Source organism: Sphingopyxis sp. BE235, from assembly GCF_031457175.1.
In the GTDB taxonomy this organism is placed as follows: Bacteria; Pseudomonadota; Alphaproteobacteria; order Sphingomonadales; family Sphingomonadaceae; genus Sphingopyxis.
Genome location: NZ_JAVDWC010000007.1, coordinates 55,195 through 112,865, shown reverse-complemented (window position 1 = coordinate 112,865; position 57,671 = coordinate 55,195). Strand labels below are relative to the sequence as shown.

Annotated in this window: 47 protein-coding genes and 9 pseudogenes (2 of these 56 only partly in view); 26 read left to right on the top strand and 30 right to left on the bottom strand. The window is 60.5% G+C overall.

The genetic code is table 11. The annotated features are described in order from the left end of the window. The 9 genes in view from J2X38_RS22220 to J2X38_RS22180 are tightly spaced (at most 57 nt apart) and all read right to left on the bottom strand, a layout consistent with a single transcriptional unit that may run on beyond the window. Positions 1-129: the beginning of an alpha/beta fold hydrolase gene (locus J2X38_RS22220; RefSeq protein ID WP_039575348.1), read on the bottom strand. 867 nt of this gene lie to the left of the window's left edge; 129 of the gene's 996 nt are visible here — the first part of the coding sequence; it begins with the start codon at positions 127-129; its stop codon lies beyond the left edge, outside the window. Further along, positions 129-1,763 (bottom strand): NAD(P)/FAD-dependent oxidoreductase, encoded by a 1,635-nt coding sequence (locus J2X38_RS22215; protein WP_039575352.1) that lies wholly within the window; start codon positions 1,761-1,763, stop codon positions 129-131. The genes J2X38_RS22220 and J2X38_RS22215 overlap by 1 nt, the downstream gene beginning before the upstream one ends. Continuing rightward, entirely contained in the window at positions 1,760-3,373 is a 1,614-nt protein-coding gene (locus tag J2X38_RS22210) for an acyl-CoA synthetase (protein WP_039575354.1), read from the bottom strand. The genes J2X38_RS22215 and J2X38_RS22210 overlap by 4 nt, the downstream gene beginning before the upstream one ends. Positions 3,374-3,430: 57 nt before the next feature. Then, entirely contained in the window at positions 3,431-4,522 is a 1,092-nt protein-coding gene (locus J2X38_RS22205; protein WP_039575356.1) for an acyl-CoA dehydrogenase family protein, read from the bottom strand. Continuing rightward, a complete protein-coding gene (locus tag J2X38_RS22200) occupies positions 4,522-5,742 on the bottom strand; it encodes an acyl-CoA dehydrogenase family protein (RefSeq protein ID WP_039575359.1) in 1,221 nt (406 codons plus the stop codon). The genes J2X38_RS22205 and J2X38_RS22200 overlap by 1 nt, the downstream gene beginning before the upstream one ends. A gap of 7 nt (positions 5,743-5,749) precedes the next feature. Then, complete coding sequence (locus J2X38_RS22195) at positions 5,750-6,211, bottom strand: Zn-ribbon domain-containing OB-fold protein (RefSeq protein ID WP_039575361.1); 462 nt, start codon at positions 6,209-6,211, stop codon at positions 5,750-5,752. Further along, positions 6,208-7,398 carry a thiolase C-terminal domain-containing protein gene (locus tag J2X38_RS22190; RefSeq protein ID WP_039575363.1) on the bottom strand — a complete coding sequence of 397 codons (1,191 nt, stop codon included), beginning with the start codon at positions 7,396-7,398 and terminating at the stop codon, positions 6,208-6,210. The genes J2X38_RS22195 and J2X38_RS22190 overlap by 4 nt, the downstream gene beginning before the upstream one ends. 24 nt (positions 7,399-7,422) lie before the next feature. Next, entirely contained in the window at positions 7,423-8,565 is a 1,143-nt protein-coding gene (locus J2X38_RS22185) for a nitronate monooxygenase family protein (RefSeq protein WP_039575366.1), read from the bottom strand. A gap of 44 nt (positions 8,566-8,609) precedes the next feature. After that, a complete protein-coding gene (locus J2X38_RS22180) occupies positions 8,610-9,350 on the bottom strand; it encodes a FadR/GntR family transcriptional regulator (protein WP_039575369.1) in 741 nt (246 codons plus the stop codon). Positions 9,351-9,540: 190 nt separating this feature from the next. On the opposite strand from J2X38_RS22180, the gene J2X38_RS22175 reads away from it, so the two are divergent. Together J2X38_RS22175 and J2X38_RS22170 are read left to right on the top strand one after the other, a co-directional pair. Then, positions 9,541-10,803 (top strand): cytochrome P450, encoded by a 1,263-nt coding sequence (locus J2X38_RS22175; RefSeq protein ID WP_039575372.1) that lies wholly within the window; start codon positions 9,541-9,543, stop codon positions 10,801-10,803. Between the two features lie 26 nt (positions 10,804-10,829). Then, on the top strand, positions 10,830-11,159 hold the full coding sequence (locus tag J2X38_RS22170) for a 2Fe-2S iron-sulfur cluster-binding protein (RefSeq protein WP_228383639.1): 330 nt from the start codon (positions 10,830-10,832) through the stop codon (positions 11,157-11,159). 197 nt (positions 11,160-11,356) lie between these two features. Here the strand turns inward: J2X38_RS22170 and J2X38_RS22165 are convergent. Next, a pseudogene (locus tag J2X38_RS22165) lies at positions 11,357-12,339 on the bottom strand (helix-turn-helix domain-containing protein); the annotation flags it as partial. Positions 12,340-12,829: 490 nt separating this feature from the next. Then, complete coding sequence (locus J2X38_RS22160) at positions 12,830-13,327, bottom strand: MarR family winged helix-turn-helix transcriptional regulator (RefSeq protein ID WP_228383640.1); 498 nt, start codon at positions 13,325-13,327, stop codon at positions 12,830-12,832. Positions 13,328-13,395: 68 nt separating this feature from the next. Between J2X38_RS22160 and J2X38_RS22155 the strand changes: the two genes are divergently transcribed. Together J2X38_RS22155 and J2X38_RS22150 are read left to right on the top strand one after the other, a co-directional pair. Continuing rightward, positions 13,396-14,274: an alpha/beta fold hydrolase gene (locus tag J2X38_RS22155; protein ID WP_039575377.1), complete on the top strand. Its 879-nt coding sequence runs from the start codon at positions 13,396-13,398 to the stop codon at positions 14,272-14,274. Continuing rightward, a complete protein-coding gene (locus tag J2X38_RS22150) occupies positions 14,271-14,681 on the top strand; it encodes a hotdog fold thioesterase (protein ID WP_039575381.1) in 411 nt (136 codons plus the stop codon). The genes J2X38_RS22155 and J2X38_RS22150 overlap by 4 nt, the downstream gene beginning before the upstream one ends. A gap of 285 nt (positions 14,682-14,966) precedes the next feature. Here J2X38_RS22150 and J2X38_RS22145 read toward each other — a convergent pair whose 3' ends face one another. From J2X38_RS22145 to J2X38_RS22125, 5 genes are all read right to left on the bottom strand, one after another. Further along, positions 14,967-16,187, bottom strand: coding sequence for a serine hydrolase (locus J2X38_RS22145; RefSeq protein ID WP_039575382.1), 1,221 nt, complete (start codon positions 16,185-16,187; stop codon positions 14,967-14,969). A 73-nt stretch (positions 16,188-16,260) separates the two neighbouring features. After that, entirely contained in the window at positions 16,261-17,808 is a 1,548-nt protein-coding gene (locus tag J2X38_RS22140; RefSeq protein WP_081997344.1) for a carboxylesterase/lipase family protein, read from the bottom strand. A 55-nt stretch (positions 17,809-17,863) separates the two neighbouring features. Continuing rightward, entirely contained in the window at positions 17,864-19,966 is a 2,103-nt protein-coding gene (locus tag J2X38_RS22135; RefSeq protein WP_160292414.1) for a TonB-dependent receptor, read from the bottom strand. 241 nt (positions 19,967-20,207) lie between these two features. Next, positions 20,208-21,512 (bottom strand): hypothetical protein, encoded by a 1,305-nt coding sequence (locus J2X38_RS22130; RefSeq protein WP_052208261.1) that lies wholly within the window; start codon positions 21,510-21,512, stop codon positions 20,208-20,210. Then, positions 21,509-22,249: a GntR family transcriptional regulator gene (locus tag J2X38_RS22125; protein ID WP_052208263.1), complete on the bottom strand. Its 741-nt coding sequence runs from the start codon at positions 22,247-22,249 to the stop codon at positions 21,509-21,511. The genes J2X38_RS22130 and J2X38_RS22125 overlap by 4 nt, the downstream gene beginning before the upstream one ends. Positions 22,250-22,382: 133 nt before the next feature. Here J2X38_RS22125 and J2X38_RS22120 point away from each other — a divergent pair, with 133 nt between their 5' ends. From J2X38_RS22120 to J2X38_RS22085, 8 genes and pseudogenes are all read left to right on the top strand, one after another. Further along, positions 22,383-23,396 carry a serine hydrolase gene (locus J2X38_RS22120; protein WP_052208266.1) on the top strand — a complete coding sequence of 338 codons (1,014 nt, stop codon included), beginning with the start codon at positions 22,383-22,385 and terminating at the stop codon, positions 23,394-23,396. A 214-nt stretch (positions 23,397-23,610) separates the two neighbouring features. Then, positions 23,611-25,224: a long-chain fatty acid--CoA ligase gene (locus J2X38_RS22115; RefSeq protein ID WP_137865749.1), complete on the top strand. Its 1,614-nt coding sequence runs from the start codon at positions 23,611-23,613 to the stop codon at positions 25,222-25,224. Between the two features lie 171 nt (positions 25,225-25,395). Further along, complete coding sequence (locus tag J2X38_RS22110; protein ID WP_039575391.1) at positions 25,396-26,073, top strand: TetR/AcrR family transcriptional regulator; 678 nt, start codon at positions 25,396-25,398, stop codon at positions 26,071-26,073. A 98-nt stretch (positions 26,074-26,171) separates the two neighbouring features. Further along, positions 26,172-26,858: pseudogene (locus J2X38_RS22105) on the top strand (DDE-type integrase/transposase/recombinase); the annotation flags it as partial. An 86-nt stretch (positions 26,859-26,944) separates the two neighbouring features. Then, positions 26,945-27,388 carry an IS66-like element accessory protein TnpA gene (gene tnpA / locus J2X38_RS22100; protein ID WP_052208271.1) on the top strand — a complete coding sequence of 148 codons (444 nt, stop codon included), beginning with the start codon at positions 26,945-26,947 and terminating at the stop codon, positions 27,386-27,388. Beyond that, positions 27,385-27,741 carry an IS66 family insertion sequence element accessory protein TnpB gene (gene tnpB / locus J2X38_RS22095; protein WP_039575394.1) on the top strand — a complete coding sequence of 119 codons (357 nt, stop codon included), beginning with the start codon at positions 27,385-27,387 and terminating at the stop codon, positions 27,739-27,741. The genes tnpA (J2X38_RS22100) and tnpB (J2X38_RS22095) overlap by 4 nt, the downstream gene beginning before the upstream one ends. Before the next feature lie 31 nt (positions 27,742-27,772). Further along, positions 27,773-29,290, top strand: coding sequence for an IS66 family transposase (tnpC, locus tag J2X38_RS22090; RefSeq protein ID WP_039575396.1), 1,518 nt, complete (start codon positions 27,773-27,775; stop codon positions 29,288-29,290). Positions 29,291-29,302: 12 nt separating this feature from the next. Next, a pseudogene (locus tag J2X38_RS22085) lies at positions 29,303-29,575 on the top strand (integrase core domain-containing protein); the annotation flags it as partial. Between the two features lie 18 nt (positions 29,576-29,593). Here J2X38_RS22085 and J2X38_RS22080 read toward each other — a convergent pair. The 7 genes from J2X38_RS22080 to J2X38_RS22050 form a co-directional block, all read right to left on the bottom strand. Continuing rightward, positions 29,594-30,205 (bottom strand): ABC-type transport auxiliary lipoprotein family protein, encoded by a 612-nt coding sequence (locus J2X38_RS22080; RefSeq protein ID WP_081997347.1) that lies wholly within the window; start codon positions 30,203-30,205, stop codon positions 29,594-29,596. Beyond that, the gene (locus tag J2X38_RS22075; RefSeq protein ID WP_039575405.1) at positions 30,202-31,110 is read right to left on the bottom strand and encodes an MlaD family protein; all 909 of its coding nucleotides are present in this window, start codon (positions 31,108-31,110) and stop codon (positions 30,202-30,204) included. Before J2X38_RS22075 ends, J2X38_RS22080 begins: the two co-directional genes overlap by 4 nt. Continuing rightward, positions 31,110-31,877 carry an ABC transporter ATP-binding protein gene (locus J2X38_RS22070; RefSeq protein ID WP_039575408.1) on the bottom strand — a complete coding sequence of 256 codons (768 nt, stop codon included), beginning with the start codon at positions 31,875-31,877 and terminating at the stop codon, positions 31,110-31,112. The genes J2X38_RS22075 and J2X38_RS22070 overlap by 1 nt, the downstream gene beginning before the upstream one ends. After that, entirely contained in the window at positions 31,874-32,974 is a 1,101-nt protein-coding gene (locus tag J2X38_RS22065) for an ABC transporter permease (RefSeq protein ID WP_039575411.1), read from the bottom strand. The genes J2X38_RS22070 and J2X38_RS22065 overlap by 4 nt, the downstream gene beginning before the upstream one ends. Positions 32,975-33,329: 355 nt before the next feature. Further along, complete coding sequence (locus J2X38_RS22060) at positions 33,330-34,793, bottom strand: efflux transporter outer membrane subunit (RefSeq protein WP_039575413.1); 1,464 nt, start codon at positions 34,791-34,793, stop codon at positions 33,330-33,332. Between the two features lie 7 nt (positions 34,794-34,800). Beyond that, positions 34,801-36,372: an MDR family MFS transporter gene (locus J2X38_RS22055; protein ID WP_148309124.1), complete on the bottom strand. Its 1,572-nt coding sequence runs from the start codon at positions 36,370-36,372 to the stop codon at positions 34,801-34,803. Beyond that, complete coding sequence (locus tag J2X38_RS22050) at positions 36,369-37,496, bottom strand: HlyD family secretion protein (protein ID WP_039581006.1); 1,128 nt, start codon at positions 37,494-37,496, stop codon at positions 36,369-36,371. Before J2X38_RS22050 ends, J2X38_RS22055 begins: the two co-directional genes overlap by 4 nt. Positions 37,497-37,627: 131 nt before the next feature. Between J2X38_RS22050 and J2X38_RS22045 the strand changes: the two genes are divergently transcribed. The 5 genes and pseudogenes from J2X38_RS22045 to J2X38_RS22025 all read left to right on the top strand — a co-directional run. Then, on the top strand, positions 37,628-38,116 hold the full coding sequence (locus J2X38_RS22045) for a MarR family winged helix-turn-helix transcriptional regulator (protein ID WP_052208277.1): 489 nt from the start codon (positions 37,628-37,630) through the stop codon (positions 38,114-38,116). Between the two features lie 5 nt (positions 38,117-38,121). Beyond that, the gene (locus tag J2X38_RS22040) at positions 38,122-39,711 is read left to right on the top strand and encodes an AarF/ABC1/UbiB kinase family protein (protein WP_039575416.1); all 1,590 of its coding nucleotides are present in this window, start codon (positions 38,122-38,124) and stop codon (positions 39,709-39,711) included. Positions 39,712-39,772: 61 nt separating this feature from the next. Then, positions 39,773-40,546, top strand: a complete 774-nt coding sequence (locus tag J2X38_RS22035) for an NUDIX domain-containing protein (RefSeq protein ID WP_081997349.1) — start codon at positions 39,773-39,775, stop codon at positions 40,544-40,546. 220 nt (positions 40,547-40,766) lie between these two features. After that, a protein-coding gene (locus J2X38_RS22030) for an IS5 family transposase (RefSeq protein ID WP_148309125.1) occupies positions 40,767-41,527 on the top strand; the annotation gives its coding sequence in 2 pieces (ribosomal slippage) (positions 40,767-41,091 and positions 41,091-41,527; 762 coding nt in all). A gap of 242 nt (positions 41,528-41,769) precedes the next feature. Next, positions 41,770-42,027 (top strand): annotated as a pseudogene (locus J2X38_RS22025) (transposase); the annotation flags it as partial. A 413-nt stretch (positions 42,028-42,440) separates the two neighbouring features. On the opposite strand, the gene J2X38_RS22020 reads toward J2X38_RS22025, so the two are convergent. Beyond that, on the bottom strand, positions 42,441-43,763 hold the full coding sequence (locus tag J2X38_RS22020; RefSeq protein WP_039575466.1) for a hypothetical protein: 1,323 nt from the start codon (positions 43,761-43,763) through the stop codon (positions 42,441-42,443). Between the two features lie 687 nt (positions 43,764-44,450). On the opposite strand from J2X38_RS22020, the gene J2X38_RS22015 reads away from it, so the two are divergent. Beyond that, the gene (locus J2X38_RS22015) at positions 44,451-47,387 is read left to right on the top strand and encodes a TonB-dependent receptor (RefSeq protein WP_039575467.1); all 2,937 of its coding nucleotides are present in this window, start codon (positions 44,451-44,453) and stop codon (positions 47,385-47,387) included. Positions 47,388-47,633: 246 nt separating this feature from the next. On the opposite strand, the pseudogene J2X38_RS22010 reads toward J2X38_RS22015, so the two are convergent. Next, a pseudogene (locus J2X38_RS22010) lies at positions 47,634-47,999 on the bottom strand (integrase core domain-containing protein); the annotation flags it as partial. A gap of 153 nt (positions 48,000-48,152) precedes the next feature. On the opposite strand from J2X38_RS22010, the pseudogene J2X38_RS22005 reads away from it, so the two are divergent. Beyond that, positions 48,153-49,461 (top strand): annotated as a pseudogene (locus J2X38_RS22005) (IS110 family transposase). Positions 49,462-49,796: 335 nt separating this feature from the next. On the opposite strand, the pseudogene tnpC (J2X38_RS22000) reads toward J2X38_RS22005, so the two are convergent. The 4 genes and pseudogenes from tnpC (J2X38_RS22000) to J2X38_RS21985 form a co-directional block, all read right to left on the bottom strand. Beyond that, positions 49,797-51,379, bottom strand: a pseudogene (tnpC, locus tag J2X38_RS22000) (IS66 family transposase). A gap of 70 nt (positions 51,380-51,449) precedes the next feature. After that, positions 51,450-51,803, bottom strand: coding sequence for an IS66 family insertion sequence element accessory protein TnpB (tnpB, locus tag J2X38_RS21995; protein ID WP_039575474.1), 354 nt, complete (start codon positions 51,801-51,803; stop codon positions 51,450-51,452). Continuing rightward, complete coding sequence (gene tnpA, locus J2X38_RS21990) at positions 51,800-52,204, bottom strand: IS66-like element accessory protein TnpA (RefSeq protein ID WP_081997356.1); 405 nt, start codon at positions 52,202-52,204, stop codon at positions 51,800-51,802. The genes tnpB (J2X38_RS21995) and tnpA (J2X38_RS21990) overlap by 4 nt, the downstream gene beginning before the upstream one ends. 84 nt (positions 52,205-52,288) lie before the next feature. Next, positions 52,289-52,612 (bottom strand): annotated as a pseudogene (locus J2X38_RS21985) (IS481 family transposase); the annotation flags it as partial. A 21-nt stretch (positions 52,613-52,633) separates the two neighbouring features. Between J2X38_RS21985 and J2X38_RS21980 the strand changes: the two are divergent. Continuing rightward, a pseudogene (locus tag J2X38_RS21980) lies at positions 52,634-52,982 on the top strand (integrase core domain-containing protein); the annotation flags it as partial. A 197-nt stretch (positions 52,983-53,179) separates the two neighbouring features. Here J2X38_RS21980 and J2X38_RS21975 read toward each other — a convergent pair. Then, positions 53,180-53,656 carry a helix-turn-helix domain-containing protein gene (locus tag J2X38_RS21975; protein WP_081997358.1) on the bottom strand — a complete coding sequence of 159 codons (477 nt, stop codon included), beginning with the start codon at positions 53,654-53,656 and terminating at the stop codon, positions 53,180-53,182. Positions 53,657-54,020: 364 nt separating this feature from the next. Between J2X38_RS21975 and J2X38_RS21970 the strand changes: the two genes are divergently transcribed. The 6 genes from J2X38_RS21970 to J2X38_RS21945 all read left to right on the top strand — a co-directional run. Continuing rightward, the gene (locus tag J2X38_RS21970) at positions 54,021-54,857 is read left to right on the top strand and encodes a DsbC family protein (protein WP_081997359.1); all 837 of its coding nucleotides are present in this window, start codon (positions 54,021-54,023) and stop codon (positions 54,855-54,857) included. A 184-nt stretch (positions 54,858-55,041) separates the two neighbouring features. Beyond that, entirely contained in the window at positions 55,042-55,356 is a 315-nt protein-coding gene (locus tag J2X38_RS21965; RefSeq protein ID WP_039575476.1) for a hypothetical protein, read from the top strand. A 137-nt stretch (positions 55,357-55,493) separates the two neighbouring features. Then, entirely contained in the window at positions 55,494-55,760 is a 267-nt protein-coding gene (locus J2X38_RS21960; protein WP_039575478.1) for a type IV conjugative transfer system protein TraL, read from the top strand. An 8-nt stretch (positions 55,761-55,768) separates the two neighbouring features. Further along, positions 55,769-56,410 (top strand): TraE/TraK family type IV conjugative transfer system protein, encoded by a 642-nt coding sequence (locus J2X38_RS21955; protein ID WP_039575480.1) that lies wholly within the window; start codon positions 55,769-55,771, stop codon positions 56,408-56,410. Then, positions 56,394-57,158 carry a type-F conjugative transfer system secretin TraK gene (locus J2X38_RS21950; protein ID WP_039575481.1) on the top strand — a complete coding sequence of 255 codons (765 nt, stop codon included), beginning with the start codon at positions 56,394-56,396 and terminating at the stop codon, positions 57,156-57,158. The genes J2X38_RS21955 and J2X38_RS21950 overlap by 17 nt, the downstream gene beginning before the upstream one ends. After that, a protein-coding gene (locus J2X38_RS21945; protein WP_039575483.1) for a TraB/VirB10 family protein crosses the window boundary here: on the top strand, positions 57,155-57,671 show its 5' portion. Its footprint extends 776 nt past the window's final position; only the first 517 of its 1,293 coding nucleotides appear in the window; it begins with the start codon at positions 57,155-57,157; its stop codon lies off the right edge, out of view. Before J2X38_RS21950 ends, J2X38_RS21945 begins: the two co-directional genes overlap by 4 nt.

Below are 57,671 nucleotides of genomic sequence, written 5' to 3'. Positions count from 1 at the left end.
TTCCACATAACCTTCTTCGCGGGGCACCTTGAGCGCCGAAACGAACCATTCGGGCAGATGTGAGCCGTCGCCAGCCCAAACAGGATCAATGTCCACTGGAAAGTCACTTATTCTGAACATCTCATTCATCAGGTTGCGCTGTCCTTGTTCGCTGGTGTGCTGGCGGCAAAGCCGCGGTAGGCATCGCGTGCCACATCGCCGCAAATCGCAGCATAGGTCGACACGCTTGGAAAATTGATGAGTTGGCGCTTCTTACCCGGGATGTTTGCGCCCATGTACCAGGAGTCCGCTTCGGGAAAGAGCGTCATCGCGCCAACCTGAGCGACCATTTCGGTCCAGTCCGCCTCTGCTTGCGGATCGGCGTCGAAAAGATCGTAACCGTTGTTTCGCAGCCAGACCATGAAATCGCAGATCCAGTCGCCCTGCATTTCCGCGCTTGTCGGGCCGTTGGAAAAACCCGAGGGGCTCAGGGGTCCGTAAGCGAACAGCATGTTGGGGAAACCCGATACCGCCATTCCCAGATAGGCGCGCAGCCCGTTGTACCAAGCTTGCGACAGTGACAGGCCGCCCCTGCCGGTGATGTTCATGTCGATTAACCCGCCCCGCCCCGCGTCGAAGCCGGTGGCGAAAACGATGAGATCGCATTCGACCTCGCCGTCTGCGGTTGTGATTGCGTGCGGCCCGACACGGGTGATCGGGTTTGCCTTCAGATCAACCAGCGCAACATTGTCCTGCGCGAAAATCTCGTAATATCCCTTTTCCAGCGAAGGTCGCTTCGTGCCGAACGGATGCGGCGGTTCGGATGGGGCGAGTTTCTCGGCCAGATCGGGATCGGCGATCCGCGCGCGAACCTTGTCGCGCCAGAAATCGTAGGCGTGGCGATTGGCTGCGCGATTGGTAAGCAAGTCGGCGAAGTTGTGGTACCAGAACCTCAATCCGCCTCGCTGCCATAAATCTTCGAAGTGGGCATTGCGCTCAATCTCGTCGACTTCGAGCGCCGAGACTTCAAGTGACTGGCTTTCAAATCCTCCGCTCGTCTGCCTGCGCTGTTCGAAAAGGGCAGGATAGCTGTGCTTTTCGCGTTCCTGATCCTCCCGCGTCAGCCGCTCTTGCCGCATCGGCAGGGCCAGGATCGGGGTTCTTTGGAACAGGGTCAGCGTCGCAGCACGTTTGGCTGCTTCCTGCGCAACCTGCACTCCGCTTGCTCCTGTTCCAATCACGGCAACTTTGCGCCCATCCAGATCAATACCTTCCTGCGGCCAGCGCGCCGTGTGGCACCATTCGCCCTCGAAATCCTCAATGCCTGGGATGTCCGGGACATACGGCTTCGACGCGAAGCCGAGTGCAGGCAGCAGGAAGCGTGTCGATATGGTTTGCCCGCCCTCAAGCTGTATGTGCCATAGCCCCGCCCCCGCATCAAAGTCGGCGCATTCGACCCTCGACCCCATCCGCATCAGCGGCCAAAGGTTCAGCGTATCGCAAACATGACGGAAATAGGCCCTGAGCTCTTCCCAGCCAGGAAAGCGCTCACTCCAGGTCCATGGCTGCCACACTTCGGGCATCGAGAATTCATAGAGCGGAATCTGCGAATCCACCCGTGCGCCGGGATAGCAATTCCAGTGCCAGATGCCGCCCGGATCGGCCGCCGCATCGACCAGCAGCACGTTGAACCCGGCGTCACGCAACTTGTGGAGCAGGTAGATCCCGCTGAAGCCGGCACCGACGATCACGGCGTCGTAATCGGGCGAAGTCTGGGTCGTCATGATGCGGCAGTCAGGCTCTCGGCAATTGCCTTCGCCGTTGCGTAGTCGGCCTTGCCGTTCGATGCGCGCAGGGGGGTATTCGTTGGATATATGGCCTTCGGCGTCTTGTATCCTGCCAACTGCCCCCGCACATGATCCTTGACGGCTTGCTCGTCGAACGGAGCGTCGACGCTGAGGTGGACAACAGCGGTGACGGCTTGGCCCCATTTCTCGTTCGGCACGCCCACGACCAGCGCGTCACCAATGGCGGGATGGGTCTTGAGAATCTCCTCGACTTCCTCGGGGTAAACTTTCTCGCCAGCAGTGTTGATGCAGACGCTGCCACGGCCCAGCAAGGTCAGGCTGCCATCGGCCTCGACCATGCACCAGTCGCCGGGAATCGAATAGCGGACCCCATCGATTGTGCGGAACGTCTTGGCGGATTTTACGGGATCCTTGTAATATCCCGCCGGGATCGCCCCCATGAGAGCGATAAATCCCGGTACGCCGCTTCCCGGCGTCACTTTCCGGTCGTTTTCGTCAAAGACATCGCAGAATTCGCCAATCGCAAATTTTGCGGTGTTGGTGCCCCCTTGCGCGGTTGTGATGGAGCGGCCGAAGCCGAGCCCTTCGGAAGCGCCGAAGCTGTCCATCAGCACCACCTGGGGGATATGCTTGCACAGTCCAGCCTTGACTTCCTTGCTCCACATCACGCCGGATGAAACGATGGTAACGAGGCTGCTGGTATCCCAGCGGCCGGGATTCTCGTCCAGCGCTTGCAGCATCGGCTTGGCAAATGCATCGCCCACAATTGCGATGCTTTGCACCTTGTGCTTATCAACCGTTTCCCACAATTCCGTCGCATCGAAGGACGGGTCTGCAAGTGTAACGATGGCGCCGCCCGACATAAGTGTGCCGATCGCGGTGATGAAGCCGGTCCCGTGCATCATCGGGCAGGATGGCAGGGTGCGGTTGCCGGGCCCTTGACTTGTGATCAACGCGACGTGTTCTTCGAGTGTCTGAGGAACGGGGGCGAGCAGCTTCTGGGCCTCGAGCTGTGCTTTGCGCATTTGGTCGTGATGCCACATCACGCCCTTGGGCATGCCCGTCGTGCCGCCGGTATAGATGAAGAGCTGATCTTCGGGAGAGCGCACTATGCCGAGCGCCGATCCGTCGCCTTCTTGCGCGAGTGTCTCGTAAGGGATCGCAAAAGGCGCGATTTGCGAAGCCTCGCCAATTTCCACAAAGGTGTGAACTTTCTCGAGCCGATCCTTGAGCTCGACGATACAGTCGCGGAATTCCGAACTGTAGACGATCACTTCGCTATCGGAATCGTCGAAGATGTAGAAGACCTCCTCGGCGACATAGCGGTAATTGATGTTCACATGGATCAGGCGCCCCTTGAAGCAGGCTGCCATCAACTCGCCGTATTCGGGTCGGTTGCGCATATAAAAGGCAACCTTGGCCCCATTGCCGGCTCCGCGCTGCCGAAGCGCGCGGGCGACATTGTTCGAACGTCCGGACATTTCGGGCCAGGTAATGATCCGGTCACCGTGGATCAGGGCTGGCGCATCCTTTGGCATGACAGGCTCGAAAGCGTCGAGAATGTCGCCGAGATTCCAGTCGGTCACATCAGTTCTCCTCTGCGAACGGGGCGGCTCTGGCGTGCGCTATCCCCGGAAGAAATATCACGCAGCTTTGGTCCAGCCCTGAAGTGCCGCAGCCTCCGCCCGGACCGCTTCTGGCCCACCCAAGACCTGCCGGTCGAATCCGATCCGTTTGAACCAGTAGTGCAGGCCAAGCAGGTCGGTGAATCCCATTCCGCCGTGTACTTCGGTGGAAGTGCGTGCGACAAATCGATGGACCTCGGCCGTGTGCGATTTCGCATGGCAGGCGACCAGCGATGCCTCGTTCGGCACCGCGTCGAAGGCGTGGGCGGCGTACCAGACGAGCGAACGGCACGGTTCATGACGCGCGGCCATCTCGGCGCACATATGCTTTACGGCCTGGAAACTGCCGATCAGGCGGCCGAACTGTTCGCGCTGGCCAGCATAATCGACAGCCTTTTCGATCATCGCCTGACCTGCGCCAAGACTGTCGGCGGCCAGGATAACACGGCCTGCATCACGCAACCGGGCCGTTGCAACTCCCCCATCATCAGCCAGTGGTTCCGCTTCGGCCCCGTCAAACCGCAATTCCCCGACGCTGCGGGTGCGATCAATGGTAGTCAACGCGATAGCCTTCAGGCCCGACGCCTTGGCACCGACAAGGTGCAGCCTGCCACCGGAATCGGCGACAATGTAGGCATCATCTCCTTCGAAATCGAGCGCGAACAGGGCGGTGCCGTTGAGCTTCCCGCCGGCAGAGGAAACTCCCGCGCCGTCGCGTACCTCGATCGTCTCGGAAATCGCGACACCGACACGCGCCTCGCCGCTCGCTATCTTTGGCAGCCAGTGGGCCTTTTGCTCCTCGTTGCCAGCTTCGCGCAAGGCGATCGGTGCGAGAACCTGACTGGCGAGAAACGGCACCGGTGCGACCGCATAGCCAAGCTGTTCCGCCACCACCGCCGCGTCGAGCAAGGTCATGCCGAGCCCGCCATGCTCTTCGGGGACGAGCATTCCGGCAACGCCCAGATCGTGGAGGGCGCGCAACACCTGGTCACTCAACGGATTGTCCCGCTCCGCACATTCGCGGACGTGACTGAGCGGGCTGGTATCGGCGAGGCACCGCGAAACGGCGTCGCGCAACATCTGCTGGTCCTGCGAAAGTCCAAAGTCCATCAGTCTGCTCCCTGCTTCTGACGCGCCATGTCCGCGGGGTTCGGCTCACGTGGCATTTCAAGGCCGCGTTCGGCGATGATGTTCTTCTGGATCTGAGCGGTCCCGCCGCCGATGATAAGACCGAGTTGGAACATATAGCTCCATTGCCACGCCCCGCCGTCCCGCTCACGCGGGCTGTGGTGATAGAGTATGCCCAGTTCGCCCATGGCGTCGATTGCCAGCGCGGATATCTGGTGAGCGAGTTCACAGCTTTGCAGCTTGACGATCAGCTTCGCCATGCCGCCCGGCTCTCCCCTAAGGCTGTTCGAAAGGATCCGCATCCCATTGTATTTCATCGCCGCCACTTCGGCCTGAAGTGCCACCAACCGGTCGCGCAGTACCGGATTGTCGATCGCGCGACCCTGGCCCAAACGCTCTTCCTGCATCAGTGCGATCAGCGCCTGCAGCCGGTTTTCGAGCGCGTCGGGATCGCCCAGCATTCCGCGCTCATGGCCAAGGGTTGCATTCGCGACGAACCAGCCCTGGCCCCGCTGGCCGACGATATGGTGCATCGGGACCCGCACATCGGTGAAGAACGTCTCGTTGAACTCGGCGTGACCGGTCATCGTCTTCAAGGGGCGAACCTCGATGCCCGGCGTGCCCATCGAAAAGATCAGGTAGGAAATGCCGCCATGCTTGGGTGCGTCAGGCTCGGTCCTGACCAGGCAAAAGATCATGTCTGCCTGCTTGGCGGTGCTGGTCCAGATCTTCTGGCCATTGATAACAAACTCGCCGTTTTCGATGTGCGCGCTGGTCTTGAGGTTGGCGAGGTCCGACCCGGCACCGGGTTCGGAATAGCCCTGGCACCAGACAATATCGCCTTTCAACGTGGGTTCGATCCAGCGCCGTTTCTGTTCCTCGGTGCCGAGTTCGAGCAGGGTCGGCACGAACATCGAGATTCCCTGATTAGCAAGCCCGCCCGCCACCCTGGCCCGCGCAAATTCCTCTGCGATGATGCGCGATTGGAGAATGTCCGGCTCGGCTCCATAGCCTCCATACTCCTGCGGGATCGTTCGCGCGGCATACCCATGCTCGATCAACAGCTTCTGCCATTCGACCGCCTTGGAGGAAGGTCGGGCCGCCCGGTCAGCAGAAGGCGGCGCGAGATGGCTATGCGCTTCGATGAAAGCCCGCACTTGCTTGCGGAAGACATCGTATTCGGGCCCGTAATCAAGATCCATAACGCTTCTAACTTTCACGCAGGCGGAAAACAGGAAGGCGGAAGTCCTCACCGATCAGTTCGAACTCCACTTCCACCGGAAGATCGAGCGCCAGGCGCTCGTGATCGCAACCAATCAGGCGCGTGGCCATGCGCACGCCCTCTTCCAATTCCACCACCGCCGCCACGAAGGGAATTTCGGCGGCAAAAGCCGGGTGGAGGGCTTGGTGGGTAACGGTCCAGGAAAACAGTGTGCCCTTGCCGCTGCTGCGTTCCCAGGAAAATTCCGGCGCGCCGCACTTTGCGCACATATAGCGCGGCAGGTGGCGGAAGCAGCCGCAACCACTGCAGCGCTGGAAATAGAGATTGCCGTCCTGGCACCGCTTCCAGAATTCCTGCTCAACCGGGTCTTGCGGGCGAGGTCGCGGTTTGGGCGGCGCAACCTGCGCGGAGGGCCGCATTTTGGGAGGCAGATCGCTCTCGCTGCTCATGCAAACCTCCTGAGAATGGCAATGCTTCCATCGCCAAGGTCACCCCAGCCGGTCACAAGACCAGTTTGGGCTCCCAGCACCTGGCGCTCGCCGCAGTCGTGACGAAGCTGGCGCACTGCCTCGACCACGTGGTTGAGTCCCCAGACATGCGCCTCACTGAGCAAGCCGCCATGGGTGTTGATCGGATAGCGGCCACCCAGCTCAATCTGGCCATTGGCTACGAATTCGGCCTGTGCTCCCGGTTCGCAATACCCCATCGCTTCCAGTTGCAGCAAAACGACATAGGTAAAGCAGTCGTAGATCTGCAGGAAATCCATGTCCTCGCGCTTGACGCCCGCCATGTCGAAAGCGCGCGGGGCAGCATAGCTGAGGCCAATCTTGAAGGGATCGGGCCGCGAGGGGATGTCGTCGGCAGGATAGGGGTGACCTTCCGAGGCACCGGCGATGCTGACGGGCACATGCGGCATATCCCTGGCCCGATCCATTCGCGATATGACAACCGCGCAAGCCCCATCGGTTTCAAGGCAGCAATCGTAAAGGCGGAAGGGCTCGGATATCCAGCGCGCCGAATGATAGGTTTCCGCGTCGAGTTCGCGCCCATAGGTAAAGGCGCGCGGATTCAACTGCGCGTGACGCCGGCAGGCTAGCGCTACCGCTGCCATCGCATCCGCGCCCACGCCGTAAAGCTTCGAGTGACGCGTCGCCAGCCAAGCATACATCTGCACCGGCAGGAACACACCATAGGGGATGTAATAGCCCTGGATGGTATTGGTCAGCGTGTTCATGTTCATCGCCCGAGTGGGCGGGGCACCCGGCTTGGGCCTGAGGGCGGAATAGCCGTTCCAACCGAGCGTCACCAGCACGTGATCGCAAAGCCCGCTGGCGATCGCCATTGCCGCGTTCTGCAGCGCCGTCGTCGGGCTGGCGCCGCCCATGTGAACGGTGGCCGCATAGCGCAGCACATCAATGCCGAGATTGGCGGCCATTTCCTCCGAGGTCGTATAGATCGGCGGCGGCACCATGCCGTCGATGTCGCAAGGTTTCAGCCCGGCATCTGAGATTGCGCGGCGCGAGGCTTCCAGCATCATGTCCACCGCAGTCCGTTCGGTGCCCTTGACGAATGCGGTTTCGCCCACACCGGTTATGGCGGCCTTGTCGGCAAAGGATAAGGTCTGCGAAGCGTTCATACAGCGTACCCGTCTTGCCGCAATTCAGGAATAGAATCTGGCATCGGCCAGCGCCCTTTCGGCCCCTTCGACAAGATCGCGCATGACCTCTGCCGCTGGACGGATCGAATGGATCAATCCAATTCCCTGCCCCGCGAAGCCGGGCATGATATCCTTGCGCTGAGCCTTTATGCCCGAAGCCATGACCGGCCCTGAAATCATCGACTGGTAAGGCATCGGAAGCGGCTCCTTGCCCGCCGCAACCCAAGCATCGGCCCATTTGTTGCGGATCATGCGCGCAGGCTTGCCGGTCAACGAACGGCTAACGACGGTATCTGCATCGCCGCCGTCGGTTATTGCTTCCTTTTGGAACCGTTCAATCCCTGCCTCTTCGGTTGCCAGGAACGCCGTTCCGACCCACGCGCCCAGAGCGCCCAGCATCATCGCTGCGGCGACTCCGCGGCCATCGGAGATTCCACCTGCTCCGATCACGGGAACCCGATCGCCCACCGCGTCGACTACCTGCGGAATCAGCGAGAAGGTTCCGATCGGGGAGTTGTGCCCGCCGCCATCGTGGCCCTGCGCCACAATCATGTCGATGCCGTAATCGACCACCTGCTGGGCGTGCTTGACCTTGCCGATCACCGCCATGACCCTGGTGCCATTGGAATGAAGGCGGTCCATCCACGGTCCGGGATGGCCGAGGCCGGCGGCATAGACTGGCACCTTTTCCTCGATTACCACTTCCATCTGCGCCTCGAAAAACTCCCGCGTGAACAGCTGCGGACCGCCCTTGCCCATTTCCGGCGCGCCAGCCGCGCGCATGGCCATTGCGGCATCCACTTCGGGCAGATCCTCGCGTTCCATGAAATCGCGGGTGAACTGCTGATATTCGCCAAGCAGTGCCATCGGGTTTTCGGGCGAGGCGCCGCTCTGCGGTGCCGAACCGCGCCTGACGGAGGCAGGCAGAAGGGTGTCGACCCCAAATGGCTTATCGGTCAGTTCGCGGGTCTGGCGGATCCAGCTGCGCAACTGGTCTGGCGAGCAGGCCGCAGCGCCAAGAACGCCAAGTCCCCCGGCATTCGATACTGCGGCCGCGAGCGCGGGGACACTCGCCCCGCCCATTCCGGCCAGAAGGATCGGGTATTCGATCCCGAGAATTTCGCATATGCGGCTCTTGAGTGCCATCGTAATACCCTCTCCATCCAGCGCCACCCACCGGCGCCCGTTTTTTACGTCTGTCCCCACCTGACCTTCTGGGACACAAGCTCAGGGCTTCTCTGTGCGAGATAGGAGGCGGAGCCCGCCACGAGACGCGCCATAGCCTGCCGCGCTCCTTCGGCATCGCCCTTGCGCACAGCTTCAAGGACGCGGCGCAAGAAACGCAACTGGACCGCACGCTCTTGCGCCGAATACCCCAGCGAGAGCGAGAATTCGCGGGTAAGCATATGCAACGCGGAAGTCAGAAGGCCGAAAAGCGGATTGCCGCTGGCCCAGCCGAGCATATCGTGAAAACGGCGATTCAGTTCCTCGAACTGGCTGCTCGCTTCGTTTCGCTCCAGCTCTTTGAGGCAATCGGCAAGTGCGCTCAGATCACCCGTGGTCGCGCGCTGGGCGGCATAGGCTGCAACATCCGCCGCAATCGCTTCGCGCAATTCGAGCAAGCCCCTCAAGTCCGCCTCCATGAAATGCAGGATCAGCGAGAGGCTGTTCGCGAAGTCGCCAGTCTGCGGGCGTGCGACCACCGGCCCGCCACCGCGACCTAACTGAAGATGGATAACGCCCTGAAGTTCAAGGAAGCGAAGCGCTTCGCGCAAGGTCGCTCGGGCGACATCGTATCGCGCAAGCATTTCGTCCTCGCGCGCCAACCTGTCGCCCGCAACATGCGCCCCGGCTTCGATATCGCGTACGATATCCTGCGCAAGCGTGAGCGCACGCTTGGCTTTCCTCGAATCATCGACCTTCGGTTGCATCTCTGGGAATCGCTCCTCTGATAAAACCTTATAAGAGTTTATCGGATGACATGTCCAGCATCAGTCTATGAAGTCTGCAGTGCGGTCAAATGTCGCAACAATCCTTATAAGCTTTATTGACCATACCCTGCGAAACATCTACCTGTTTGATAGCAAGGTGAGTCTGCTTGCCTGGGATGGAGGACGAGACATGAGCATCGACACGATGGAGCTGGATACTGCCGGAAAAGTTGCAGCCATTCCGATCGACGAAATTGATGTCGCACGGCCGAGTCTTTTTCAGCAGGACACGATCGGCCTGTATTTTGACCGGCTGCGCAAAGAGGAGCCGGTCCACTATTGCCGCGAAAGCTATGTTGGGCCTTACTGGTCGATCACCAAGTTCGACGATATCATGGCTGTCGACACCAACCACAAAGTCTTTTCGTCGGAGGCAAAGCTCGGCGGTATCGCCATTCAGGACATGCATTCGGTGGAAGGCGCGCTCGAACTTGAAATGTTCATCGCTATGGATCCTCCAAAGCACGACCAGCAACGCAAGGCCGTCACCCCCGCTGTAGCGCCGTCCAACTTGCTGTTGCTCGAACCGACAATCCGCGAACGAGCGTGTCAGATTCTCGATGATCTGCCGATAGGCGAGGAATTTGATTGGGTTGACAAGGTCTCAGTTGAATTGACCACGATGACCCTTGCTACCCTATTCGATTTCCCGTGGGAGGAACGCCGCAAGCTCACGCGCTGGTCCGACGTCACAACGGCCGCCCCTGAAACCGGCATCGTCGAATCGTACGAAGCGAGGCGTGAAGAACTCATCGAGTGCGCGATGTATTTCAAAGGACTGTGGGAGCAGCGCATCAACGAAGAACCGAAGAACGATCTGATTTCCATAATGGCGCATTCCCCGGCGACACGGGATATGCCCTTCCTCGAATTTCTGGGTAACCTGCTGCTGCTGATCGTGGGCGGCAACGACACCACGCGCAATTCGATAAGCGGCGGTGTGCTGGCGCTCAATCAGAACCCCGATGAATATCGCAAACTGAATGACGACCCTTCGTTGATCGCCAGCATGGTGCCGGAAATCATCCGCTGGCAGACGCCGCTGACTCACATGCGCCGCACTGCGCTGCAGGACTGGGAGATTGGCGGCAAGCAGATCAAGAAGGGCGACAAGGTCGTGATGTGGTACCTGTCGGGCAACCGCGACGAAACGGTCATCGACCGGGCTGACCGGTTCATCATCGACCGCAAGAATCCGCGCCATCACCTGTCATTCGGTTATGGCATCCATCGATGCATGGGTAACAGGCTGGCAGAACTGCAGTTGCGGATCATCTGGGAAGAAATTCACAAGCGGTTCGCCAAGGTCGAAGTGACCGGCGAGCCCGAGCGCCTTTTCTCAAACCTTGTGCGCGGGATCACCAATCTGCCGGTGCGGCTGCACGCGCGCTGATTTGCTGAAGCAGAAATACGGAGTGTATGATGGTCAAAGTGACGTTCGTATCCAGCGATGGAACGCGGCGGGAAGTCGAAATTGCCGAGGGCGAAACCGCACGCGAGGCGGCGCTCTTCAATGATGTACCGGGCATCGACGGCGATTGCGGCGGTGTCTGCGCCTGTGCGACCTGCCATGTCCATGTCGATCCGGCCTGGATCGACAGGGTTGGTCGCCTGGTCGAAGGGGCAGCGGAGGCAGAGCTTCTGCAATTTGCCGAAGGTGCCAACGAATACAGTCGCCTCGCCTGCCAGATACCCATGGTGGAAGGAGTGGAAGGTTTGATTTTGCACGTTCCCGAGCAGCAATACTGACCAGACAGAGCGCAGCCCTGTCGTGCGCGTGCGGCGTCGCAAATTCAGTTTTGAACGGAGGTTTCAGTGCCAACTCAGCTAGAACCTGATGTCTAGACGAGCGAAGACGCATTTCGCACCGAAATGCGGCAATTCCTCGCCGCCCATTTCCCTGACGAATTAAGGGGCGCGGGCAATATGCTGGCCGGGCCCATTGGCAGCTTCGGCTTGTGGATCATCCTGGCCGACGCGCATCCGGAAGCTTCGAGGGACAGCTCCAGCGTGTCGGTGACATCCCCGGCCCGCATGGTGGTACACAGCTTCCAAAGGATGACATAACGGGAGAAGTCGTCGAGCACGGTCGACAGGTACACCAAGCCCCAGCCGATGATCTTGAAGTAGGTGAAGTCGGTCTGCCACATCTCGTTCGACCGCGTCGTCTTGGTGTGGAACCCGTCGGCGGCCTTGATCACGATGAAGGCCGGACTGGCGATCAGGTCATGGGCTTTCAACATACGGTAAACCGTGGCTTCCGACACGAAGTAGCGCTTCTCGTCGGTGAAGCGCACCGCGAGCTCGCGGGGTGACAGGTCGGTTGTATCCAACGCCATGTCGATGATCTGCTGCTGGATATCATCGCAGATGCGGTTCCACACCCGCCTCGGGGCCGATGGCCGATCCTCCAGCGCCTCCGGCCCGCGCTCGAGGTAGCGGTCGTACCAGCGTTAGAAGGTCCGGCGCGGGATGCCCAACTGCTCCAGCGTGCGCTTGGCCGGCAGGTGCGACTGCTCGACGATCCGAATGATCTCCAGCTTCTCGGATGCGGGTTACCTCATTCGTCGTCGGCCCTATCCGCGATCATGCTTTTTTTGAGCAACCGGTTTTCCAGCGTCAGATTGGCCACGCATTCCTTAAGGGCACGGGCTTCGCGGCGCAGGTCGTGCACCTCGCCGGTGGTCGCGGCACGGGCGGTGTCGCCCGCCAAGCGCCGCTTGCCCGCCTCCATGAACTCCTTCGACCACGTGTAATACAAGCTCTGGGCGATGACATCCTTGCAGCACAGCTCGGCGATGCTGTCCTCGCCGCGCAGGCCTTCCAGCACGATCCTGATTTTGTCCTCTGCAGAGAAGTGCCGGCGCGTCGCACGCCGTATGTCCTTCACCAGCCGCTCAGCAGGGGCCTTCGGCGCCGATTTTTTCAAGGAGGATTGGGCTTCATCCTCGTTCCTTAGTCACTACGACGAAGCCCAAATCCTCCTTAAATCACAACCTCAAATCTGTGCCATTGGTGCTGACGGCGGACAGCACCGGCAATCCGCCCTCACATGAAGCGCTCGGGTTGAGCCATGTCGGTCTCCACGCAGAGGTTCGTTTCTTGGTAGACAACTCGTTGCACGAAATAGCTCGTCGGTCAATTGGCGCTGGCACGCGAAGCCAAGAGCGGCCCGCCTCGCGGGAGGGCGCTCACCGCCGAACGATTGCCGGCTCGATCGGACTATTCTGCAACACGGCGGGAGGCAGGTAGGGCTCCGTGCCGCGATATTCGCAATTCGTTAGCCGTCAGTGCTGGCAACCTGATGCAGCGGGGGCAGAACGGCCGCGGCGCGCCGCCTCAGACGCGAGCGGTGCCAGTTGGGGATATCGGCTTGCTGACGATGAATGGCGTCGGCCATTTCAAATCTTCCACGGCTCCTATCGAGGAGGCATGTCTTCCGATCCGCTTTCGAGATTGCCGGACATTTTCGTCAGCAATGAGCGCATCGCGCGTATCTCAGTTGGGGAAATCATATGGAGCAGTCGCGCGTAGATCATGTCGGCTTCGGCGCGCAGCTGAGGCAGGATTTCGATCGCTCGGGGCAAAAGATGAAGTTCCCAGACGCGCCGGTCGCCCTTGGCAGCGCGCCGTTCCGCGAGCACCATTCTTTCCAGCTGGTCGACAACATGGCCAACGCTGGCACGCTCCAGTTCGAGGCATTTGGAGAGGTCGGTTTGGGTCATGCCCGGGGTCCGATAGATATAGACGAGCGCGCGCCACTGGGTTCGCGTCAATCCGAAGCGCGCCGTTGAGGCATCAAACATCCGACGCAGTTTGCGGGGCACTTCCTCGATGAGAAAGACAAACTCGTCTGAGGCCGTCAGAAGACTTTTCGCGGGAGAGCCGCTTGTATTGCGAGGTTCAACCATCGTCATGGACTGTAGAGCCAACATCATATTCTGAAAACCCTTTACTGTAAGATATGATATAGTATGATCGTGGAATGATTGATCAGTCGATCACGCTTGCCGGGAAAGCGGGCCATGAAATCGCAGCGTCGGTTGATGGCCCGGAACTCGGATTACCGGTAATCCTCGCGCACGGCGGCGGACAGACCCGAAGGGCATGGAGGGCGGTAGCCCACCGGCTCGCGAGCCATGGTTTCCGGACCATCGCAGTCGATATGCGCGGGCACGGCGAGAGTGCATGGGCCAGCGACGGAGCCTATGATATCTCCGATTTTGCGGCCGATCTCGTCGAGATCGCTGCGGCGACGGCGAGCAAACCGGCGCTGATTGGCGCGTCGCTTGGTGGCCTGGCCGGGATCATCGCCGAGGGAAAATGCGCACCGGGAAGTTTCGGATCGCTGACGCTGGTCGACGTCACACCTCAGATGGAACCGAGCGGCGTCGCCCGCGTGGTCGGTTTCATGGCGGCGCATGCGCGCGATGGTTTTGCGTCGGTGGAAGAGGCCGCACAGGTCATTGCCGACTATCTGCCCCATCGCCCCAGCCGGAAGGCTTCGGCCGGGCTAGCACACTATCTGCGCCGCAAGGACGATGAACGCTTCTATTGGCACTGGGACCCCGCCTTCATCGAAAGAGTGACGCAGCAGGGCGGCGGCGTTTCCAGCGACCATGGCCGCACCGAGCTCAGCGCGGCCGCTGCCTGCTTGACCTTGCCGGTGCATCTGATCCGCGGCGGGTCAAGCGATCTCGTCTCGCTGGAAGCCGTCAAGCATTTCCAGGGCCTTGTCCCTCATATGGCGTATAGCGACATTGCGAATGCGACTCATATGGTGGTGGGGGACGAGAACGACGCTTTCGGGCAATCGATCCTAGAGTTTTTGCTCGGCATCCATGAAGCGGAAATGAAATCATGAATGCCCCCGCCGTCCCGGGGCTTGAGGAATTACGTGACCTATTGGCGCTGGCCCCTTTTCACCGCTGGCTCGGGCTCAGCATCGCTGAGGTCGGCGCCAACGAGTTGGTGATCTCCATGCCTTGGCGAGACGAAATCATCTCAAATCCGACGGTCGGCGCGGCGCATGGTGGCATCGTATCGGCTTTGATCGATCTGACCGGCCTCTATACGATCATCGCGATGGGGGGTGCTGCGCGGGCGACGGCGGACCTCCATGTGGATTTTCACCGACCGGCCAAGCTGGGGCCGCTTCGCGCGATCGGCAGCCCGGTGAAATTAGGGCGGCAGATAAACGTCGCGGCTACCCGGATCCTAGCCGCAGACGGAACCTTGGTGGCGAGTGGTAGAGGGGCCTACGTCGCCTGATAACCGCCCGAGGCGAGCCAATCTGCGCGGCCAGATGCATGCCCAGCAGCTTTCGGAGCCGAGGCAGTGGCGGCAGCGACACGCTTTTTGGCGACGTGTCCCTAGGCCGAACCCACGACCGGACGGCCGCGCATCGGCCATTCAGTCAAATCGGCTCCCTGCCGGTCACACGCGGGTTTGGCCGCTCGCCTTTGAGCCGTCGACTTTGCCTAGTCCGACAGGCCAGCCACGCAGCGCATGGAGATCAAGTTCTCCTGTGCTGCGTGACTAGACTGCTGGGTCAGGTCAGGGCGCCGGGGTGCGATTCGCGATCGCATCCTCGATCAGATCCTGCATGACCTGTTCGAGCTCGACGCCTTTCCGGTCGCCTCCGCTCGATATTTCGGTGGCGATCAAAGCGTAATAGCCGGTCTCGCGATCGATCCAGCCGGTCCAACCATAGGCACCCGGTGAGGAATTGATCTTGGACGTCGCGCAGGCCGAAGGCGTGTCGCATTCGACAAAGGAGCCGAGCGCATATTCCCAATTGCCCGCGCTCGCCGGCACGAAAACGCGCGGCAAGCCTGCGGTACGTTGCTGGGTGAAGCTTGTCATATCGGTAATAAAGCTGCCGCCAAGGAAGGCACGCAGAAGTTTCGCATAGTCGCGCGGCGTCGAATAGGCGCCGCCCGCGACCCACGGGTTGGTGGGAGCGCTTCCCGCAGGGTCATACCAGGTCGTGCTCGTCATCCCGAGCGGGGTCGTCACATGCTGCGCGAACAGTTCGTGAAAATTGCGCTGGCGTGCCGGTGACGTGCCGGGCGCGATGCTTATATCCTTTGCCTCCAGATAGGCAGCGGCGACCTGAAGGCCATGCGGTCCATAGCTATATTGCGCGCCGGGCGCGTTACCCGGGCGCAGAATGTCGTAACGCAGATCGTGGATGCTCTTCGCGCAATTGTAGAGCGTCATGGCCGGAAGCAGCTGACATCCGCCAACGAGCGGGCTCGCGTTGAAGCCCGACGTCATCGACAACGCGTGCTTGAGTTTGACATCCTTCTTCGTTCCGATCGTCGTCCAGAAGGCAAGCGGCGGCCGCATCGGATCGTCGAGCGTCGCGATGCCCGCCTGCACCATGCGCATCCCCAGCGCGCCGGCGAACCATTTGGAGGCCGACGCAAGCGGGGTCACCCGATCGATACCGAAGCTGCCCTTCTCATAGGCGAAGAGATAGTCGGGATCCGAAGCATTCCCGACGATGAAATAGCCGTTATCGACCTCGGTATCGGCGTCGATTGCCGCCTGTAACGCTGTCCAGTCATAGGTATATCCGCCGACGGTGGCCGAAAGGCTGGCGGCCGCGGGCGCCGATGCCGCCGACGTCGACGCTTTAGCAGCGGGCGCCGCAGGCGGAAGCTGCACCATGGGACGCGCCTCGCCGCCGCCGTTGCCCACGAACCCGCCCTGCGCCGCAAAGGCCGCAGCCCCAACCATTACTGCACCGGCGGCAAGCGACATCCATTTCATTCTTCCAGCCATTTTCTCTCTCCCAGCTTCGTTGCACATTGTCGAAACGGAGGGCCTAGCGCGGCCAGACGGGCTAGGGCCTGGACTGGCCGTTCCCGAAGTGAACATTGAGCAGATGGTCGAGCTGCGCCTTGCGAAAGCCGGCGACGACGCCAGACTCGGGCGTAAATTTTGCGAGACGGTCGCTTGCCGCATCGTAACGCGGCCAGTCGCGAACGAGTGCGCAGCCAGGAACGCCCGTCTTGGCGAAGCCAACCCAGCAGGCGGAGATGCCTTCGCCGAAGCGGCGATCCTCGTCACCGACGGCGCCAGCGACCGACGCGAAATAGTCGAGCGTCCCGAACAGATAGGGGATTTCAGACCCATGCGCGGCGCCCTTGGCGCGGTCGCGCCGCGCCGCTGCGACATAGTCGAAATGATAGAGATACGACGGCGCGCCCCCCGCCGTCCGGGCCGCGAGCCAGCGCGCCGGGGCGACGAACCAGGCGTCGCCCAACACCTGGCGCGCCAGTTCATCATCGGCCAGCCCCATGCCATAGGCGGCCCGGCCCGCCGCCTGGTCGCGCCCTAGATAGGCGAGCGCGGCGGATGGCGGCACGCCCATGGCAAGGATGACGCTCGCCTCGTTGCTGTTCGCGCCGACGAGGAGCGGAACGTCGATCGGCTCGCTACGCGCAAAGACGCGCCAAGGCGCTTCGCGTACCAGGTCGCCGTCGAGGATGGGGCCGGTCATCGCGCCCGGCGTCCGGACCTCGCCAGCGGCAACGAGCGCGGCGGCGGGCAGCGCGCGAAGCGCGTCGAGCGATGCTGAAGGCGGCGCACCTGCGCGCGCTGCCAACGCCGCGCCTAGCGCTTCTTGCTCGCCAAGCGGGCGCGGATCGAGGAGACCAACGCCCGACTGAACGATCGCCTTGGCGAACAGGCCTTTGGCTTCGGGCTGGGCAAGGATCGTCGTCACTCCGATCGCCCCGGCGGATTCGCCGAACAAGGTGATCTGGCGCGGATCGCCACCAAATGCGGCGATATTTTTCTTCACCCACCGCAGGGCGGCCAATTGGTCCATCAGGCCGTAATTGGCGAGCGCCTCGCCGCGCGGCTTGGCCGCGCTGAGCGCGGGATGGGCGAAATAACCGAGCGCGCCCAACCGATAGTTGATCGTCACCAAAACCACACCTTGCCGCGCGAAGGCGGTGCCGTCGAAAACCGGGAAGGTGCCCGAACCGACCACATGGGCGCCGCCATGGATCCAGACCATCACTGGCAGCTTTCGCGCCCCCGCCGGGCGCCAGATGTTCAGCTGGAGGCAATCCTCAGACTGATGCTCGGCTACCCCGCCCGCGACAAGTGCGGGGCGCACCGTCTGCGGACAAGCCGGGCCGAGTTTTGCGGCATCGCGGACGCCCCGCCAGCGCGGCGGTGCCTGCGGCGCCCGCCAGCGAAGAGCGCCGACCGGTGCGGCGGCGAAAGGAATATCAAGAAAGCGCTCGACGTCCCCCGTGCGCGCGCCCGCAAGGCGCCCCTGCGCGATTGTCGCCGCGGGGGCCGTCTCCGCCGCCGCGACAGACACCGATCCGGTCAGCATCGCGGCACCGAACAGTGCTGCCATCACCAAATGCCGCATTGCGCCCTCCTACCCTTCCCGACCAGCGGCTGGAGGCCGCGGACGGGAGCGCGACCTAGAAAGAAATGCGTCCTTCGACGCCGACGACGCGAGGCTGGCTGTACCGGTTGATCGTCGGCGCCTGCGCGACGAAATAAACCTTGTCGAAGACGTTGTTCGCGAACGCGCTGACGCTGATCTTGCCGAAGTCGACGCCGACCCGAAGATTGACGAGGACATAATCATCGAGGTCGACCGAGGTCGCTGTCAGCTCCTGTTTGCCGCCCCATTGACCACTGATCAGGACATTGCTGGTCAGCGCGACATCCTTGGTGACCGGGTAGCGCAGATTGAGGTTGGCCGAGGCGAGCCAGTCGGGAACCTGCGCAAGGTCCAGCCCGTCATAGCGGCCGCTCTTGACCTTGCCCTCTTGCCGCGAGCCACTCAAGGCGAGGCGGCCATTGCCTTCGCCGAGATCGAAGCCCTGGCTATATTCGGCCTCGATACCCCAGCTTTTCGCATCGCCTGCGTTGGTTAGATAGGCGACCGCGGCGATCGGGCACGCCGGATTGGTGAGCGCGCAGCCATCGTCGACCTGCGCGATCAGGTCTTCAAGCTCGGTGTAATAGCCCGCGATTGCGAAATAGCCGCGGCGGATCGGACTGCCCTTGATGCCGACTTCGTAAGACGTGCTGTTTTCGTTGCCGAACAGCACCTGCACAGGACTCGGCGCGCGCGGATCGGAGAGGCGCGTGTTGAACCCGCCGGCGCGGTAGCTGCTGCCGACCTTGCCATAGGCGAGGATGTTCGACGTGAGCTTGTACGAGAGGGTCGCATTGTAGGAGAGATTGTCGGCGTTGATGCTGTCGTCGATGATCCGCGATGGCCCGCCGGTGGGCAGGCCAGTCCCCAAATCGTAAAGCCGCGCCGAGATGCTCCGGCTGTCGCGGGTATAGCGCAGTTCGCCGGTCAGGTTGAGGCTGTCGGTGATGTCGAAACCGAGCGAGCCATAGGCCGCATAGCTTTCGAAATGCAGCCGCGCGGGCGCGATATTGCCCGGCGACGGATTGGCGAGCGTCGGCGTGCGCGTCGTCGCCACCGAGAAATCGCTGTCGAGCAACAGCATTTCGGCGCCGACCAGCCATGTGAAGCGATCGCTCGCCCCGCTGACATGAATATCCTGCGAAAAATTGTCGGTCGTGTCGACGACGTAGGACGCGGTGCTGGCATCGAGCGGCGTGAGAGCGCCGATCTGCCCCGCGGCGCGCGCACGCGCCAGCTCGGCGGGGCTGATCGCGTCATTGTCGAGATCATATTCGGACGTGCGCTTGCGAAAGGAGGTTGTCGACGTCAGGTCGGCACCGCCCAGATCCACGCGGACGAGCGCCTGAAGGCCGTCCACGTCCTGGCTGGCGCGCGGCGCGGTGTTCCAGGGGTAGCGAAAGCGATCCTGCGTATAACCGCCGGGAAAGCCTGGCGTGCCCGCGGGAATGGATATCTGGTAATGGATCGTCGGCGTGGTCAGCCGCTGGGTCTCGGCCGTGATGATCGCGTCGACCGGCCCGCGCTTCAGCCGGATCTGGCCGCGCAGTCCGTGGCCCTTCTGCTGGTCGAAATAGACGTCGTTGTCGGGATTGTAGAAGAAGCCCTTGTCCTGCTCGACGAGATCGCCGCTGATGCGGATCGCCAGGCCATCGGCGAGCGGGACATTGATCGCGCCCTGCGTCTGGAAGCTGTTGTTCTCGAAGCCATAGCGCGCGCTCGCCCAGCCCGAGAGATCGAATTCGGGCTCGGCCGAGATGATATTGATCGCGCCGCCGACCGCGTTGCGGCCGTACAGCGCGCCCTGCGTCCCGCGCAGAACCTCGACGCGGCCGATGTCGAGCAGGTCGAGCCGCGTGAAGTTGCGACCGCCCACCGGACCGCCGGCGATATAGGCACCGTTGCGATAGAGCCCGACGCTCGGGTCGCCATTGGTGGCACGCGCGGTCGACGAAGCGCGGATCGAGATCTCCGACGTGACGGACGAGTTCAGATTGTTGAAGCGAACGCTTGGCTGATCGGCGAGGAGTTCGCCGCTGCCCGTGGCGCCGCCGCGATCGGTGAACGACGTGATATCGATGACCGACGCCGCGGTCGGCACATCGGCCAGCCGCTCTTCGCGGCGGCGCGCCGTCACGACTATGGCGCCGTCATCATCCGCTTCAGCCGCGTCCGGAAGAGCTTCGGACGGTGCGTCTTGAGCGAAAGCAGGCGGAGCGACGGCTACCCAAATCGCGGCCGTGCAGAAAAGAAGGTTCGCTCTGCGTCCCATGGTCACTCTCCCCATCTTGTTATCGCAATTATTATCGATAATTTTGTGCAAAACCGTCGGCAAGTCAAGCCGGAAAGCGCAATGTCTTTGCAGGTGGTTCGCTGGTCTAAGAGACGACGGCGCTCAGCAGGTCGCGGACGCCCCGCGCCGTAGCGGCAAGGGGGTCAGGTGTGACCGTCGATAAATCGTCGGTCACAGCGTGGTGATGACGGTGTGCGCCAAAGATGCCGGCATGACGCACGTAGCCGGCCTTTATCACTTCCGAGAGTTCGCCCGCTGTGCCTTCCGCCGAAGGATAGGCCATTTCCAACCCCGGCTGGCCTTTGAATATCTCGCGCGCACACGTCACGAATTCGGGCGATGTCATGAGAAAACGATAGGGATCGGCGCTTGGCAGCGGCAGCAAGCGCCCCGGCATTTCCTGATAGTCACGTGCTGCCGCATTGGCGCCGAGATGAAACCAGAAAGCGGTCTCGCCGGGGGCTGGACCCACCTTGTCGGCGATATGGCTCGCACCGAGATTCTCATATTCATGCCCGCTGTTGCACAGGAAGAGCAGGCTGTGTTGCGGAAACGCTCGGGGCATCCAGTCGGCAAGCGCGAGCCACATCGCGATACCCGGCCCCCGCTCGCCGGCGCAATCGGTCCAGCCTGAACGCGGCGTAGAGACGACGAGCCAAGGGCGACCGGAGCGAACGCGTCGCCCGATTATATTCTGCGCTGCCCGAATCCCACCGCGCCCGCGAAGCGCTAATTTCGCCGCGGCACCGTGGCGCGCGGCTTCAATCACCGGGGCGGCGAGTCGCGGCGCGAGCAAGGCAAGTGGCTTGTCCGATACAGGATGACCGGCCGGGACATTGAGGAGCAAGGCCTCGCCCGTCGGCCCAGTCGTAATGAGAATGACCCCGTTCGCACCGCGCGCAAGCGCATCGGCGAGCGGCTCGCGCACTGCACGATCTACGAGGCTCGACCAGCGGCGGAAAGGCAGGCGCACGACGGCGATCGCGCCGTCGAGGCGTTCAGGGATTTCTGCGAGGCGCAGCGGCGCAGCGAGACCGGCCTCGCCGGTTTCGACGGCGAGCGGCTGTGCGACGAGCGGTATCGTGTGGTCGCCGAGCGTAAGTTCGCAATGCGACGCCTCGAACCAAGGCACGTCAAACGTCTGGCGATCCACTTCGAATCCGGCACTGAACAGCCGCTTCGCTGTCCAGTCGGCGGTCCAGCGATCGCCCGCGCCGCCCGACTGCTTGTTGCCGGCCTCGGCATAGCTTTGGACGTCGGCGAAGAGGCGTTCGGGGCCGAACATGGTCAAATCCAGGGATACAGCGGCAGCGGAGTCAACCTGCAATGCGATCGGCGCCGCGAGGCCCGCCTTAAGCAAGGTGCGGCGGTCGGTCAGGAGACGGCTCATGTCACTTTTGCGCGGCGGCGGCTGGGCTTAGGCTTTGCGTGGCGGGCCTTATATTCCTCGAGTGCGCGCCCAAAACTATTCTGAGTAACCCCGATCAGATCGCGCGCCACCGCATCGGCGGCATCGCCATCGCGCGCGACGATATGGCGGCAAAGCGCGTCGTAGAGGATGGCCGATCGCTTCGCCGCCTCGTTGCCATGCGTCTCGATATAGCTGTCAGTATAGACATTGTGCTGCCAGCGCGCGAGCAGCGCGACCCGATCGAGGAGCTCGAGCGCGAGCGGCGCATTGCTGCGTTTGGCGATAAAGCGACCGATGCGGTTCGAGACCTTGATATGCTCGAACGTATTGTCGGTGCGCTGGGTGACATCCTTATATTCGACAAGCCGGTGCATCAGTTCGCGCCCGTCGCGGTCGGTCATTTCGGCGGCCGCAAGGCGACAAACGACGCCGAACAGCGATTTCCACAGTTCATAGACCTCGTTCGCAGCATGCTCGTCGATGTCGATCACATAGGTGCCGCGCCACGGCACGACCTTGACAAGCCCGATCCGCGCGAGATGCCGGAACGCCTCGCGCACCGGCGCATGGCTCACTCCGAAGCGCGCGGCGATTTCGCGCTCGCGCAGCCACGATCCGGGCGGAATCCGCCATTCGACGATGTCGTCGGTCAAAAGGCGCGCGATCACGCGGTCCTGCGTCGGCGCGCTGTCGTCGTCGGTCTTCGTCGCGGCCATGTCTCTCCGTTCGGCTTTCCCTGCTCGCGGCGCCATCCTAATCGGGCAGCGCACACGAGCAATCGATGATTGCGAATGAATTTATTATCGATAATATGGAGAATGACAAGCATCGGAAAATCGGAGTCGGATCTTGAAGCGCACCATCCTCTTTTTCGCAGCCGCGGTTGCGGCACAGCCAGCCGCGGCAGGCGAACCCGCCCCTCTTCCCGGCTGTGCCGAAGCGATCGCCTATTCTGAGGCTAATTCCGGCGTTGCGCTGCTGATACTTGAAGATGGCAAAGTGCGCTGCCGATCGGCAGACATCGCGACGCCGCAGGAACTCTGGTCGGGCACCAAGAGCCTTGTCGGGCTGATGGCGGCGGCGGGCGCACAGGATGGACTTCTAACCCTCGACGAGCGGGCATCGGAGACACTCGCTGAATGGAGGGGCGACCCCAAAAAGGAACAGATCACGCTTCGGCAATTGCTGTCGATGACGGGCGGCCAGGCATCGACCGTCGGCAGGGCCCAAGGGTATCTGGACTCGGTGAAGGCACCGCTCACGGCGGCGCCGGGCAGCAAATTCCAATATGGTCCCGCCCCGATGCAAATCTTTGGAGAGATCATGCGGCGCAAGCTCGTTGCCAAGGGCCAAGACGGCAACGCTCGCCATTATGTGGAGCGGCGCATTCTCACTCCGCTTGGGGTTACCATAGGCAGTTGGCGCAGCGGCCCCGATGGCGCACCGCTCATGCCGCAGGGCCTCGTGCTGGCAGCGTCCGAGTGGGCGAAGATCGGCGAGTTCGTCCGCGGCGGTGGGAAGCTCGACGGCAAGCCGCTTGTCGATGAACTGGCGTTCGCCGAGCTGTTCAAGGGTAGCCAGGCCAATCCGGCCTACGGTCTCACCTGGTGGTTGCCCCGTAGCACGCCGGCTGTCGATATTGTTACCCGGTCCACCGATATCACCAGTCATGCCAACGAACTCCCGGCGGATATGGTCGTCGCCGCCGGCGCGGGCGATCAACGCCTCTATATCATTCCGTCGCTTCGGCTTACAATCGTTAGGCAGGCGAAACTCGATCTGGCGGCTTTGGCGGCGGGGGAAAAAGGCGATTGGTCCGATTGGCGGTTCCTGTCACTGTTGCTGAAAGCGGCGAGTGACTAATTTGAAACGCGGCCGAAAACATGTCGGGGCCGATCGAACCTAGGCCGTGCCGCTGCAATATGATCATTGAGAATTGCTGGCCGAATGGAAACGCGGCACGTGGAGTTTGCCGCTGGACCAAAATGATGACGGTTATTGACAGCCCGCGCGGCAATCATACCCGAGGGGCGGAACCTTGCACGCGACGCCGCAGTGGGGCGAAGAAGGATGCAGCATGTTACGGGGATTGATGCAGGACGCGCCGCTGCTGATCAGCGGAATATTGGAATATGCCGCGCGCGCGCACGGCGAGAGGGAGATCGTCTCGAAGGCTGTCGATGAGCCGGTTTGGCGGTATGACTGGCACCGCTGCGATCAGCGTGCGCGTCAGGCTGCGCAGGCCCTTGGTGTCCTCGGGATTGCAACGGGCGACCGCGTCTCGTCGCTCGCCTGGAACACGCACCGCCACCTCGAACTCTTCTATGCGGCGCCGGGCATGGGCGCTGTATTGCACACTGCCAACCCGCGTCTCAGCGACGAGCAAATCGCCTTTACTATCGCTCATGCAGGCAGCCGCATTCTCTTCTTCGAGCCCAATCTAGCCGAGCTCGTCGCACGGCTGCGCCCTCTCCTTCCAGGTATCGAGCGTTATGTCCTTCTCGCGGATCGCGGAGCGACCGCGCCAGATGTTGCTGACGCGTTGAACTATGAAGCGTTGCTGGCACGCCAGGACGGGGCCCTCACCTGGCCGAGCTTCGATGAAAAGGCAGCCGCATTTCTTTGCTACACTTCGGGGACGACGGGCGACCCCAAGGGCGTCCTATACAGCCACCGATCAATCGTTCTCCACGGGATGGCGGCCGGTCTGAGCAGTGCCTTCGGGTTCAGCGCTTTTGATGTCATCATGCCCTGCTCGTCCATGTATCATGCGACGGCATGGGGACTTCCGTTCACGGCAGCGATTAACGGCTGCAAGCTAGTGCTTCCTTGCGACAGGATGGACGGTGCCAGTCTCGCCGATCTGATCAACGAAGAGGGCGTCACCTTTTCGGGCGGTGTGCCCACGATCTGGACCATGTACCTCGCTCATCTCGACACCACGGGGACGGGGGTCGGCAATCTCAAGCGCCTCGTGATTGGCGGCTCGGCCGTCCCGCGGGCGATGGCCGAGACATTCCGCGCCAAATATGGTGTCACTGTGCTCCAGCTCTGGGGCATGACCGAAACCAATCCTCTCGGCGTGATTTCGACGCCCTCCCCGCTCCTGATGGCCGAAGGCGAGGATTTCGCGAACGATCTCCTGCTGACGAAGCAGGGTCGCATGCAATTTGGCATCGAACTGCGCATTATCGACGGCGATGGCACGCCGCTCCCCTGGGACGGTGAGCAGGCGGGTGCGCTCCAGGTCCGCGGACCGTGGGTCGTCGATCGCTATTTCCCCGATTTTGAGGGCGCCGGGAGCGATGGCTGGTTCGACACCGGGGACATAGGTACGATCGATCGCTTCGGCTTTCTCCGGCTGACCGACCGCGCGAAAGACGTGATCAAGTCCGGGGGCGAATGGATCAGCTCGATTGATATCGAGAATGCGGCGGTTGGGTACCCCGGCGTCCGGGTCGCCGCGGTCGTTGGCGTATATCATCCAAAATGGGAAGAGCGACCCCTTCTCGTGATTGAAACGCATGAAGGTCAAGCCGTCACAGCCGACGCAATTCGCGCGCATCTGGAGACGAAGGTTGTTCGTTGGTGGCTGCCGGACGACATCCTGTTCGCGACAGTACCGCTCACTGCAACGGGAAAGATCGACAAAAAGGCCTTACGCGAAGCGTATCGTAACCAACTCGCCTAGATGAGATCACACTGCGTCCATTCCCTGCGAACGGCAGCGATCCTTTCAGGCAGGCAAAGTTCAGCGGGCCTCGTGGGTCTTGCATAAGCCCGGGCAATCTCGCGGGGGCGGGCTATACAATGCAAAGCGTTCTACGCTTGCAGCGCGGACAAGGTATGGCCAAGATGAGGCATGACGTCGACCCAAAAAACCAAAGAACAAGCTTCCGGACGAACAGGGAGGCCTACTCGACAAGCCTCGCAAGCACTTTCGAGGAAAATTCTCCGTGTCGCCCGCGATGTCTTCTTTGCCGACGGATTCGGTCGTTCAACGGCGGAACGGATTGCTGCAAAAGCAGGCATCTCCAAGCGCACTTTGTACGCCCGTTACGGGAGCAAAAAGCTGCTTTTCGAGGCGGTAATACTCAGGGAAATCGAGGATCGGCTCTCCTTCCTCGAACAGCACGTTCCCGAACATGGCGACGTTCGGCCCGAGCTTGAAGAGCTGTCCGATGAACTGCTATCCTGGATGCTTACCGACATTCATGTCGCGTTGGAACGCGTTGTAATGGCTGAGGCTGCACGTTTTCCCGCTTTAGCGCGAAACCTTTACGAATTCGGCGTAGGACGCACGACGAGATTGGTGGCAGAGGTTTTGCGCAAAGCCGAGGAGAGGGGAGAAATCAGGGTGTCAGACGCGAATTTTGCTGCGGAGCAGTTTATATCCAGCGTCATTTTGTCACCTTTTCGTCGGGCCGCTCTTGGAGTGGGAGTGACCAGTCACAATGAAACCTCTTCAGCCCGAATGAGGCAAGCTGTGGATCTATTTGTGTACGGCTGCCGCCCCTCCCAGAAGGGGAGCCATCCATAACATTCCCGCTTCATCTCGGGCTGGGCAGTTGTCACGACTAGGTGTTTAGTCCCAGCATGTGATGGTGTAAGCTTGTCATCGTCACAGCGGGAGGGATTATGGGCCAGCTTCTACACGGCAGCGCCAAGACCACGCACGCCGTTCGAGCGGAGCTACAGCGATCGCAAGCTCCGGTCGCGCAGCTCGCGAAGCGGTACGGGATCAACGAAAAGACGGTGATCAAGTGGCGCAGCCGGCCGTCGGTCGAGGACATGCCGGTGGGGCCGAAGGAACGGCGCAGCACCGTGCTGTCGCCGATGGAAGAAGCCGCGATCGTGGCGCTCAGGGTGCAGGCCCGGCTGCCGCTCGATGACGTCTTCATCGCGTTGAAGGACGTGATCCCGAACCTGACGCGCTCGTCGCTTCACCGCTGCCTGCAGCGGCACGGGATCAGCCGATTGCCGAAGGCGGATCGCGAGAAGCCGAAGAAGTTCAAGAAGTACGAGATCGGCTATTTCCACATCGATATCGCCGAACTGCGCTACGAAGGCGGCAAAGGATTCCTCTATGTCGCGGTGGACCGCACCTCGAAGCTGGTGTTCGCCCGCATCTATCGACGGGCGACCAAGCTCGCCGCGGCAGCCTTCCTGCGCGTGCTGATCAAGACGGTTCCCTACAGGATCCACACCATCCTGACCGACAACGGCGTGCAGTTCGTGCAGCGTGACCAGGGCGGCACACTGGGATGGATCGGCCATATCTTCGGCCGTGTCTGCGAGCAGAACGGCATCGAGCATCGCCTCACCGTAACCGGTGTTTCCCTGCCACCTTGCGGGAGTGAAGCGTGGCGTCGATTTTCGCTAGCCCGATCAGGCTGGAGGATGCTGATGCTATGATGATGACATGTGATGATGCTGGCACCAGCGTGGTTCGGCGTTTTGAGGTTTTCACAGGTGCGGGCCAGCGTCGGGAGTGGTCGCCTGAGGTAAAGGCGTCGATCGTCGCGGAGAGCTATTCGGGTCAGGAGACGGCCTGCGCGGTGGCGCGCCGTCATGGGCTTGCTCCGTCGCAACTATTCGCTTGGCGCCGGGATCTGCGCAAGAAGCTGGAGGACCAAGGGCTGACGCTTCCAGCGACGCCTGCGTTCGTGCCGGCGGTGATCGAACCGCTCCCTTCGGGTGATCCAGCCCCTGTCGCCAGGCGCGGCCGTCGCCGTCGGCGTCCCACAGTCAGTGCTGTCGAGCTGGAGATTGACGGCGTGGCGGTGAAGATCGGACGCGGGGCCGATGCGGCTGTGATCGCAGCGGTGATTGAAGCACTCAAGGCAACGCGATGATCGGACCTGGCGCTGGCGCGCGCGTGATGGTGGCGACGCGTCCGGTGGATTTTCGCAAGGGACCTGACGCCCTGGCCGCGCTGGTCGGCGCCGAGTATGGCGGCGACCCATATTCAGGCGTGATCTACGTGTTCCGGGCAAAGCGTGCTGACCGGATCAAGCTGGTCTGGTGGGACGGCACTGGCCTGTGCCTGATGGCCAAGAAGCTGGAGTCCGGCGGCTTCCGGTGGCCGGGCATCCAGGACGGCGTGATGCGTGTGACCTCAGCGCAACTCGGCGCGCTTCTGGAGGGTCTGGATTGGCGCCGGGTGCATGGCGGGCGCCGCCCGCAGGCCCCGCAGATTGCCTGTTGACGGGGCGTTCCCAGACTGATTCACTGCTCCCATGCTCATGGAAGCGGACCTGCCGGACGATGTTGACGCGTTACGCGCGCTCGTCCTCGAACAGGCCCGCAAGCTCGAGAGTGCCGACGCGGAAGCCGAACGCCTGAGGGCGATCATCGAGGCTTTTCGGCGTCATCGGTTCGGCCGCCGTTCCGAGCAGCTCGATCAGGATCAGTTGCAGCTGGGCCTTGAGGATGCCGAGACGGCGCTCGCGGAAGCCGAGGCCGCCAGCGAAGCGAAGGCCGGACGGCCTCGCAGTGATCCTGTGCGCAAGACCAACCGCGGTTCGCTGCCCGCGCATCTCGAGCGGATCGAACAGATCGTTGACGTCGAGAGCAATGCTTGCCCCTGCTGCGGCGGCGCCCTCCACCAGATCGGCGAGGATGTCGCCGAGCGCCTCGATGTGGTGCCGACCACCTTCCGCGTCGTGGTCACCCGGCGGCCGCGTTATGGCTGCCGTTCGTGCGAGAGCGCGATCGTGCAGGCGCCGGCGCCGGCGCGGATCATTGAGGGCGGCATTCCGACCGAGGCACTGATCGCCCAGGTGCTGGTATCCAAGTATGCCGATCACCTGCCGCTTTACCGGCAGGCCCAGATATACGCCCGGCAGGGCATCCGGCTCGACCGATCCACTTTGGCCGACTGGGTCGGGCGAGCGGCCTGGTATCTGCGCCCCTTGCGTGACCACATTCTCGACGAGCTACGACGATCCGAGCGGCTGTTCGCCGACGAGACGACCGCCCCGGTGCTCGATCCCGGACGCGGGCGGACCAAGACCGGCCAGCTCTGGGCCTATGCCCGCGACGACCGACCATGGGGCGGCTGCGATCCGCCGATCGTCGCCTATGTCTATGCGCCAGATCGCAAGGCCGAGCGTCCCCAGTTCCATCTTGGTGATTTTGCGGGCATCCTACAGGTCGATGGCTATGGCGGCTACGCCGCGCTCGCCCGGCGGCGCCAGCAGATCAGGCTCGCTTTCTGCTGGGCGCATGTGCGTCGCAAATTCTACGAACTGGCTGATACATCCCCGGTCGCTACCGAGGTGCTGCGCCGCATCGCCTTGCTTTACGCCATCGAGGACGATGTGCGCGGCCTCTCGGCCGAGCAGCGTCGTGCCGCTCGGGCCGGACGCAGCCGCGTCATCATCGACGATCTTCACCAATATCTTGCCGCCCGTGGCCGCCAGGTCAGCGCCAAGAGCAAGCTCGGCGAAGCGATCCGCTACGCACTCACCCGCTGGGACGGCCTCTCACGCTTCATCGATGACGGTCGCATCGACCTCGACTCCAATACCGTCGAACGATCGATCAGGCCGCTGGCTCGCAATCGCAAAAATGCCCTGTTTGCCGGTTCCGACGAGGGCGGCGACAACTGGGCGGTGATCGCCACGCTCATCGAATGTTGCAAGCTCAGCACCATCAACCCCCACCAATGGCTGACCGAAACCCTCACCAGCCTCGCCAACGGTTATCCCGCCAACAGCGTCGGTGATCTCATGCCATGGACCGTCGTAGCCTGAAAACACCGGTTACGCCTCACCAAACCCTATCACCCATGGACCAACGGTCAGGCCGAAAGGATGGTGCGCACCATCAAGGAGGCCACCGTCAAATCTTTCCATTACACGTCGATCAACGAGCTGCGCCGCCATGTCCGCGACTGGTTGGTCGCTTACAACTTTGCCAAGCAGTTGAAGGCACTGCGCTTCAAGACACCCTATGAGGCCATCGAAGAACTCTGGAAATCCAAGCCGGATATCTTCAATATGGAGCCACACCATCACATGCTGGGACTAAACACCTAAGTTTCCATTGGCTACCCGCTAATTGATCACCGCAGCCGTCCAACTCGCGATTTTGTCGGCCATTTCAAGGCTCGCGCGATCAAAGGCTTCGACGATACTCGAAACGCTGTTTGCGCTTGCTGTCCTATCAAGGACGATGCGCGTGACTGCCAGTGGTTCCGATTCTTTGGATCGGCTTAGTTCCACTTGCGCGGCGATGCGAATGATCGGGGCCGCGTCGGGCCCCTGCTCGTAATAGGCTGCAAAAGAAGAAAGCCGTGCGGATAGGACGTAATGATCGGAAGCCACGCTCTGGACAGGGATATATGCGTGATCGATTTTGCGCGCTACGCTTCCGGCAATAGCCTCGCGGATCATCTCGGGCGCAGGCCTCATCCACCGTGCTTTGGCCAGATACGTGACTTCGCGATTCTCGATCGTGAGGATCCTGTCTCCATCGGCCCCAGGCGGAAGCGTCGGTCGCGTAATATACACCGGAATCCACTGTCGTGCAATTTCACGCTCCGGTACGGGCGTGCTGCTGATCCGGTACAACGTCGATTTGCCGCCAGTTCCCAGAATATTCCCGCAACCAGAAAGGCAAATTAGCGCGCCCGTCAGCAAAAACATTCTTGCAGAGATCGTTTTCATTGGGAGAGCTTCCTTTCACGAGGGGTCCGTCGTAGCTGGCCGGCGAGCTGCTCGATTTCCTGCGCCGCGCTATCGAGCGATTTCAAAGTTGCAGCAATCCCGGAGCCGTCGGGCGCCGCCAATCCACTCGCGGCGTCATCAAGCCTGTGAATGACCACCCTCGCCTCGGCGATCCCCTCTCGAAGATCTCGAGCAGCTGCCGAGACATCGGCAAACGTCTTGCGACCGTCGCCATCGATCGCCGTGCGCGCCGATGCGGCCGCGGCCTCGATATCGGCCGCCGCCCGGTCCAGGCGTGCAAACGCTTGTTCAGCCTTGCTGAACATTCCGCGACTAGATCGCAATTCCGCCGTGGTAGCTCTTACATCCGCAATAGCAGCCGAAACATTTTCGATATTCTCGTCGGACAAGGTCCGGTTGACCCTTTCCAGGGCCTGCGAAGCGTCCGCCAACAATGCGCCACCTCCATCCATCAGGGATTGTAGCGAACTTTTTTCCGCCTTAATCACTGGGAGCGTTTCCTTGGAAACCTCCTTCAACAACGGCTTAGAGGGCGTCCCCGCACTGATCTGGATGTAGCTTCCGCCGGTTATGCCTTGCGACTCCGTCGCGGCGGTAGAATCGACGCGCACAGGCGTATCCTCGCGCAGGCGCACCCCTGCAAGCACCCTGTTTGGATTTCTGGGATCAAGACTAATACGCGTGATTTCTCCCACCGGAATTCCGTTGAACTGCACCTCGCCTCCCTCACTAAGACCGCGGACGGGACCATCGAAAATGATCCGATACTCGTCGAAATTACGGGCGAATTGGGATTGACCGAGCCAGAGGATGAAGCCGAAAGCCGCCGCTAGCAGAGCCAGCGTCAGGCCCCCAATCAGACCGTAGTTCGCGTCGCGTTCCATTAACGGTTCCTTTCCTTGGCGCGCTCCGCCCGCCCTCCCAAAAACGCCCTGATCCAAGGATGGTCAGACCTCTCAAGTTCCGCGATTGGCGAAACCTCGACAATTTTCTGATCCGCAACCACGGCCACGCGGTCGCTGATGGAATACAGGCTGTCGAGATCATGGGTCACCATCACGACAGTAAGCCCCAGCGTGTCGCTCAGCGTCCGTATCAGCTGGTCAAATTCGGCGGCGGCGATCGGGTCGAGGCCCGAAGTGGGTTCGTCAAGGAACAGCAATTCTGGATCGAGCGCCAAGGCCCTCGCTACGCTTACACGTTTTCGCATTCCGCCTGAAAGTTCAGCGGGCATTTGCCGGCCCACCTCGGCATCGAGTCCGACAAGGCCGATTTTCATCAGAGCCACGGCCTCGAGCCACGGCTCTCTAAGACGGGTATGTTCGATGAGAGGAGCCTCGACATTTTCTTGCACACTAAGAGAAGAAAAAAGCGCGCCATTTTGAAACATGACGCCAATTCGGTGATCAATTTCCGTACGATCAAAGCGACTCCCAATTTTTTTCTGAAAGATTTCGATTGTCCCATGGCTAGGCGCAATCAGGCCCAAAATGGTGTTCATCAGGACGGATTTTCCACTACCGGACCCTCCGACGACACCAAGAATCTCGCCACGATGGACTTCTAGGTTCAAATCCTGGTGGATAATGTGATCGCCAAATCGGGTTTTAAGATTCTCCACCCGAATAACGATGTCCGGATCGCAAATCATATTTCGAGCACGTTGAAGAGAATTGCAAAGGCGGCATCCAGAAGGATGATTGCGAATAGCGCTTGGACAACGGCGACGGTCACCCGCCCGCCCAGATCCTCAACATCTCCGCGTACCGAAAGGCCGTGGCGACATCCGGCAAGCGCAATCACAATGGCCAGCACCGGTACTTTTGCCATTCCAACCCAGAAGTGTCGGATATCGACCGCAGCCGAGAGTCGTTCGGCGAAATATGTCGGGCTCACGTCGAGTATGCCCCAGCTGACGACAAGCCCGCCGGCCAAACCAGCCAGCATGGCAACAATCGCCAGGAGGGGCATAATTACAAGCAATGCCAATACGCGTGGCACAACCAGCGCGTCGAACAGGTCGATGCCCATCACCTTCATTGCCTGCGTCTCTTGATTCATTCGCATTGCGCCGATCTGGGCCGCGAAAGTGGAAGCGGACCGACCGGCAAGTAGTATCGCGGGAATGAGGACGCCGAACTCGCGGAGGACGGATATGCCAACCAGTTCGACGACCAGTTCCGATGCACCCAATGTCTTGAGCAGATCGCTTCCTATGAGAGCCACCACTGCGCCGATAAAGAATGTCATGATCGCTATGAGTGGCAGCGCATCGAAGCCGGCCTTCTGAATTGACGACGCCAGTGCGATCAATCGCATCCTTTTGGGATGTGCAAGAGATTTCATGAGCGCCACCTCAAGTTGGCCGAGAAATCGAGCGCTTGCGCCGATTTCCTGGACAGCTCGATAAACTTTTTGGCCAAGACGCACGTGAAATGGGGGAGTTTTGATTGGCGGGACATCGCGGTCGGCCATGGCCGAGCCCACCAGCGCGAACAGATCAGCAAGATTGGCGGGCAGGTCTGCGGTAAATGCCGCATTGGGTGCGAGAGTCAGGATGGCGAGCGCGCCTGCGCTGTCTATCCTTCCCAGGTTTCCGAAGTCGCTTGAGAAGGAGAGGTTCGAGGGACTCAGAACATGCCCGGAAAGGCCTGCGATCGACATCGCTGTCCAGTCACCTTCAACGACCAACGTTGAAATGCCATCTCCTTCGCGAACGAAGATGTTCGGTGCTGTGCGCGCATTCATCGCAGCAAGTCTCCAACCGGTGTCGGGAGAGCGGATCGACCGTGGCAACTCCCTCTCCCATAACCCGTCATCGAGCGGATCATGCCAGCAAGCGGGACCACTGACCCCACACATTTAACCATGCCGATCCACACATCGCGCCTTGCCTCAATGGCATTATGTAAACGTCACCGTAGCGTTATATCAGGTCGCTTGCAAGGAGTATGCTGCGCACAAATCGGCCGACAGATCGTTTGAATAAGCACAGGATACTCTTGCTAAGGTTAGATAAAATTGTCAGTTGAAATCCCTATGAGATTCTTTCTGAACCGATATCGCACCTTAGAGTTCATATTAACGACACTCGTAGGTGACATTAAATCTTTGCTTGCACTTGCCATCCCAGGCCGAGTGATTTTTGCAGGGCGATCCATGACAGCGTGAGCGCCGCCTTTCCCCGGACGAGGTCGGTTGCCGCCTGCTGCTGTTTGCGAAGCGTGCGATTTAGGTCGGCGCGCGAGATCACTCCGCCGGCAAATCGTTGTCGATCAAGATCGGCTGCGCCATCTGCCTGGGACTTGATCTGCGCGAACGCCACCAGGGCAGAGCGCTGCTGGCTAAAGCGCGACAACGCGCGCTCGGCGTCCTGAAGTGCAGAAAGCACCGTCTTTCGATAGTTGGCAACTGCCTCGGCACGGACGGCGCTCGCCTGATCGACCGAGGCATCGACCCTTCCGAAATCGAGGAAGTTCCACTGCAACTGTGGAATGGCGAGAATTGACGGATTGCTCACATCAAAGAGATCGTCTGGCGACGTTCCGCCAAGTCCCAAGATTCCCATGAATGACAGCTTCGGAAATCGTGCAGCCTCCGCAACACCGATCCGAGCCGTTGCTGCCGCCAGGCTGCGTTCGGCCGCGCGGATGTCGGGCCGACGTGCGACAAGGTTGGAGGGGTCGCCCACGGCGACCTGTTCCGGCGGGAGGGGAACATCGAAGATCTGTTTCAGCGCTTCGTCCGTTGTCCCTGGGATCTGTCCAGCTAGAATGGCAAGCGCATCGAGCAATACCGCCGTGTCAGCTTCGGCCTCGGCGAGCTGAGACTTGAGCAGCTCGAGCTCGGCATTTGCATTGCCGAGAGGGAACAGGGGCAACACGCCTTGCTGATACCGTTGATAGGTTAGCGAGAGGGTTTGCTGCTGCAACTCGCACTCGGTTCGGTACGCTTTGGCTCGAAACTGGGCCTCGCGCAGGTTGACATAGGCATTGGCAACTTCGGCGGTCAGCTGGACCTTGGCATCCTCCACATTGGCAACCGCTGCCGCGGCCTGAGCGTTGCCGGCCTCGATCCGTCGCTGCGTTCCTCCTGCGAAATCCAGCTCCCAGTTAGCGTTGAGCCCGAGATTGTAGACACTGAGGCTATCATCCGCCTGTCCCTGCGGACTAACAGGCGCGCTCGCCGAAGGCGGGGCACTGTTCTGAATATCAAGGCCCGGCAAGCGGCCCTGAATAGCCGTCGCCTGGGTTCCAAGCGTCGGAAATCTTCCGGCCTTCTCCTGTCTCACGGATGCCCGCGCCTGCGCAATCCGCGCTTGCGCAGCCTGAAGCGAAGGATTGTCCGATAACGCAGCCTCGATAAGCCTGGTCAATTCCGGATCGTTCAAAAGGAGCCACCACTCTGCCAGCTCGGGCTCGGTATCGATGATGTTACCGCCGGCACGGACAAAGCCGTCATTTCGGTTCGCCGAGAATACTTCTGGAGGCCCGGCGTAGTCTGGGCCCGCAACACAACCGGCCAGCAGAAACGAGGCGAGAAGCGATATTACAGATTTTCTTATCATGTCAGGCTCAGTGCATCGAAAGGGAAACATTCTTGGGAAGCGGCTTCAAAAAGATGACCAAAGGAACGGTCATCAAGGTCAGGACGCCCATCACCAAGAATACATCATTGTAGGTCATTACGAACGCGTCCCGCTGGATGGTCCGGCCTAGCATCGACATGGCACCCTCCATCCCGCCGAAGCTTTTCGCGAGTTCATCAAGATAAATCTGGAGTGAAGCACTGTTGGCATTCAGCGTCTCTTCCATGCGCCGGCTATGGTGCCAGATCCGCTTGTCCTGAAACGAAGCCAGTCCGGCCAAAGCGAAAGATCCTCCGAGATTTCGAGCGGCGTTAAAAATACCGGAGGCATCGCCAGCATCTGTCTTTGCCACCGAGGCTACGGTAGCCTGGTTCAGGAACATCATGGCCAGAATCATGCCAACACCCCGAATAAGCTGGCTTTCGATGAATACGGCGCCCCCAGATTCCGCGGTGAGGCTTATGCTGACGAAACAGCTGGCCGCCATCAGAAGCATTCCGACACCGACGGCAATGCGAATGTGGAGTCTGCGGATCATGAAGGGCAGGATCGGCATAAGCACAAAAGCCGGAATACCCATCCAAAATATAACGAGCCCGGTTTGAAAAGCGTTATAATCGGATATGATCGCAAGAAATTGGGGAATGACGTAGGTCGAACCATACATGACCATTCCCAGGGCGAGAGCCATCACCGCAACGCTTCCGAATTGGCGATTGAGAAGGAGGCGGAGTTTCAGGACGGGCTTCGACGCGTTCAGCTGCCCGTATATGAGTGAAGCGAAACCGATAACGGCAATGAGTGCCAGCCAGCGAATAAGAGCGGATTCAAACCATTCCTCGCGATGCCCCTCCTCAAGCAACACAGTCAAAGCGCCCAACCCCAGAATCAGGCCGGCAATGCCCGCCCAATCAGCATCGGTCAGATACTCCCACTTCGGCTCTTCGTGAGGAAGCCCGACGAATAGCAGCAGCAGCAGTACGGCGCAGATTGGAACATTGACAAAGAAGGCATAGTGCCAGCTCAAATTTTCGGTCAGCCAGCCACCGATCAGCGGCCCCATGACCGGACCCAGAATCACTGTCATGCCGAACAGCGCCATGCCGATCGGCTGTTGATGGGGCGGCAATCTTTTCGCCACGATGGTCATCGCAGTTGGTATCAGCGCACCACCCATGAAACCCTGACCCGTGCGACCGATGATCATGGTCGTGAGGTCGGTCGCCATACCGCAAAGAATTGAGAAGCCGGTGAACGCGGAAACCGCAATGATGAGCAGGTTTCGCAGTCCAAAAAGGCGTTCAAGCCAGGCGCTAAGCGGAATTACCACAATTTCGGCAACGAGAAATGCGGTGGCAATCCAAGTGCCCTCGGTGCCGCTGGCTCCGATTTCGCCCTGGATCACCGGAAGCGCGGAATTGACGATAGAGATATCGAGTGTTGCGAGCATGGCGCCAAGTGCACCCGCTGCGACCGCTATCCACGCGGTGATATCGGCATTCCGCCTTTCTGCAGTCGGAGTACCAGAGGCGCTGTTCGATGCCAACTCGGCGGTCATTTGTCGGTACTCGAGATCTCTTTCAGCTCTCCGGCAGCGTTTCGCGTGTCGACAACTGCCACAACCGACATGCCCGGGACGAGCAGACGACGCACTTTGGGCGAGGCTATTATCGCGATACGAACCGTTATCCGCTGAACAATCTTGGTGAAATTCCCTGTGGCGTTTTCGGGCGGCAGGATCGAAAATTCTGCTCCGGTTCCGGGCGAGATGCTCTCAACGCGTCCAGCAATCTCAAAGTCGGGAAGAGCATCGACCTCGAGCCTGACCGGTTGCCCCGCCCGCAAAAGGCCGACCTGCGTCTCCTTGAAATTAGCGATGACGTAGATTTCGTTTACCGGAACCACGGTCATCAATCGCTGACCGGGCTGAACGAATTGGCCGACCCTTACTGTTAGATCGCCAACGCGACCTCCCTTGCTGGCTCGCAGCAGAGTCGATGTGACATCTAGGTCGGCCGCTTCCAGCTGCGCGCGAGCCGCGTCAGCTTGGGCTTCGGTCTGGTCGATCTGTTTGAACAAGGTGGCCCTCCGACCGTTGGCAGCAGAGACTGCTGCCTGGGCAGCAACAAAGTCGGCGTGCGCTTGCTGCGCCTGTGTCTCATATTGTTGAAGCTTTTCTCGCGGCTCCGCACCGGTCGCGGCAAGGGGGCGATACCTCGCTAGCTGCTCATTGGCGAGGTCGAGCGCCGCGCGCTTGGCGGCGAGTTGGGCCCGCGCCTGCCGAATCGATGAGTCCTGTTCGGTTACTTGCGAGCGGATTGTGTCGGCGCCGGCCAGCGTCGCCGCAATTTGCGCACGCGCCTGTTGCGCCTGGGCTCTATAATCTCGCACATCCAGTTGCACGAGCGCCTCGCCGGGACTGACCCGCCCGTTCTCAGAGACGAGCACCGCGTCCACGTATCCGGCCACTTTTGATGAAACCACAACGCTGTCGGCCGCGACATAGGCGTTGTCGGTCGACTGCATGTACTGCCCATAGGTGACATGCCTGTAATACCACCCACCACCTGCAATCAGCGCAGCAGTGATGGCTATGATGAGGATGAGGCGAAATTTGGGTTGCGATTTCAGGCTGGATGCGGGCGCGCGATCCTGTTCCCGCTCATTTGGTTCGTCGGTCATCTGCCTCTTTCGAAGGATTTTGGACATGTGCTAAGTCGCTTCATGGCGTGGCGTAGACCGTTCCATCCGGTTAGTAAAATCGTTTAGTAATTTGCGTTTTGGCATTCCCACGAAACGGACTAGGCAGCGGTATGAACGCAAATCTCGACACAATGCCGCCACGGCTTCGCGAAGGCGCCCTCACCGACGACGACCGTATGCTATATTTGATGGACGAGATTAGTCGGGGGGCGAGGCGCGCTTATGACGCACGGATTGCCAAGATTGGCCTCAATCAGACGCAGTGGCGCATCATCGGACAACTTCTCCGCGAACCATCGTTGACGCAGGCCGGAATTGCCAAGCGACTAGAGTTGGAATCCGCCACGATCGGTCAAGCCGTCGCTGGCCTTTGTGGGAAAGGATTGATGGAAAGGCGACGAGCCAAAACGGACGGCCGGGCATGGCAGCTCATCCTGACCCAGGAGCTCGACAGGTTGTTGCCCCAACTGAGAGAATCCGCGGACGGGCTGCATAGGGTCCTATGGCGGAACGCCACGCGCGACGAAAAACGGACGTTGCTGGACATTCTTGTGCGGATTGCGTCGAATCTCGATCAGAGCCGGACCGATGCGGAATAGGACATATGCCTGGGTTCCGAGATAAACCGATAGGAGACATCGCACGCGCCGCCGAGATAGGACAGATTCTTGTCCGGCACGGCGCCAAAAGCCTGGCGGGCGCTCTCGGAGTCATTCCGCATCCGGCCAAGTCAATCGATCCAGGTGAATTGCGGCCGGCGGCGGTCGTCGCACTCCTGCGCGACATTGGTCCGGTCGGAATAAAGCTTGGACAGCTGCTGGCGACGCGCAGCGATCTGTTTTCCAGGTCCTGGATTGCTGCCTTCGCGACGCTCCACGATCAGGTTTCTCCGGTGCCATTCGAAGAAATCGAGCCCATCCTTGCCGCAAGCTGGGGAGCTGACTGGCGAGGGGAATTCACCCAATTCGATGAACAACCACTGGCTTCGGCTTCGGTAGCGCAGACCTACTCTGCTTCGCTGCTCGACGGCGCCGACGTTATCATAAAGGTGCGGCGTCCGGGCACTGCTGCGCGAATGGAGGCCGATGTGCGGCTCCTGACGCGCCTCGCCGCCGTTGCCGAGGATCGATCCCCTGAAATCGCCCGCTATCGCCCCGTAGAGTTCCTGCGAACCTTTGGCAGAAATCTTGCCTGGGAAATGGATCTGGCAGCAGAAGCTCGTGCATGCGAGCGTATCGGTGGCTATCTTGATACGCTTGGGATCAAGACTCCAACAATTCATTGGGAACTGACGGGGATACGGGTCAACGTCCAGGAGCGGCTGTATGGAACGCCCGCGTCTGCGATCGAGGCCGAATCGACCGACCCACGCGTGGCGGCGTTCGCGAGACAATATGCGAATGCAGTCCTGCGCATGATCATTCTGAATGGCGAATTTCATGGCGATCCGCATCCAGGCAATGTTTTCCTTATCGGGGAACAGGATGTGGGCTTTATCGACTTCGGATCGGTCGGCACTCTCACAAAGGCGAGGCGCGAGGAACTGGTACGACTTGTCATGGCTATAGCCGACGAAGACACAGCAGACGTCGCGAACGTGTTGCTCGAATGGGCTGGAGATCCGAAAGTTGACCGTGATGGGCTCACCCAGAATTTGGACCAGCTGATCGGTGAGTTCAGGGGAACGGTCCTTTCGGGGATTGAGTTCTCGCATATTTTCAGCCGCGTGTTCGATCTCCTGCGAGACTATCAGCTCGCACTTCCGCCTGATCTGGCGATCCTTCTTCGAACATTGCTCACGGCGGAAGGGTTTGCGCGTTCCTTTGCGCCTGACTATAATATCGGGGAGGAAACACGCCCCATCATGTTGGAGCTGTTCGCAGAAAGATTCTCCCTTGGCAGGAATCGCGCCAATTTAAAAAAAGTTCGCCGACAACTCCTCGCCCTAGCGGCGATCATGCCTGACCTTCTCGATAACGCCGCCGCTATAGCCAAGTCCGGGCATGTGCCTGTCCAGATTGATCCGGCAAGTTTTGAGAAGCTCGCAGCCATTCGCCGCGCGAGCCAGCCTGTCAAAGGTCCTGTGGCGGCCGCACTTATCGTCTCCGCGGCGCTGCTTGCGAATCAATCCTGGGTGCTTGCAAGTGTTGCAGTGGCTCTTGCCGGGTTGGTTCTTCTGCGCAAATGGCGATAAGATCGTTGCTCAGCTTGAACGGGCCAGCGTCCAATATCAGGCCAACTGAGAACTGGAGTTTATGATGACACTGCAGAAGCCAGTCGATCCGGTCCCCGCAGCCACCATGCTGTTGCTTCGCGACGAGCCGGAGTTCCAGGTGCTGATGGTCATGCGGCATCACCAGATCGATTTTGCATCCGGCGCGCTGGTCTTTCCCGGTGGAAAGCCTTCTGCTGCCGATGAAGCGCCTGAATGGGCCGATTATTGCAGGGGCTGGAAAACGCTAGATCCTACGCAGCGCACCCTTCGGATTGCCGCGATTCGTGAAGCCTTTGAGGAAGCAGGCATCCTGCTGGCCGATCATCGCGACGGTAGCGAGTTCGAGGATATTTGCGATCTTGAAAGCCGCAAAGCCGTCGAGCGAGGCGAGCGCGAATTTTTCGACATTGTGCGCGAGGCCGATGTGCAACTGCGCCTTGATCGCCTGAGCGAGTTCGCGCGGTGGATCACGCCCAGCTTTATGCAAAAGCGCTTCGACACTCATTTCTTCGTCGTTCGCGCCCCAGAGCGCCAGATCGCAGCATGTGATGGATATGAAACCGTTGATGCGGAATGGCTTTCGCCAAGCAAAGCCCTGAAACTGGGTGTCAGCGGTGAACGAACGATCATCTTTCCCACGCGATTGAACCTGCAACTGCTAGCCGAAGCTGCGAGCGCAGACGATTGCGTCGCGCGGGCCAAGGCTCGCGAAATCGTGCCGGTCCTTCCAGAAGTCATCCAGCGAGACGGCAAGAACATCCTCACTATCCCCGCCGACGTGGGATACGGCACAGCCTTCGAAGTTATCAGCTGAGATAGAAGCAAGCAAGCGGGCGCAAACTCTTACGATCCGTAGCCGGGTAACTGGGGGAATGGCTTGTTTTATCCCAGTATTTCTTGTCGCATAGTCTAAAATTTCTTCACCATAGACATATGTTTCAGAAGGATATTATTCACTTGCTCTTGCCTTAGGGTCAGGACCCATTGATTTGCGCTGATGGCTGTGATTCAGGCGGCTGCGAAGGAGCCTGAATTTGAGCGATTTATTCTGGCTGACGGACGAGCAGATGGCTCGGCTTCAGCCCTATTTTCCCAAGAGCCATGGCCGCGAGCGCGTTGATGATCGGCGCGTTTTGAGCGGGATCATCTTCGTCAACCGCAATGGGCTGAGGTGGCGCGATGCGCCGAGGGAATACGGCCCGGCGAAGACGCTCTACAATCGCTGGAAGCGGTGGAGCGACAAAGGCATCTTCATCCGCATGATGGAAGGCCTGGCGACACCTCAGGCTCCCGAGCGCAAGACGATCATGATCGACGCGACCTATCTTAAAGCGCACCGCACGGCGTCGAGCCTGCGGGTAAAAAAGGGGGTCCAGGACGCCTGATCGGCCGGACGAAAGGCGGCATGAACACCAAGCTTCATGCCGTGAGTGATGCGAATGGTCGTCCAATCAGCTTCTTCCTGACCGCCGGACCGGTCAGCGACTACACTGGCGCGGCCGCTTTGCTCGACAGTCTGCCCAACGCGCAATGGATGCTGGCCGACCGAGGCTATGATGCCGACTGGTTCCGCGACGCCCTGCAGGAGAAGGGTATCACGCCCTGCATCCCGGGCCGAAAAATCCGGAACACGACCGTAAAGTACGACAAACGCCGCTACAAACGCCGTAACCGCATCGAGATCATGTTCGGCCGCCTCAAAGACTGGAGGCGGGTCGCAACACGCTACGATCGCTGCCCGAAGGCCTTCTTCTCCGCCGTCGCACTCGCCGCAACCGTCATCTTCTGGCTCTGATCAATGAGTCATCGTGTAATTGCGGCTGCTTCCCTCGGACCTTGGTTGAGGCGCACACTTCTGGTTGTCGAATCCTGAAGGAAGGAAGCAGCCATGAAGCACTATGCCGGATTGGACCTGTCGATGGAATCCACGCAGGTCTGCATCGTTGATGACAATGGTCGGAAGGTCGTGTCGGAGAAAGTGGAGAGCTCTCCGGAGGCGATCGCCATGATGCTGGAGCGATACGGTCCAATCGAGCGGGCGGTGATCGAAACGGGCCGCATGGCATCTCGAAGCAGGGAGACCGATATCTGCGCCGACTGCTCGTCGTCGGCGCCACCGCCGTCATGCGCCACATCAAGGATAAGCCAACGCCCATGGCCGACTGGATCAGGAAACTCTCGGAGAAAAAGCCGTTCAGGGTCGTCTCCGTGGCGCTTGCCAACAAGTTGGCCCGGATCGCCTGGGTCGTGCTGACCCGGAAGGAAGCCTATGGGCCCTATCAACTGACGACCTAACAGAATACCGAACAACCGAATTGGCAGTGGCAGTCAATGATGAGTAACGATCGAGCCAATGGTGAAACCAACCCGTCTGATTCAATGCGCTTCAACCGCGCGCCAACTTGATTAGGGACCTCACCGGCGGATTTCCATCAAGGCCAGCGGCACTCAAAACGCCGCACAAACAGGCCGGACATATGAAAGCAACCGATCAAAGCCATCGCGACCACAAAGCCCTTGCCATAGGGGGCGTCCACATATGAATCAGAAAACCGCCCAAAAAAGAATCCCCTTTGAATCAGCCAAATGTCATCCCGCTCTAACTCCTCGCCCAGCCAATGATATCTACGGCGGAAAACTCTAACCGCAACTGGTCCAGAATTCAGGTGGCAGAGCACCTGAAATGGAGGCGGCGCCGTTCTTACAGGTCAGAGCCGCACGCATCCCCGCAGGGTATCGCGCAGCACTGCAATTGAATTGCTGAGCGAGGCTTCGCCTTCCAGCCGCCCGTTGATACGTAGCATCACCGTCCCGCTTTGCTGCATGAGCAGGGGAACAAGTTGCGTACCCGTCACGCCGCCGATCCATTGAGTGCCGTTCGCATTGGCGCGCTGAACGGATATGCTAACGAGCCGACCGGAGAAGTTCCACGTCATCGTCATCGCATTGTCGGCGGAGGGCTTGTTGAGCAGCATCGCCATGTAGGGCTTTCCGCCTTCACAATAGAGACTGAGGGCTTCGATGTTGGGCGATGCCGCGGCGCTCACATAAGCCATGGGCGCGCGACCTTGCACCGGTACAACTTCCCAGGGTGTACCGGGAAGCGGCACTGCCGTTTCGGGCGGGCTTTTGTCCAACAGCGTCTTGATTTCCGGCGCAATCGGCAGCCTAACGCCCGAAGCAGACGGATAAACTGTTAGCTTGCCGCGCTCCCAAAGGCCCACCTGCACCGCACGGCGCGCCGGGTCTATTATTATATAGGCCTGCTCCACACCGCCCTGATGCTGCGCATTGCCGGAAAGATAGTAATAGTTCCCAGCCCGCTGCAATGGCGAGACGGCTGAGAGATTGGTCCGCAGCGCAGCCATCTTCGGCCCCATCCGGGCCTTCAATGCCGCAGCCAAGGTACCCTTATCGAACAGGTCGATATTGTCCTTGGCGTAGCTTCCCGGATATTTGCCGACGAGGCTGGCGAGATTGGTCCATTCCGCTGGAATGCCTTGCACGGCCACCGCCGGCTCAGGCCGTGGCGGCAGTGGCGTGCCAGCAAGAGCGCTGCCCTGGCAGAGCGTGAACGGGCCGCCACCCGTGAAGGCCGCATGGAAAGAAGCCGGGCGTTGGCCGCGCGGCAGATCGGATTCAAAGCGGATGACACCGCGCTTCTCGTCGTCGTTCACATACATGAGAACCCGACCAAAATCATTGCTGCTAACTGGAAAGGGAAAAAATACTGCCATGATGCCGTCATAGCTCTGGCCCATGAAGGTGAGAGCATATTCCACCCGAGGGGGCTTTATTTCCCGACCATTGGCGCGGAACGTCATGCCCTTTTCATCGATGGTTACGCGCGGTTCCTTTGAGCAGTCGCCGCGCGGGGCGTAGCTGCCAAAGATATGGTCGACGCCCTGATCCTTGAAGCTGGATAGTGGTAGCGCCTGCGCACTTGCGGCAGCAATCGTGGCAATCGCACAAGCGGCAAGACCTACACCCGAAAGGCGGATTGTGGACGGCATGTGAAATGGCAATGTCATGTCGAATCCCCATCGAAGTGGTGACGGTTTTCGCGCGCACATGGCTCAGTCACGAGGTAAATTGGTGCGCCGGTCGCCTTGATCCTATTTGGCCAACAGGATAGCTGACTTAAGGGATGGTTTGGTTCTGGTCATGGATGCCCCCACGTGAAAGCCCTGCCCGGCAGGGACCGTGACGTGGTTAATACGATCTTGATGACTCTAAAATGAACGGGAAGGAATAGGTGAACTGACCTGACCCCCTGGTTTCCACCAGCCGGGATCAGAGCCCGGCCTTTTGCACTGCTATCCAACTTTCGACCACGCGGGTCATGCGCTCCGGATCGGGCATGCCGTACCGCAGCCGCATCCAAAAGTCGTCGGCGCGCGCTCGACCGCGCCAAGGCTGAAGCGCTGACAGCAAGCATCGGATGTATAAACTGATATCTTCGGATCTGAGATGGCACACCTCCCACCGCCCCGAGCAAAATAATAAAGTGCCATAATAAAGTTCTTTACCAAATGCCGAAAAACTGCTCATCTTCCAGCCGAGCGGCGAGAATCTTTTCCTCTCCGGAAATCTCCTTCTGGCCACTCCTCAAACTCGGGGCAGCTCGGCGAGCTGCCCCATTTTTGAACATCGACAATCGGGGACAAGGACGGGTTCGCGCAAGAAACGAAAAAATCGAGACAGGGAGAGATAGGGTGATGAATAAGAAAGCCTATTGGTTGGCAAGCGCCGTCGTGATGGCGTTGCCACAGGTCTCAAATGCTCAGGAAGTCATAGCCGAAGAGCCAGATGGCGGTGACAATGTCATCGTCGTGACAGCGCAACGTCAGGCGCAAAGCTTGCAAGACGTACCGATCGCTGTCAGCGCATTCAGCGCTGAGGCGCTTGAAAGCCAGCAGATCGAAAATGCCTCGGATCTACAGCTGACGCTGCCCAATGTATCTTTCTCGAAAGGCAATTTCACCTCAGCTTCATTCACTATTCGCGGCGTTGGCGACCTGTGCGTCGGCGTCACCTGCGATGCTGCGACCGCAATCCATGTCAATGGATCCCCCTTGTTCGGAACACGCCTGTTCGAGACCGAATATTTCGATCTGGAAAGGATTGAAGTCCTTCGCGGACCTCAAGGCACCCTGTTCGGCCGGAATGCGACCTCCGGGGTCGTGAATGTTGTGACCGCGAAACCCAAACTCTCCCGTTTCGAGGCTGAAGCGCAATTCGAGTATGGCAATTTCAACAGCATCGAAGCGCGTGGCATGGTCAACGTCCCGATCGGGGATATGATCGGCGTGAGGCTGGCGGGCATATATGTGAACCGCGACGGTTATACGACGAATCTCTATGATGGATCGGACATCGACGCTCGGGACCTCTATGCGTTGCGAGGCTCCCTTCGTTTCGAACCCGGTCCTGATACGACGATCGATCTCATGGGCTATTATTTCCGGGAAAAGGACACGCGCCTCAGAAACCAGAAACAAACGTGCCAACGCGATCCATTGGGCGTGCTCGGATGCCTGAACAATCGACGTGATTTCGATACCACGAACGCAAATTCAACGGTCGGTGCGACGCTCAGTTCATCCGAGTTCTTCGCCATTCAGGGCATTCCCGCCGTGCTCGGCCTCGGCAGCCTTTATGGCCCTGATGGGTTTTCCGGGTTTCAGGAGCCTGGCGATGTGCGTGTCGTCAACACGGCCTATACCCCTTTCTATTTTGCCGAAGAGCTACAGGTGCAGGCGCGCCTTGAGCAAAAATTCGGCGCGATGACCCTGACGGCCACCGGCATTTATCAGGATACTGAAGTCGATTCCAGGCAGGACTATTTTCTTGGAATTCAAAGCCGTGCCGGTTTCGCCCCGGCGCTCAATACGTTGGACTTTTTTGCGGCTAACGGATTACCGACAGGTCTTGCTCCGCCGGCGCCAGCCTTCATTCCCGGCTCTTCGGCCTATTTTTCGCCGATTGCCGGCGCTCTAATCCCGGACGGTCCGCAGGGCGTGCTGTGCACGTCGGATAATGATGATGGAAGCAGAGGCGCTTTCGAAGGGAACTCGCTGTGTTCCGAAACGCCGCTTTCTTTCGATCGATCTTCGGAACAACGCGAATCGTGGAGCGGAGAGCTCATCCTCACGAGTGACTTCGACGGGCCGTTCAATTTCCTGTTGGGCGGAATTTATGCGAAATCGAAAACCACCGACAATAGCTATTATGTGAACTCGTTTGCGCTCGATTACGCCAGTGCCGTATTGGGTTCATTCGGCTCCTTGTCGGGCGGCCTTCCGCCATCCTATTTCGCGACGTCGATGTATCGGAACAACTCGCTGGAATCGAATCTAGAGAGCTATGGCATTTTCGGCGAGGTCTATTTCGATCTAAGCGACCGGCTGACGTTGACCGGGGGGCTGCGTTACAACAATGACAAGAAGGATGTGACGGCGCGTACGACGCTGATCAGTTTCCTGAACCCTTATGCCAATGATGGAGATCCGTTCGATACCCCGATAACGCCCCTCACCGGGCCGTCTGGGCTTTTCGATGCCGACCCGGGGACGCCGGGCCAACAGCTCGCCCAGTTTCGCGAAGTAAGCTTCGACGAAATTACCGGACGAGCAGTTCTGGCCTTCGAGGTTACGCCGGACAATTCACTCTATGCATCTTATTCTAGGGGTTACAAATCCGGCGGGATCAATCCTCCGCTTTCTCCGATTTTCGCCGTCAGCGAGAGTTTCGGCTCTGAATCGATCGATGCCTTCGAGATCGGCTCCAAGAACGTCTTCGCAAACGGCGCGTTGCAACTCAATGCCACCGCATTTTACTACAAATATAGTGGACTGCAGCTCAGCCGCATCGTGGCAAGAACGTCCGTGAATGACACGGTTGACGCCAATATCTGGGGTGTCGAACTGGAGTCTGTCATCAGGCCGGACCCGAACTGGCTTATCAATCTGTCCTTCAGCTATCTCAATGCCAAGGTCGCCGGCGATCAATTCTTCTCCAATCCGCGTGATCCGGGCGGCGGGGATCCTGATGCCGTGATTATCAAGGACATCAGCAATGGTGCGCACTGCGCTGTCACGGGACCTGCGCCTGGCGTTGCTGATGCGTTCGTTGCGGGCGTAAATGCGGCTCTCGGCCTTCGCGCACCGCAGGAATTTCCTTCGGACGGCAATATCGCCTCCAGCGGCGCGTTCGGCATTTGCGGTGTCCTCGCGAGCGCTATCCCTGCGAACAGCGGGATCCAGGTATTGAGTCCTGGCGTCGAGGTTAACATCAAGGGCAACACATTGCCGCAAGCGCCGAATGTCAAGGTCTCGATGGGCGTGCAGTACACGGCAGAGGTCGGGAATGGTATGACACTCGTCCCCCGCGTCGACATTTCCATGACCGGAAAGCAATATGGCAATATCTTCAACGGCAGGATTAATCGCATCCAACCTTTCGTACAGGCTAATGCAGTTTTGCAGTTGAATGGTGCCGACGAGCGCTGGTTTGTCCGGGGGTTCGTTCAGAATATCTTCGATAGCAACTCAGTTACCGGACTTTATGTCACCGATGCATCTTCCGGTAATTTTACAAATATCTACACGCTTGATCCGCGGCGTTATGGTGTCGCGATCGGCGCAAAATTCTAATGATTTAGCTGTCCCAATCGATCGGGAAAAATTATACCGCATGAAAATCGCGGCGTCGGAGGGCCAGTAGCAGGCCCTCCGACGCCGATTTCATGCGCCAATTGCAGTCTTGGGCGAGGAATTGGTGTGAGATACGTCCGGCGTGCGCACTGCGGAAACTTGCGTCTCGCGCGAGCGATATGGGAGGCACATTGGCTCCTGCCCCTCGAATCTGACCGGCCCCCACCGAGTGGTCCGCGTGGACTGTTAGGTGTTTAGTCCCAGCATGTGATGGTGTGGTTTCATATTGAAGATATCTGGCTTGGATTTCCGGAGCTCTTCGATGGCCTCGTAGGTTGTCTTGAAGCGCAGAGCCTTCAACTGCTTGGCGAAGTTGTAAGCGACGAGCCAGTCGCGGACATGGCGGCGCAGTTCATTGATCGACGTGTAACGGAAGGATTTGACGGTGGCCTCCTTGATGGTGCGCACCATCCGTTCGGCCTGGCCGTTGGTCCATGGGTGATAGGGCTTGGTGAGGCGATGCTCGATGCCGTTCTGCTCGCAGACACGGCCGAAGATATGGCCGATCCATCCCAGTGGGCCGCCTTGGTCCCGCTGCACGAACTGTACGCCGTAGCACATTGGGAAGCGGCCTATCGAAGGGCCACAATGCCTTGATGGAGACAAGGGCGCGTAGCGCCCGCCGGCTTCATCAAGGCAGCCATGATCGGCCAGCAGGTCTCTAAAGAGAAGTTGTCGACACAACCCTTTGGAGGCTGACCGATCATGACCAAGCGTAATTCTACTCCACCCGATGCCGTGCTGGTAGCGATCGATATGGCGAAGCACCGCCAGGAGATTCTCCTTGAGCGACCGGAAGGCGGCCGCCGTCGCCGTATGACCGTGATGGCGACGAAGGCGGACTATGACCGGCTCGCGGACGAGCTGACCGCAATCGGCCGGCCCGTCATCGTCGGATTCGAAGCGACCGGCAACTATCACCGCACGCTGGCGCATCGATTACTGACCGCCGGCTTCGAGCTGCGCCTGATTTCCTCGGTTGCTTTGGCCCGGACCCGAGAAGCCCTGCACAATGGCTGGGACAAGAATGATTCCAAGGACGCGCAGGAGATCCTGCATATGCTGCGGATCGGCGCGACCCAGCGCTATGTCGATCCGCTGGCCGCGGGCATCAACGATCTGCAGGAGATGTCGAAGACACACGAAGCCATTTCCAAGGCGAAGACCCAGACATGGTACCGGATTCTGACGCATTATCTGCCGCTGTATTTTCCGGAGATCGAGCGCTTCGCGGGGAACAGCCGATCAGATTGGTTCCTGGCAATGATCGAGCGCTTTCCGACTCCGGGCAGCATCGCCTCGATCGGGCGCGAGGATTTCACCGAACAGGTCTGGCCGCTGATCGGTCGCAAGGTTTCCAAGGCCCGGGTGGTCAACGACATTTACGAGACGGCCTGCGCGTCGATGGCGCTGCCGATCGACGAAGATTCCACCGCCGTCAAAATGTTCCGCATGGTCATCGCTCAGGCACGCACCCTTATTCGGCAGCGCAACGAGATCGAGCGGATCGCCCATGATGCGCTGGCCGCGAACCGCGACTATCAACTCCTGCGCATGATCCCGGGGATCGGCCCGATCAATGCCCTGACGATCCTGGCGGAAGCCGGCGACCTGCGCCGTTTCGGCCACCATCGCCAGTTTCTAAAGTTCTGCGGCCTCGATCTCGCCACCCGACAGTCAGGCCTGTTCCGCGGACGAACCAAGCTGTCGAAGTACGGCAGCGCCCGATTGCGACGCACCTTCTGGATGGCGACCCAGGTTGCGATCCGGCAGCCCAACAACAGCTTCCGCGACAAGCTCGGGCGCTATGTTGCCGGGCATGCCGACGATCCTGATCGACGCCGCAAGGCGATGACCGCTCTCACCGCCAAGATGGCCCGCGTCGTGCACGCCGTCATCAAGACGGGAACCGAGTACCGTCCGTTCGTTGAACGGGCGGACACCAGATGGAAGGACCCCTCTCTGCTGTGCCGTGAGGGCGTGCCAAGATCTCTTGGCGCGACCCTGTAGATAATGTTTGGGCCTTCCATCTGGCATGCGCATCTCATCTTAAGGACGGTGAGGACCACGACCTCGACAATCGATGGATCCTGTGTTTGCTATGGCCGAGAGTGCTTTCCTTGACGATGGAAGCCATCTGGATCATAAAATCACCAGCGCCGATCACCCTCGGCGCAACGAGATCTGCTGGCCTTTTTCCGCTACGCCTTCCTAACATAGGACGTTATCTGTCAGGATGGTGTGGATCCTGGTAAGCGATAATTTTCCCCCACGCGGGGCGGACGGGCGCGGGCTTCGATTAGAAGCTGGCGCCTAATTTCGTTGTATCTAATTTCGATCGTGCTTTGCTCAGGCGGCGTTGGCGGTGGCACTCGTTTCGAACGTCATTTCGGCGGCCTTTGTATCGACCCAGTTCCCAGGTAGCAGGTCATCGATGGGCTCGCCGTCGCCGCGGGTGACGATGCGGGCAAGGACGTCGGCCAGGTAGGCGGCGGGGTTGATCGCACCCAGCTTGCAGGTCTCGATCAGCGACGCGATCGCCGCCCAGTTCTCGGCGCCCAGTTCGTGGCCCGCGAACAACGCATTTTTCCGTTGGAGTGCGATCGGCCGCATCGACCGCTCCACCGGGTTGTTGTCGATGTCGATCCGGCCATCGTCGAGGAACCGGACGAGCCCGGCCCAGTGGCTCAGTGCATAGTTGATCGCCTTGAGGGTCGGCGAGCCGCTGAACATGCGCCGGCGCTTGGCGTCGAGCCAGTCATGCAGCTCGTCGACGATCGGGCTGGCCCGCGCCTAGCGGACGGCAAGGCGCTCCTCGGGCGTGCGACCGTGGATCTCGCGCTCGATGTTGTAGAGCAGCCCGATCCGGTGCAGCGCTTCGGTGGCGATCGGCGCGCCATCGCCCTTGCCGCCGGCGTCGAAGAAGCCGCGGCGAACATGCGCCCAGCAATAGGCCAGCACCGAGGGTCCGCCGGGACGGCCCGCCTTGCCAAACTAGCCATAGGCTTCATAGCCATCGACCTGCAGGATGCCGTGATACTCGCCGAGGAGCTTCGCCGCCCACATGCCGCCCCGGCCCGGCATGTAGCTGTAAACGATCGCGGGTGGATCGACCCCGCCATGCGGGCGGTCGTCGCGGACCATCGCCCACAGGTAGCCCGTCTTCGTCTTGCCGCTGCTCGGCGCCAGCACCTTCGCGGTGGTCTCGTCGACGAACAGGCGATCGCTCTTCAGAAGCTCCGCCTTCTGCCGGTCGACGATCGGCTTCAGATAGCCCGCCGCGCGGCCGACCCAGCCCGCGAGCGTCGCGCGATCGATCGTCACGCCCTGGCGCGCCAACATCTGCGCCTGCCGGTAGAGCGGAAGGTGATCAGCGTATTTCTTGACGAGGATATCGGCGAGCAGCGCTTCCCTCGGCAGGCCGCCCGGCACCACATGCGCGGGAGCCTTCGCCTGCGCGACGCTATCGCCGCACGATCGGCACACCATCCTCGGCCGCACCGTCACGATGACGCGATATTGGGCGGGGATGATGTCGAGTCGTTCGGACCGATCCTCGCCGATCCGGTGCAGCGCACCGCCGCAGCCCGCGCAGCAGCCGGCCTCCGGCGCGATCTCGATCTCGTGACGCGGAAGATGCGCCGGCAGCGAGGCGCGGGTTCGTCCGCCGCACGCTTGCGCCGCGGCGGCGCGATGCCGGTGGCTTCCTCGCCCTGTTCGACCAGCAGTTCAGCTTCGGCCATCGATACGTCGCGATCTTCGAGCGCCAGCGCGAGCTGGCCGCTGTCGATCTTCTCCGACCGCTTGCCGAAGTGCATGCGATTGAGGACATCAAGAAGGTGCTGGAGCCGGGCGGAGCGGAGCCGTTCGGCGATGATCATCGCCTTTAGTGCCTCGACGTCGTCGGGCAGCTCTTCCACCCCCTCGCTCATGGTGCGGATGGATACATTATTTCGCGGTTTTCTGCCCGTTTTGTGCGGCAAGACGAGTCATTTTCACGGCCTATAACGCCATGACCGGACGCGCCACACGCGGGGCATGAACACGCGCCCAGTCGAGCCCTTCGATCAGCGCCGAAGCCTGCGCCGCGGTAAGGCTCATCACCCCGTCGCCGAAGCGCGGCCAGCGGAACGTGCCCGTCTCGAGCCGCTTCGTCACCAGCACCAGGCCGGTCCCGTCCCATAGCAGCAGCTTGATCCGATCGGCGCGCTTGCAGCGGAACACGAACATGATTCCGGAGAAGGGGTCGCGGTTCAGCTCGTGCTGCACGAGCGACGCCAGGCCCACCATTCCCTTGCGGAAGTCGACCGGCTTCACCGCCGCCAGCACCTTGAGCGGTCCCGGCGGGATGATCATGTCGACACCTGCACAGCCAGCAGCACCCGCTCGATATGGTCGGCCGTCACGCCGTCGGGAATGCGGATCGTCATGCCCTTGATGTTGATGCGGATCTCGGCGCCGCTGCCCTGCGCCTTCGGCTCCTCGACCATCGCCGGAACGAAGGCCGGCGCGTCGTCCGATTCCATCCGTTCGCGCGCTTCCCGGCGCCAGGCGTAGAGCTGCTGCGGCAGGATATCGTTCCGGCGCGCGATATCCGCGACGTTCGCCCGCGGCGCCATACTCTCGGCGATGATCCGGGCCTTCGCTTCCGGCGTCCACTGCCGACGCTCGCGACCCGCCGGGATCACCTCCATCGGGCGAGCACGACCGTTCCCGTTGCTTTCGAAGCTACTTTCGAACGTCGTTACATCGCCCATCGCTAGTTACGCTCCCGATACAGAAGGCGCGCAACATAACGATCTCAGAACATTCGAAAATGTGGGGGTAAATTAGCGCTTACGGATCCTGTATGGCACCGTCTTGATAAGCACGCGCAGGAAGGCTGCCGCGGCAAGCTTGGTCGCCCGGCGATAGATGCGGGCGAACACCAGCTTCGAGGTGCGGTCCACTTCGACATAGAGGAAGCCTCTTCCGCCTTCATAGCGCAGTTCCGCGATATCGACGTGGAAGTAGCCAATCTCATATTTCTTGAACTTCTTCGGCTTCTCCCGATCGGCTTTGGGCAACCGACTGATCCCGTGGCGTTGCAGGCAACGGTGCAGCGACGAGCGTGTCAGGTGTGGGATCACGTCCTTCAGCGCGATGAACACGTCGTCGAGCGGCAATCGCGCCTGCACCGGACACCGGATGTGTTCGAGGTGCTGGAACGGGGCTGCGCGCAAGTGGGTTATCCCGCCTCGATCAGGGCTGACAATGGCAGCGAATTTTATCTCCCGCGAGCTCGATCTGTGGGCCTACATGAAGGGCGTGACGCTCGACTTCTCGCGGCCTGGCAAGCCCACCGACAACGCGTTCATCGAGAGCTTCAACGGCAAGGAATGCCTTAACGCCCACTGGTTCATGAGCCTGGATGACGCGGTGCGAAAATGCGAGGCTTGGCGTAGGGACTACAACGAGGTACGACCGCACAGCGCGATCGAGAACAAATCACCGATATCGCTCATGTTGGCATCAGCGGCACATGGCCCGCCCTGATGTCAGCACGCTGGAAGGCTGCCAGCAGGGCGGTCCAGAAACGGGTAGCAGCTCAGAAGCCATCGAGTATCTTGGCAAGTTCTGGACGATCCTGGGATGTCGGTTTGCCCCAAACTTCGTCGTTCTGATCGCAATGCAACTCGGGTACGCAAATCCTTGTCCCTGGTTCACTTGACAAATTTTCAGAAGTAGCAATTTTAGCTCCTATCCTGAGTAGCAGGTAAAGATTGTGCTGTTCTTGACTGATTTTCAGCAGGGACTCGAACCTCGGCGCGCAGAGGTTCCTGGGCGCGTTCAAATTCGCCGCGGTGTGCAGCCCATCCTGCTCGTCTGCCGATATGAGTCCAGATCAGATATTCGATGTCGGCCCATTCGAATGGCGCTGGATCGATCGACGAAGCTTGGCTGTAGTCAGGGTCCAACAAGGGAAGAAGGACGAACGCGGGCGCGAGACGGAGCGCCGCTGCGCAACGTAAATGGTCATCGAGCGCCACGGCCGGGTTACCGCTCTCGATCTCTCGTAGCCAACGAACGCTCAATCCAACTCTGCGGGCAAGATGCTCCTGACTCAAGCGACGGCGAAGACGCTCGCTTTCGATGCGCCGCCCAGAGAACTCCTTGAGCTGATCCAGCGAAGCGACGCCGCCCTTCTCGCATGTCCTGGTGTCCGACATGAGCTTCCGTCCGAATAGTATGTGGTGCGCTAGCGCTCCATGCGAGGCTGGCTATCGCTGAGCGACACAGCAAGTAGAGATGCTTTCAGTCTATTAGCTTCGTTCATCTTCAACGATTTCAGTCTGTGTCGCGCCTGACGCAATTCCCTTCAATTCATTGATTCCAATATGAAAGTTGGAATCACGATGCTCGGCTGCGGCACAATCGTGCCGCCTTGGGGAACGCGCCTGCCCTCACGATTGCCGCTGGCTCACAGCGCGTCCATCTATCCCTCCGTTCCGACCGGCTGACTTATCACTGGCTGCCTCATCGGACGTTCACGCAACCCACATCGAACGGGCGCCGTCGCGCCAGGGAGGACTCATGTCATGCGATTCCGCGAACGATCGTGCTGCGCCTCGATTCCGGTTATCGTCATTATCGGCGAACGGCCCCTTCAAGAAACCTGCCGTCTTACTGGCGGCGGCCGCACTTCTCGCCTCGCCGGTCGTTAGTGCACAAGAGAAGACGGAGAAGGTGTTGCTGGCAAAAGCCGCAGCGGAGGCGGAGCAGCAACTCAAGCAAACCTTCACAAATCTCCAGTTCGATGATTTCGAACCGGCGCCGGTGAAAGGCGCGATCTATCAAGCGAGTGCTGGCGGCCGGATCGTCTATTATGCGCCCGAGAGCGAGCATCTCTTGTTCGCGTCGATCTTCGACAAGAACGGCGTCAATCTGACAGCCCTCGCGCAGGAAGCCGGCATCTCCAACCGTCTGAAATCGATAGACTCCTCACAGGCGCTTGAAATCGGCCCCAAGGATGCGCCGACGGTGATCGAATTTACCGATCCCGACTGCCCCTATTGTCGCGCGCTTAATCGATATTGGGCAGCGAAGGCCGCCGAGGGAAAACCGGTCCGGCGTCTCATATTCTTCGTGAGCGGCATCCATCCGGAAGCCGCGGCAAAGTCCGAGCACATCCTGTGCTCAGTCGATAAGGCGGTAGCCTTTAAAGCCATCTATTCGGGTGCCGCCCCGACAGCGCTGCGAACCTGCGCTGAAGGCCGCGGAAAGGTCGAAGCTCACGCCAAAGTGGTCAGCGCCGCTGGCGTCAGCGGGACGCCGACCTTGATCGTGGGGGGCAAGCTCATCTCAGGATTTCAGCAGGCCGAGATCGAGGCATTCCTATCCTCGGCGAAGACCAACCGTGTTTCTCGCTGAATTCCATCTCTTCATGGCGGCTGCTCGGACGCAGAGAGCATCATCGCTCTCGGTCCCAACGCACCGGAATGCCGGCGGCGACGCCCCTTCGGGCCGTCCAGCACCGCCGTCGGCCGACAACGATCACCATCGATGCCGGCAGGCAGAGTTCAGGGCGGCCCAATGCCCAAGAAAGCAATCATCCATGGTCAAAAAACTTACCAGAACCGTACTTTCGGCCGCCGATGTCGGCGTACCGGTCCTGCTTCTGTCGCTCCTCGCGGCAAGCGTCCACGCCTTTACCGCGCCCGTGGCGGGGGATCTCGGCTACGACATCTACGACATTGTCGTGAACCAGGGTGTCAAAGGCCCGCTCGGCTTCGTCGGGGGTGTCGCCGCCTTCCTGTTCGGCGTGTCGCGACTGTTCAGCAATATCATGATCGGCATCCCGACGATCGTCGCTGCCGTCTGCCTCATCAAGGCGGACAGCATCCTTCAGACCTTCGGCATGGTGATCTGACGGCATCGGAACGTGGGCAAGCATTCGGGTTCCACGCTCGCCCACGTTCCGGTCACCGGGAGGAAGTGCTCCCGGACCCTCGTCCTCGCTTTCGATTTGCTTCGCTGGTGAGGACCGTAGCAGGAGGAGAAGGGTCGATGGACGAACGCTTGCCCCAATATCTGCACAAGCCGGTTCAGATCCTGTGGTTCGGATCGGACGAGTTCGTGTTGGTGGTCACCACCATCTTCGTCGCCGTCATCGTCGGCGGACTGGTCGGTTGGGCGTTCATCGCGGCCCTTCTCCTTTTCCTGCCATGGAAGCGCGCGCAGCCGCGCGGTTTCCTCGCCCATCTCGCATGGCGCTGGGGGATGCTTCACTTTCGCCATTATCCGGGTCCGACCCAAACCCGATTTTACGAGTGAGGCCGCAGATGTTCTCGCGTCATCGCAAACCCCGAAGCGCGCCGGTCGACCCGCTGCTCGGTAAACCCGCCAGCTTCGGGATCCATCGTTACATTCAGGGCTCATCGAACCTCTTCGAAGAGAACCGGCTGCTCAAGTTCGCGATCGTCGGGCTGTTCGGCATTACCGCGGTGCTTGGCGCGGTGATTTACAGCTCGGACCAGAAAGAGCGCACGGTGGTCGTGCCGTTCGGTTCGGGCGGCGATCTCTATGTGACCGGCTCGAAGCCATCGGCCGCCTATATCCGCACGATGACGCGCAATATCGTCGCGCTCGCCGGGACCTATTCGGCCTACTCGGCCGACCGGCAGTTCCAGGAACTGCTCTCGATCGTCCACCCATCGGCGTACAACAGCATGCGCGACAGCCTGAACAGCATATTGGACGATCTCGCGAACAATCCGACGCTGTCAATCGCGACCTACATCCGCCCCGACCAGCCCGTGCAGTGGACCGACCGCGACATCCTGGTGCCAATCGAGAAGGTTCGCGTGATCGGCGGCGTCATCCGCAAGTTCCGCGGCGATCTTCGCATTCGCTACGCCGTCGAAAATGGCCGCTTCTGGCTCGTCGCGCTCACCGAGGAGAAATTCGATGTCCAGCCTCGCTAGGCTCGCGGCGGCGCTGCCCGTTGCCGCGCTGCTGTTGCCCGCGCCCGCATCGGCGCAAGCCATCACCGTCCTTCCCGACCAGATGAGCACGATCCGCCTCTCAAACCGCGACGTCAATCATATCGTCTGCGTCGGCGGCGAGATCGAGGATGTGAAATTCTCGGCCGAAAAGGCGATCGCGGTCGAGCGGGCGGGCTCCGACGCATGGGTCAAGTTCCTCGTCAAGGAGGTCGACGACATGGGAATGGTAACGCGCAGCTATGTGACGACGCCCTCGGAGTTCTTCATCAACTGCAACGGCGCCATCTATCCGCTCTATGCCGAACCCGCGGAGATTCCCGCGCAAACGGTCACGCTTACGCCCGGACGGCCGCAGCTCGCGCGGGCGAACGAGGAACTGCTTGGTCCGCTCGTCGAAGAAGAGCGGGCGGTGTCGGTCACGCTGGCAATGCTTCAGGACCGCGTGCCGGCGAGCTTCACCGAGATAGCGCCGCGGTCGGGGACGATCACGATTGCCGCCATCCCTTCGGCGCAGCTGGTCGAGCGGCGCCGTCTCGCGATTGAAGGCTCCGGCCTTTCCGTCTCCGAGTATCGTCTCGCCAGCGATAGCGACGCCGTTCTCGAGGAACGGCAGTTCTTAGACCGCGCCCTCGGCACCGACATCTTCGCGGTCACGCTCGACCGACTGAGCCTCAAGGCGGGCGAAGACGCGCGGCTGATCGTGATCCGCCGGGAAGACGGCGAATGAACGACACGCCCGAACAAGAGCCGCTCGATCTCGGCGAGGTCGGCAAACCGCTTCCGCCCGAGGCCACTCGCGGCCCCGCTCTTCTCGCATTCAAGGACCGCTGGGCGACGCTGAGTTCGAAACAGAAGCTGCGCGCCAAGCAGTTGGGTGTCGCGGGCGTCGTCGCGATGCTCGGAACCGGTCTCTACACGGCGAGTACAGGCGGAGATGAGAAGGCGCCCGAGGCGCCAGCGGCGACCAAGCTCGACATGGGCGCCGGTCTGCGCGGCGACAGCCTCGAGACCAAGCTGCGAGGCGACCTGAAGAAGATCCTCGATGGCCAGACCTTGCTCGGCGACCGCGTCACCGCGATCGAGGAGGGCAAGGTCGTGCCCGGCAGCAAGCCAGGCGCACCTCCCGACGGCGACCCCGGGCTTCCCCCGGCTCTGCCGGGCGCGATACCAGATTATCCACCCGCGCCCGGCGATGCCGAAATCGCGACAGGCGAGATCCCGCCACCTCCTTCACCACCGG

Bases quoted from the DNA above. Each gene is read 5' to 3' on its own strand.
- J2X38_RS22075 (WP_039575405.1), bottom strand. From the start codon at position 31,110: ATGGAACGCGACGCGAACTACGGTCTGATTGGGGGCCTGACGCTGGCT.
- J2X38_RS22185 (WP_039575366.1), bottom strand. From the start codon at position 8,565: ATGGCACTCAAGAGCCGCATATGCGAAATTCTCGGGATCGAATACCCG.
- J2X38_RS22150 (WP_039575381.1), top strand. From the start codon at position 14,271: ATGAATGCCCCCGCCGTCCCGGGGCTTGAGGAATTACGTGACCTATTG.
- J2X38_RS22170 (WP_228383639.1), top strand. From the start codon at position 10,830: ATGATGGTCAAAGTGACGTTCGTATCCAGCGATGGAACGCGGCGGGAA.
- J2X38_RS22040 (WP_039575416.1), top strand. From the start codon at position 38,122: ATGCCTGGGTTCCGAGATAAACCGATAGGAGACATCGCACGCGCCGCC.
- J2X38_RS22115 (WP_137865749.1), top strand. From the start codon at position 23,611: ATGTTACGGGGATTGATGCAGGACGCGCCGCTGCTGATCAGCGGAATA.
- J2X38_RS22055 (WP_148309124.1), bottom strand. From the start codon at position 36,372: ATGACCGCCGAGTTGGCATCGAACAGCGCCTCTGGTACTCCGACTGCA.
- J2X38_RS21965 (WP_039575476.1), top strand. From the start codon at position 55,042: ATGGTCAAAAAACTTACCAGAACCGTACTTTCGGCCGCCGATGTCGGC.
- J2X38_RS22200 (WP_039575359.1), bottom strand. From the start codon at position 5,742: ATGGATCTTGATTACGGGCCCGAATACGATGTCTTCCGCAAGCAAGTG.
- tnpA (WP_081997356.1), bottom strand. From the start codon at position 52,204: ATGGGCGATGTAACGACGTTCGAAAGTAGCTTCGAAAGCAACGGGAAC.
- J2X38_RS22130 (WP_052208261.1), bottom strand. From the start codon at position 21,512: ATGAGCCGTCTCCTGACCGACCGCCGCACCTTGCTTAAGGCGGGCCTC.
- J2X38_RS22015 (WP_039575467.1), top strand. From the start codon at position 44,451: ATGAATAAGAAAGCCTATTGGTTGGCAAGCGCCGTCGTGATGGCGTTG.
- J2X38_RS22110 (WP_039575391.1), top strand. From the start codon at position 25,396: ATGACGTCGACCCAAAAAACCAAAGAACAAGCTTCCGGACGAACAGGG.
- J2X38_RS22155 (WP_039575377.1), top strand. From the start codon at position 13,396: ATGATTGATCAGTCGATCACGCTTGCCGGGAAAGCGGGCCATGAAATC.
- J2X38_RS22045 (WP_052208277.1), top strand. From the start codon at position 37,628: ATGAACGCAAATCTCGACACAATGCCGCCACGGCTTCGCGAAGGCGCC.
- J2X38_RS21960 (WP_039575478.1), top strand. From the start codon at position 55,494: ATGGACGAACGCTTGCCCCAATATCTGCACAAGCCGGTTCAGATCCTG.
- J2X38_RS22080 (WP_081997347.1), bottom strand. From the start codon at position 30,205: ATGAAAACGATCTCTGCAAGAATGTTTTTGCTGACGGGCGCGCTAATT.
- J2X38_RS22140 (WP_081997344.1), bottom strand. From the start codon at position 17,808: ATGCGGCATTTGGTGATGGCAGCACTGTTCGGTGCCGCGATGCTGACC.
- J2X38_RS22050 (WP_039581006.1), bottom strand. From the start codon at position 37,496: ATGACCGACGAACCAAATGAGCGGGAACAGGATCGCGCGCCCGCATCC.
- J2X38_RS22125 (WP_052208263.1), bottom strand. From the start codon at position 22,249: ATGGCCGCGACGAAGACCGACGACGACAGCGCGCCGACGCAGGACCGC.
- J2X38_RS22175 (WP_039575372.1), top strand. From the start codon at position 9,541: ATGAGCATCGACACGATGGAGCTGGATACTGCCGGAAAAGTTGCAGCC.
- J2X38_RS22195 (WP_039575361.1), bottom strand. From the start codon at position 6,211: ATGAGCAGCGAGAGCGATCTGCCTCCCAAAATGCGGCCCTCCGCGCAG.
- J2X38_RS22205 (WP_039575356.1), bottom strand. From the start codon at position 4,522: ATGGACTTTGGACTTTCGCAGGACCAGCAGATGTTGCGCGACGCCGTT.
- J2X38_RS22190 (WP_039575363.1), bottom strand. From the start codon at position 7,398: ATGAACGCTTCGCAGACCTTATCCTTTGCCGACAAGGCCGCCATAACC.
- J2X38_RS22145 (WP_039575382.1), bottom strand. From the start codon at position 16,187: ATGAAATGGATGTCGCTTGCCGCCGGTGCAGTAATGGTTGGGGCTGCG.
- J2X38_RS22180 (WP_039575369.1), bottom strand. From the start codon at position 9,350: ATGCAACCGAAGGTCGATGATTCGAGGAAAGCCAAGCGTGCGCTCACG.
- J2X38_RS22060 (WP_039575413.1), bottom strand. From the start codon at position 34,793: ATGATAAGAAAATCTGTAATATCGCTTCTCGCCTCGTTTCTGCTGGCC.
- J2X38_RS22035 (WP_081997349.1), top strand. From the start codon at position 39,773: ATGATGACACTGCAGAAGCCAGTCGATCCGGTCCCCGCAGCCACCATG.
- tnpB (WP_039575474.1), bottom strand. From the start codon at position 51,803: ATGATCATCCCGCCGGGACCGCTCAAGGTGCTGGCGGCGGTGAAGCCG.
- J2X38_RS22160 (WP_228383640.1), bottom strand. From the start codon at position 13,327: ATGACGATGGTTGAACCTCGCAATACAAGCGGCTCTCCCGCGAAAAGT.
- J2X38_RS21955 (WP_039575480.1), top strand. From the start codon at position 55,769: ATGTTCTCGCGTCATCGCAAACCCCGAAGCGCGCCGGTCGACCCGCTG.
- tnpB (WP_039575394.1), top strand. From the start codon at position 27,385: ATGATCGGACCTGGCGCTGGCGCGCGCGTGATGGTGGCGACGCGTCCG.
- J2X38_RS22070 (WP_039575408.1), bottom strand. From the start codon at position 31,877: ATGATTTGCGATCCGGACATCGTTATTCGGGTGGAGAATCTTAAAACC.
- J2X38_RS21975 (WP_081997358.1), bottom strand. From the start codon at position 53,656: ATGTCGGACACCAGGACATGCGAGAAGGGCGGCGTCGCTTCGCTGGAT.
- J2X38_RS22020 (WP_039575466.1), bottom strand. From the start codon at position 43,763: ATGACATTGCCATTTCACATGCCGTCCACAATCCGCCTTTCGGGTGTA.
- tnpA (WP_052208271.1), top strand. From the start codon at position 26,945: ATGATGATGACATGTGATGATGCTGGCACCAGCGTGGTTCGGCGTTTT.
- J2X38_RS22215 (WP_039575352.1), bottom strand. From the start codon at position 1,763: ATGACGACCCAGACTTCGCCCGATTACGACGCCGTGATCGTCGGTGCC.
- J2X38_RS21950 (WP_039575481.1), top strand. From the start codon at position 56,394: ATGTCCAGCCTCGCTAGGCTCGCGGCGGCGCTGCCCGTTGCCGCGCTG.
- J2X38_RS22065 (WP_039575411.1), bottom strand. From the start codon at position 32,974: ATGAATGCGCGCACAGCACCGAACATCTTCGTTCGCGAAGGAGATGGC.
- tnpC (WP_039575396.1), top strand. From the start codon at position 27,773: ATGCTCATGGAAGCGGACCTGCCGGACGATGTTGACGCGTTACGCGCG.
- J2X38_RS21970 (WP_081997359.1), top strand. From the start codon at position 54,021: ATGTCATGCGATTCCGCGAACGATCGTGCTGCGCCTCGATTCCGGTTA.